The organism is Candidatus Limnocylindria bacterium (assembly GCA_036523395.1).
Classification (GTDB): Bacteria; Chloroflexota; Limnocylindria; order P2-11E; family P2-11E; genus CF-39.
This window is the reverse complement of the sequence record DATDEH010000039.1, coordinates 1-56,489: the sequence shown is the minus strand read 5'-3', so window position 1 is coordinate 56,489 and position 56,489 is coordinate 1. Positions and strand designations below refer to the sequence as shown.

Below are 56,489 nucleotides of genomic sequence, written 5' to 3'. Positions count from 1 at the left end.
CGCGGTCGTCTTGCCCGCGCCGTTCGGTCCGAGGAACCCGAAGATGTCGCCGCGCGGGATGGTCATCGTCAGACCGGCGAGCGCGTTGATGCTCCCGTACCGCTTCGTCAGCTCCTGGGTGCGGATCGCGGGCGCGTCGATCAATGGAGCGAGTTTGCCACCGCCAGGACCTGCTGTTCCGTGAGTGCTCCAGCCACGCCGTAGACGATCCCGTCCTTCTGCCAGATCAGTGCGCTGCCCAGGCCGGTCGAATCACCGACGAAGATGCCCTCAACGCCCTGAACGGTGATCTTCTTCGAGGTGGCCATGTCGACCGGGATCGGGACCGGAAGCGTGCTCGAGGGATCCTTGATCGCGCGGATCTGCGCCGCGAGCTGCGGCGAGATGCCCGGCTGCGCCAGCAGATAGTTCTGGAGCTGATCGACGGTCACGCCATCGGACTGCACCACCGGGGGCCTACCCTGCGCGACGATCAGCTTTGGCATGGCCGAGAACGGGCTTGCCCCGGATGCACCGGTCGCCCCGGACGCACCGGTCGTGCTCGTGCCGTCGTCGTAGAACGCGACGACCGCGGGTCCGCCGGTGATGAAAAGCTTGCTCCCGTCGATGTTCGCCGGCATCGGCGGTGGTGTGCGTTTCTGCGCAGCGGCCGCCTGCGTGGTCTTCGCGGCGCTGAAGGTGAAGGTCGCCGTTGTCTTCGGCATGACTCCGTAGCGCGGCGCGCCAACGCCCGCTGGCAGATTCCCGGGAGTCAGCACGGTCATGCCGCTCTCACGCGCCGCCGTGCGGATGTCGGGCACGTCGTAAGGCCGGGGCTGCTCCGTCCAGGTCAGCGTCCCGTACGCGCCAAAGCTCGAGGCACTGCTCAGGTCTGTGGAGGTGATCGGCACCGCCACGAGCTGCTTGGGCTCGAAGATCGTGAGGATCGTCTCGGCGAGGCCGCTCAGCGTGAGCAGCGTCGCGACGAGCGCGACCGTCGCTGCCGCCGCGAGTCCACGGACCCAGATGTTCACCGCGACCCGGCGTGGCGCGGACGCGCCTCGACTCACCGGTGCGATGCGTTCAGCATCGACGCGCGCGCGCAGTCGCGCGAGCGCCCGCTCCGTATCGACCTTCGCCTCTGTGACCGAAAGCATTTCCTCTATGTCACTCATTTCGTGACCTCCTTGCGGAACGCGTCCTCGGCTCGGCGAAGCAGCGTTCCGATACTCGACTGCCGGAGCCCGAGCGCGGCCGCGATCTCCTCATAGCTGAGCCCGCTGTAACGAAGGACCAGAAGCGCGGCGCTGCGGTCCGGAAGACGCCCGAGCGCCGCGCGGACCTCGGACCTGGTCTCGGCCGTCTCTGCGGCCTGCGCGGGATCCGGTACCTGCGTGTCGCGGCGCAGCGCCTCGACCGCATCCCGCTTGCCGCGTCGCTCGCGCGAGCGCAGGACGTTGAGTGCGGTGTGCGCGGCCGCGGCGTAGAGCCACGGCGCGGCGTAGTGCGCTTCCGCGGGATGCTTGCGATAGAAGGACACGAAGACGTCCTGTGCGACGTCCTCCGCCTCATCGGCGTCGGCGACCACGCGCTGAGCGATCGCGACCACCCTGGCGTACTCCTTCCGGAAGAGCTCTTCGAAGGCCGGCGGCAAGCCCTGGCCCGGGACCGTTCCCAGACGCAGACGCTCAGCCACTTCCATCTCTTCCTTCAAAGCACCGCCGGGCCGCCAAATGTGACGGACAGAGCCGATTGTCTCGCACTGCCACCAGGACCCGGCTAGGCTTCCCCGCCGTGGACGTCGCCGTCGGAATCATCGTCGTGCTCTTTCTGATCCTCGTGGGGATCACGCTCGCGGGAAGGTCGCTGCCCGTGGCGCACGTCGCCAGCCGAAGCGCGACGTTCCGCCGTCCCGCAGAGGATGTGTGGGCCGCGATCAACGATCCGTCGCTGCTGTCCTCGCGCGGGGTGGGGGACGTGAAGTTCGAGACGATCGAGACCCGTCCGCCGGCGCGACTTGTCCGCCGTGTCGTCGGGGAGAAGGACTTCGGCGGCACGTGGACAAGCGAGATCGCGGCCACGTCCGAAGGAAGCACGCTGACGATCACGGAGAACGGCGAGATCTACAACGCGTTCTTCCGCTTCGTTTCTCGCTACATCGTCGGCCACCACCGCACGATCGATGGCACGATGGCCGCGCTGCGAAAGCGGTTCGGAGAGAGCTAGCGGACGATCACCACGGCCAGGGCTTTGGCCTGGATGGGGTAGGACATCGCGGCCGGTCCATCGAACCAGACCTCGACCTGCACACCGGGAATGAGCTCGCGCGCGGTCGCCGCGACGTCGCCGCCCTGAGCACGACGGGTGATCCGCGTTCCGCTCGTCACCGCGACGGAAGCCTTCGCGCCGCCGGTCGGCGTCGAAGGGTCGGACTCGACGAGCACCGAGACGCCGTCGGTGCGCCCGCTCACGCTGGTCACGATGCCGGCGATGTCCGCGACGCGATCGGTCGCACCGCCGCCGCAGGCGGAGGCGACGAGCAGCGTGAGGGCGAGGAGCATCGGGCGCATGCCAGTAGGACGAGCGGACTGGCACTCTGGTTCCACGCCGTGCCACGCTACAGAGGTGCTGATCCGCGAGCAGCCCGCTACCGAATTGACAGTCGCCACACGGATCCTGGCCCGCGCCGACGCCCTCGCGCCAGAGGGACGCATCACGCTGCGACTGAGTGACGTTCTCTACGTCGGCGGCCGCGGCGTCGCGAACCACACCATGACCCCGTACGACGTCGTGTCGATCCTGCTGGCCGATGGCTCTCCGCTGCTCGGCACGCCGCCGGACGACATCGACGAGTACATCGCCGCGCATCGCGCCGCGCCGCATGCCGAAAGCACCGGCCGCGGTCCGGACGGCGTCATCGTCGCCGCGCCGTCGCTGCGAGCGTGCGCGCTCCTGCTCCTCGCCCGCCGCCGCGGTGAAGACGGGCCGGACGCGAACACCCTCGAGCGCGTGTGGGAAGAGCTGGTCTCGGACGCGCGCGTTGCCGGCGCGCTCATCGGCGCCTTCCCGACGGAGGACGCGACGCCGGGGTGAGCCCGGGCTCTAGTCTCTCCGCCACGCGGCTGGTCCTCGGGACCGCGGCTTCCGGAGCGCCCGCGCGCAACGATGAGATCCGTCTCTCGGCGCTCCAGGTCGCGATCACGTTCGACGGCATGCCGACCGCGTTTTTCCGTTCCGTCTCGGGTCTCAGCATCGAGATCGAGGTCGTCGAATGAAGTACCCGAACCTCGTGCTCAAGCAAGGCTTCAGCGGGGCCAGCGAGCTGCAGAAGTGGGCGTTCCGGATCGCCGCAGGGCAGTTCGAGCACAAGAACGCGACGATCGTCATCTCTGATCAGAGGAACCAAGTCATCGCGCGCTACTCGCTGACGAATGGCTTCCCATGAGGGCTGCGGCTGGTCACGGACCCGTAGACCCGGGCCCGTCTCAACTCTGACGGGCCTCCGCGGGGGGGCGCTTGGTCGTTCTGCGGCCAAGCGCACCGCGCTGTGGCGCCGGAGTTGCAGTCGAAACGGCTGTGGACTGGATCGGGGCCATCCTGGAGCGCATCCGCACGATGGAGTGCCCAGCCTGCGGCGCACGACTCGCCAGCTGCGCGGTACACGGCATCACGGCCGAGCCTCAGACGCTCGTCGTGAAGCTCGCATGCACCGTGTGTGGTGAGTCAAGCGTCGCGATCGTCGAGCGCGAAGACGGAGTGAAGACGCCGGCCTTCACGAAGGACGACGTCCTCGACGCGCACGACTTCCTCCAGACCTGGCGAGGTCCGGTCGCCGAGCTCATCAATACCGCGTAGAAGGAGATAGACATGGCACGCATCGAGAAGGACATCGTTGTCGATGTTCCCGCCACCGTCGCGTACGACCAGTGGACGCAGTTCGAGTCATTCCCCGAGTTCATGGAGGGCGTCAAGGAAGTCATCCAGCTCGACGAGAAGCGCCTCCGCTGGCACGCCGAGATCGCTGGCAAGGATGAGGAGTGGGAGGCCGAGATCACCGACCAGGTCCCAGACCGCCACATCGCGTGGCACAGCGTCACTGGCGCGATGAACGCCGGATCCGTGACGTTCCAGCCGAAGGGCGATGGCCAGGCGAAAGTGACCCTCGAGCTCACCTACGAGCCGCGCGACGCGACCGAGAAGGTCGGAGACGCGCTCGGTTTCCTGGAGCGCCGCGTGGGCGGCGACCTCGAGCGGTTCAAGAAGTTCGTCGAGTCGCGCGGCGCGCCGACCGGCGCGTGGCGTGGCGAGATCCACGGCAGTCGCGTCGAAAAGGGTTCCAACTAAGCATCTGGCGATGCGGAGCGGTGGCCCAGGAGCCACCGCTCCGCCGCGCTGCTATCGTCCGACCGAGGGTGCTCACTGTTCTCGTTGCCGACGACTCCAACCACATGCGTGAACTTGTCCGTATCACGCTGTCGAGTCAGGGGTGGCGCGTCGTCGAGACCGGCGATCCCGGCGTGGTGCCGGAGCTCGTGAAGACGGCGAAGCCCGATGTGGTTCTGCTCGACGTGACATTCGAGGGCTTCAAGCCGGATGGTTTCGATGTGTGCCGCACGCTGAAGGGCGACGCGTTGACCCGGGATGTCCCGGTCGTCATGCTCAGCGCCCACGACAAGGCCGCCGACGTGGCCGAGGGCCGCGCGGTGGGGGCGTCCGATTACCTGCTCAAGCCGTTCGGCCCGATCGAGCTCATCAACGCGATCAAGAAGGTGCTCGCCCTCACCTGACCGAGGCGTGCCATGATGCTGGCCGCGATGGATCAGCGCTTCCTCGACTTGGTCCGCGACCAGATCGCCTCGATCCGCGAGAGCGGTCTCTACAAGAAGGAACGCGTCATCAGCTCGCCGCAGGGCGCGGAGATCGCGGTGCGGCCGGATCTCGAGGTCATCAACTTCTGCGCCAACAACTACCTGGGCCTGTCCGACGATCCCAAGGTGCTGGCCGCGGCGCATGCGGCGCTCGATCGCTGGGGCTACGGCATGTCGTCCGTTCGCTTCATCTGCGGCACGCAGGACATCCATAAGGAGCTCGAGGACCGGCTCACGCGCTTCCTCGGCACGGAGGACACGATCCTGTACGGCTCGTGCTTCGACGCGAACGGCGGCCTGTTCGAGACGCTGCTCGGGGACGAAGACGCGGTGATCAGCGACGCGCTGAATCACGCCAGCATCATCGACGGCGTTCGTCTGTCGAAGGCGAAGCGCTTCCGATACGCGAACAACGACATGGCCGACCTTGAGCGCCAGCTGACGGAAGCGGCGTCGTGCCGTTTCAAGCTCATCGCGACCGACGGCGTGTTCTCGATGGACGGGATCGTTGCGAACCTTGGAGCGATCTGCGATCTAGCGGAGAAGCACAAGGCCCTGGTGATGGTCGACGACTCGCATGCCGTTGGCTTCATGGGCGCGCACGGCCGCGGCTCGCACGAGGCGCGCGGCGTCGTCGGTCGCGTCGACGTGCTCACCGGCACGCTCGGCAAGGCCTTGGGAGGAGCCTCGGGTGGATACACCAGCGGTCGGCGCGAGATCGTCGAGCTGCTCCGCCAGCGCAGCCGGCCGTATCTGTTCTCGAACACGCTCGCGCCCGTGATCGCCGCGACCTCTATCGCCGTGCTGGACCTGATCGAATCGGCCGGCGAGCTTCGGGAGCGGCTGTTCGCCAACGCGTCGCGCTTCCGGAGGGGCATGACGGCGAATGGCTTCAGGCTCGTCCCGGGCGAACATCCCATCGTTCCGGTGATGCTCGGCGACGCGAAGCTCGCGAGCGCCCTGGCGGACGGGCTGCTCGCCGAAGGCATCTACGTCATCGCCTTCTCGTTCCCGGTCGTGCCGCAGGGTCAGGCACGCATCCGCGTGCAGCTCTCGGCGGCGCACACGCCCGAGCACGTCGAACGCGCGGTCGCAGCGTTCGCGAAGGTCGGTCGCGCACTCGGGGTCATCTAATGCGCGCGCTCGTGAAGAGCCGCGCGGAGCCAGGCATCTGGCTCGAGGATGTGCCGAAGCCGGCGATCGGTCCCAACGACCTGCTCGTGCGTGTCCACTACACGTCGATCTGCGGCACGGACCTGCACATCTTCAACTGGGATCCCTGGGCGCAGAAGACGATCAAGGTGCCGCTCGTCATCGGTCACGAGTTCGAGGGCTCCGTCGCGGAGATCGGCAGCGAGGTGACCGGTTTCGAGGCGGGCCAGCGCGTGGCCGTCGAGGGCCACGTCACGTGCGGGCACTGCCGGAATTGCCGCGCCGGGCGCCGTCATCTCTGTCGCAACGCGGTCGGGATCGGCGTGCAGCGGCCGGGTGCGTTCGCGGAGTACATCGCCGTCCCTGCGGCGAACGCGTACGTGCTGCCGCCGGGGATGCCCGACGAGATCGGCGCATGCCTCGACCCGCTCGGGAACGCCGTGCACAGCGCGTTGTCCTTCGAGCTTGCGGGCGAGGACGTGCTCATCACCGGCGCGGGTCCGATCGGCGTCATGGCCGCCGCGGTGTGCCAATTCGTCGGCGCGCGCCACGTCGTCGTCACCGATCGCAACCAGTACCGGCTCGCTCTCGCGCGGCGTCTCGGCGCGACGCTGGCAGTGGACTACACGACGACGACGCTGGACGCGGTCATGAAGGAGCTCGGCATGCTCGAGGGATTCGACGTCGGTCTCGAGATGTCCGGCAGCCCCGACGCCCTGCGCGGGATGCTCGCGTTCATGAACAACGGCGGCCGCGTCGCGCTGCTCGGGATCCCGAATCAGGAGATCCCGATCGCCTGGGACCAGGTGATCTTCCGCGGGCTCACCCTCAAGGGCATCTACGGGCGCGAGATGTTCGAGACGTGGTACCGCATGGGCACGATGCTGCAGAGCGGGCTCGACATCACAGCCGTGATCACGCATCGCTTCGCGGCCAAAGAGTTCGCTCAGGCGTTCGAGGTCGTCCGCTCGGGTCAGTGCGGCAAGGTGGTCCTCGACTGGACCGCCTGACCCCGGATTTCACGCACCGCTAACACCTTGGCGTCACACCACCCGGGCCGGCGCCGTATGAACGGTGTGAAGCGAACGCTCCGCCTGGCGCTCGTGACCGTCATCCTCGCAGCCTGCGGCGGCTCGGCGGCGACGGTGTCGAAGGCGCCGTCGGCCACGCCGGTGCCGAAGCCGCAGATCCAGACCGTGACGTACTGCACCGACGGCGGGAAACCACTGGCGATGGACGTCTCGCTCCCTTCGCCGCAGCCGGCCGCGCCGGTGCCGGCCGTGATGTACGTGCATGGCGGAGGCTGGGAGAAGGGCAGCCGCCTCGGTGGTGGGTTCCTCGAGCAGCTGCGGCCGCTGCTCAACGCGAAGGGCTTCGTCGTCGCGTCCATCGACTATCGTCTCGCACCCTCCGAAAAGTGGCCCGCGCAGATCGTCGACGCCAGTGCGCCGTGCGATATCTCCGATCACACGCGTCGACCTACGGCATCGACGCGCAGCGGATCGGTGCCTGGGGTGGCAGTGCGGGAGGACACCTGGTCAGCCTCATGGGTACCGCGGGCGTTAGCGCGGGCTTCGAAATGGGCGAGTGGGCGAGCGAATCGAGCCGGCTTCAGGCCGTCGTCGATCTCTTCGGACCCGCCGACCTCACCGCATCCGCGTGGCCGAGCGACGCGACTCGGGTCATCACCGATGTATTCGGCGCGGCTCCGGGAGGCGCGAGTGACACGCTGAGCAGGGCGAGCCCAGTGACGTGGATCTCGAGCGACGATCCGCCGTTCCTCATCCTGCAAGGGGACGCGGATCAGACCGTGCCGGCGTCGCAATCGCAGGAGTTCGCCGCCAAGCTGCAGGCCGCGGGCGTGACCACATCGCTGGTGATGGTGCACAGCGGTCCACACGGCCTCGCGAATCCGAGGGAGCAGCCGTCGCCGGACCAGCTGGTCATGATGATCGTCGATTTCTTCGCACGCACGCTCGGCTGACACGCCACCGCGGACGCCGACGCCGTTGCGCCTAACATCGCGCAGCGATGACACGGGTCGTCCTCCACGACGCGGCGCTCGCCGACGGCACGTCGGGATCGCTTCGCACCGGGGTCAGCGTGGCGCTCGAAGGCGGGCAGATCGCGTGGATACGCCCGAACGACTCGGCCGACACGACCGGCGCCGAGGTGATCGACGCCGGGGGCGCGACGATCGTCCCGGCGATGGTCGACTGCCACAGCCATCTCACGATGCAGGGCGGCAGCCACTGGATCGCCCGCGCCGATGACCCGGGGCCGGCGCTGCGGCAGGTGGCGCGAGACAACGCGAAGCGTCTCGCCCACGCCGGCATCCTGTGGGCGCGCGACGTCGGCGCGCCCGTCAAGGACGGAGCTCCCGTCTCGATCGCCGCGCGTGACGAGCTCAAGGGGAGGCCGGGCGCGCCGTACATCCGCGTCGCGGGCACGTGGATCGCCGCCAAGGGCTACGACTTCATGGACGTGAGCGTCGACGGTGCCGAGCTCGTCGCCGCGGCGATGTCGCAGCTCGACCTCGGCGCCGATCTCGTGAAGCTCTACATGGATGCGCCGGGCGGCGTGAAGGACGCACCGTTCGGCGTCGATGACGTGCGCGCGATGGTCCAGGCGGTGCACAAGCGCGGGGCGCGCGTCGCGGCTCACTCCGGCTACTTCGCCGGCGCGCGCGTCGCGGCCGAGGCCGGCGTCGACTCCATCGAGCACGGCATGGAGCTCGATGACGACATAGCCCTCACGATGAAGCGCAACCGCGTGACGCTGGTGTCGACGCTGTCCGTCTTCGCGTCGTGGGAAACGTTCGCACGCACGACGACGATCGATCGCTTCGCCGCGTCCGAGGGTCGGGAGCGCATCGCGAAGCGCAAGGAAGGCGCGTACGCATCGGTCGCGGCTGCGAAACGCGCCGGCGTGACCATCGCGACCGGCTCCGACTTCGGCGGCGGGTCGGTGCGCGCCGGCCATCTCGCCTGGGAGGTCGAGTTGCTCGTTGACGCGGGACTCGAGCCGTACGAGGCGCTCGCCTCCGCCACCCGCAACGGCGGAGCGCTGTATGGCGTCGAGTACGCCGGGCACCTCGACGAAGGTCAGCCCGCGGACCTCGTGCTCGTGCACGGCGACCCGCTGTCCGATCCGCGTGCCCTGTGGCGCGTGTGGGCGGTGTATCAGCGAGGAGTGCGGGTCGCCTGATGCAGGAGCGCCAAGCGGTCGAGCAGCATCTCATCGCGCAGACCGAAGGCGCGATCCGCGTCGGCGTGGTGTTCGTCCACGGCATCGGTCAGCAATCGGAGAGCTACACCGTCCGCGAGTTCGGAGGCCCGCTCCTCCGCTGGCTTCAGGAGTGGCACAAGCGGCGCGAGCTCGACCTCTGCGTCGCGTCGTCGGACCTGACCTACGGTGAGGTCGCGGAGCGTCCGGCGCGTTTCTCGATCGACCTGCGCGCGGCGGAAGGGCATCCCGCGCAGACCTGGATCCTCGCCGAGGCGTGGTGGGCCGCGCGACTCAGCGCGCCGAACCTCGACGAGATGACGTGGTGGGGACTGAAGTCGGCGGTGGTGCGATGCCTGCGTCTCGCGGAGGTCGTCGTCGACTCGTTCCGTAAGCTGCCCGGGTCGCCCAAGGCGATCATCGAGGTCGTCTCGTCGATCCTGCTCTTCATCGGCTACGTCTCGGCGGCGATCCTGTCAGTCCCGCTCATCCTCACGCTGTACGTGCTCGCGCAGATCCCGGGACCGGTGGAGCAAGCGGTCATGGGACTCCGCAACTTCGTGCAGGACCAGATCGGCGATTTCTACACGTTCATGTGGGATGACATCCAGGCCGTGCATATCCGGGGAAGCGTGGCGGCGGCCATCCACTTCCTCGTCGAAAAGCGGCAGTGCGAGCGCATCGCGGTCATCGCGCACTCACAGGGCACGGTCGTCGCGTACGACGCCCTGTGCTCCGGCGCGGTGCTGCCGGAGGATCTCGCCCGCGTGAAGACATTCGTCACGTTCGGGTCGGCGCTCAACAACGCGTGGGATAGGCGTCTGATCCCGGCGCGCACCTGCCGATTGCGCGAGTCGCTCCCAAGGACCATGCACTGGATCAACGTCTGGTCCGCGTACGACCCGGTGGCCGGCGGCGAGCTGCGAACGCCGTCGCACATCCGCCCGCCGGACGAGGACATCGAGGTCACGAACTGGATGAACGTCATCCTCGACCACGGCGGCTACTTCGTTAATCGCGAGGAGTTCTGGTCGCGTATCGCGCAGGAGATCGAATCGCCTCGCGACCGGCCGCGCTCGCGATTCTTCCCGGAGCATGGCGAGGAAGGGTGGCGTGCCCGCCGTCGCGACCGCGTGCTCACGCTCGTGACCTGGCGCGTCGTGGCGATGCTCGCGTTCACCGCCGGCGTCATCGCGCGCATCCGCACGTCCGATCGGCTACGCGTCGATGGTGAGGCGGTGTGGGCGTGGCTCATGACGCTGCCGATAGTCGGCGGCGTCGTCACGTTCATCGATCAGCACGCCCTCTGGCTGGTGTGGGGTGAGCGACTCGGGTCGCGGCTGCTCGGGATCGGGTTCTGGCTGGCCATCCTCGGAGGGGCGTACGTCGGCATCAGCTGGCTCGCCTTCGCCACGTGGCATGAAAACGCCGGACAGCGGTCGACCGGCCGCGGGCATCCGCCGGCGCACCAGCGCGCGATCATCGTCGTGTCTTCTATCGCGATGTTCTTCGCGATCGCGGTCGGCATCGCGGTCATGATCCAGGCGCCGGCGCTCCGGCGACCGTGACGGAGGTGGGCCTGTGAAGGGGTATGTGATCGCGATCGTCGACGTGAAGAACGCCGAGGGCTACGCGGAGTACTCGAAGCAGGTGCCCGCGACGATCGCGCAGTACGGCGGCCGGTATCTCGTGCGCGGCGGCAAGACCGAGGTCCGCGAAGGCGAATGGCCGGGGCCGCGAACGGTGATCCTCGAGTTCCCATCGCTCGCGCGCGCTCTCGAGTGGTACGACTCGCCCGAGTACAGACCGCTGCGTCCGGTCCGCCAGGCGAACTCGACGGCGCAGCTCGCCTTCTTCGAAGGCGTCGCGAACCCGGCGGGCTAGGGAGATCAGGGCCGGCGCGCCGCGACTTCAGCTAGCGTTTTCGGTCGTGGCGGCGGTGGGGCGCTCGGGATTTCTCGCGCGCTCCGAGGGCCGGATCGCGCTTGCCGCCACTCTTGTCGCGACGATCCTGCTCGGCGGGCTGGCGCTCGTGCGGCACTGGACCTTCCACTCGACCGCGTCGGACCTCGCCGTCTTCGACCAGGTCCTCTGGAACACCATCCATGGCCGCCTCATGGAGTCGACGCTCAGCCTCGCGCGCTGCGAGCCGCACTCGTTCTTTGGCGACCACTTCTCGCCAGCGTTGCTGCTCATCCTGCCCGTGTACGTCCTCGTCCCGCGTCCCGAGACGCTGATCGTCGTCCAGACGATCGCGCTCGCGCTCGGCATATGGCCGATCTATCTGCTCGCGCGGCGCTTCCTTCCGACGAGCCAGCAACGTCTGGTATGGGTCGCGGCGTATCTGCTGAGCGCGCCGCTCTCGTTCATCGCCTTGTACGACTTCCACGAGATCACGCTCGCCGCTGCGCCCCTCGGATTCGCGTTGTACTTCCTCGCGACACGCCGGATGGTGCCCATGATCCTGTGTCTCTTCGCGGCGCTGCTCGCCAAAGAGGAGGTAGCGGTGATCGGGGTCGGCTTTGGCGTCGCACTCGCACTCCAGCGCCGCTGGTGGCCGAGCGCGATCGTGATCGTTGCCAGCGTCGTCGCCTTCGTCGTGACGCTCATGGTCATCATCCCGGCGTTCGCGGCGGGAGCTCCCTATCAGTACCTCGGCCGCTACGCGAGTCTCGGGCGCGATGAGGGCGAGATCGCGCGGACGCTGCTTCTCGATCCGCTCCGCGCGCTCCGGGTGCTTGGGCAGGGCGAGGTCGGCTCGAAGGTCGTCTTCGTCCTGAGCCTCTTCGGACCGGGTCTCGGTCTCGCGCTCCGTTCGAAGTGGGCGTTCGTGACCTCCGTGCCGACCCTCGGGTACCTCATGCTGTCCGACTACGGCGGCTTTCACACGCTCCACAACCAGTACGGCGCGCCGCTCATCCCGCTCGCCCTGGGCGCGTCGATCCTCGGCGTCGCGGGGCTGGACGAGCGGTGGCGCAGGCAAGTGGCGCGCGGCGTCATCGTGAGCACGCTCGTCCTCGCATTCGCCTTCGGGGGCCTGCCGTTCTCGCTGAACTTCGCGGACGCATTCCTCCGCGGCGAGCCGGACCGCGCGCCGTCCGGGCAGCCGATCCTCGTCCGCGAGCCGCGCTACGAGCCGTTCCTCAACGCGGTGCGGGCCATCCCATCGGACGCGGCCGTATCGTCGCGCGACTTCTTCACCACACAGATCCCGCAGCGGCGGTCCAACTACAACCTGCTCGGCCTCGATGTCTGTGACGCTCAGTACGTCATCCTCGATTACGCCGCGCCGAGCGTGAACCGCGACATGGCGAAACATCTTGCCGAGGTCGCGGCGGTGAAGACGCTCGGCTTCGACGAGATCGCGAGCGGCGAAGGTCTGTCGCTGTTGCGCCGACGCTAACCAGAGCGGGCGGCAGCCGTCTCCAGCGCGACGCCGGCCTCGCAGAGGGGACACTCAGCTGGCCGCCACATGTCGAACGACATCCGCTCGATCGCCTCCAGCGCGAGGCCCTTATCCGCCGCGAACCGCGCGGCCGCACCGCCGAATACAACGAGGGCTCCGAGCGCGACCGGCAGCCCGTCGCACGCGATGAGGTCGGCGTACGTCCCGCGCACCGCCGAGCCGGCGCTGATCGCATCGTCCACGATGGCGATCCTTCTCCCGCGCGTCGTCCGCCGCTCTGCCTCAGCGATCCGGTAGCTGACCGGGAACAGACCGGTCGCACCCGTCGTCTCTGACCGCTCCGCGACGATCGAATCGATGCCCATTTCGGTGGCGACCATCCCCGCAAGCCTCGCTCCGCCCGTCATCGGTCCGCACACGGCATCGGGACGCTGCGACGAAAGGCGTCTCGCAAGCTCCACCACGAACGGACGGACCGCATCGGGATCATCGAACAATGTTCCAAGCTCGAACCACGTTTCGCTGTGGTGACCGGATTCCATCTTGAAATGACCGCGCCGCGCGCTCAGCTGCGACGTGATCCCGTTCAGCATCCGGCCAGCATGCGCTCGACCGCGGTTGATCGCGTCCTGCCACCGCGGCAGAGCTCGCGTCGCACAGCATTTCGGCCGTGAACGAACGCGTCATCGTGCTGCTGGTGGCCATGGCGCTGTCGGTGGGTGTTGGCGTGGTCTCGCTGATCGTCGCGGTGCTCGTGCACGAGCTGGGGCACGTCGTCGCCGGATATCTCGTCGGCCTCCGCGTTGCCAGGGTCCACCTGGGCCCACTCGAGATCCGTGACTACGGTCGACCGCGTGTGCGACTGGTGCGGTCGCTCCAGGCAGGCGTGGTCCTTGTGCCGTTCGACCGCACCGCCGCCGTTGGACCGCTGCGCTGGGGCCTGATCGTGAGCACTGCCGCCGGTCCTCTGAGCGGGCTCGTGTCCGGCGCGGTGATGATCTCGCTTGCCGGAGGGCTCCGCTTTGGCGATCCGTTTTCCGTGTTGCAGGCGGTCGCGCAGATGTCCCTGATCCTTGGGGCTCTCAATCTCCTGCCGCTCCGCAGCGCCGGTCAGCTCGCCGACGGGAGGCGGATCTTCTCCCTCTTGGTGCGCAACCGCGAATGCGGTCAGATCCTGGCCGCGACGCTGATGCTCGCCGAGGCGTTGTCGGGCAGACGGCCGCGCGAATGGGATCCGGCCCTGCTCGGCGCGATGGAGCGATGGCCGGAAGATGTCTTCGCGCGGCTCGTTCTGTACGAGGCCGCGCTCGACCGAGGCGAGATCGAAGCGGCCGGCCGGCATCTCGATGCGGCCGTTGACCTGCGGAAGGAGAAATGGACCGCAGCCGACGCGATCCTCTTCACCGAGGCCGCGTACTACACGGCTCGTCACCGCGGCGACGCCCGAGCGGCGCGGTCCTGGCTCGGCTTCGCTGACGGCGGGCCCGTTCAGGGTTACATGCTCGCTCGCGCCGAAGCCGCCGTGCTCTGCGCCGAGGGGCGCGCGCTCGAAGGTCGGCAGCGCGCGGTGGCGGGGCTCGAGTCACTCGCGCGCACGCGACGACGGGATGAGGACCTCTGTCGCGAGCAGCTGGAGGAGCTGGCTCGCGGTGCCGGCGCTCTCGTGCGGCCGCTACTCACGCGCGCTCGTTAGCCTAGATTTGGCGGCGATGGCCGCTCCGGACAGCAGAAAGCGCGACGCCCTCCTCTTCTACGCCGACGGGTACAAGTTCCCGGACGTCTATCACCTGACCCGTTTCCTCGCGCCCGATCCGATCATCGCGCTCGAGCAGGACGGCCAGGTCGTCATCGTCGCGAACCCGCTCGAAGAGGGCCGCGCGCGAAAGGAATCGCGGGCCGCCGAGGTGTTCAACATCGTCGACTTCGGCGCGACGGAGTTCTCCAAGACGGCGACCACGCGCGAGGAGCTCGACGCGGCCGTCATCGACCGGTTCCTCCAGGCGCGCGGCCTGCGGCGCGTCGCGGTCGGTCCGTATTTCCCGCTCGGCATGGCCGAGCGACTGCGCGGCGCGGGCGTCGAGCTCGTGATCGATCGCGAGCTCAGCGATCGACGGCGCGCGAAGCGGCCCGACGAGATCGAGGCGCTGGAGGCGACGCAGCGCGCGACCGAGGACGCGTGGGCGAAGGGCGTCGACGCCGTCCGGCGGGCGACCGTTCGCAAGGACGGGACGCTCGAGCTCGACGGCGAGACATTCACCGCCGAGCGGCTGCGCGCGGTGGTCGAGTCGCGGCTGCTCGAGCTCGGTTGCATGTCCGAGGGCGCGATCATCGCGCCGGGAAAGCAGGCCGCCGACCCGCACATGATCGGCTCGGGCCCGCTGCGCGCGAGCGAGGCGATCGTCATGGACATCTTCCCGCAGAACAAGACCACGCGGTACTGGGCGGACATGACGCGCACCGTCTCGAAGGGCGAGCCGCCCGCGGAGATCGTGAAGATGTACGAGGTCACCAAGCGCGCGCAGGACGCCGGCATCAAGGCACTGCGTCCCGGCGTCACGGGCCGCGAAGTGCACGAGCTGGTCGAGGACATCATCTTCGAGGCCGGATACGACACGCTGCGGCCGGGGCAGCAGCGCTCGAAGAACGGCGGAGTGCCGCGCGGCTTCATCCACGGCACAGGGCACGGCGTCGGCCTGGAGATCCACGAGATGCCGACCGTCGGGCGTTCCGGCACCAAGCCGCTCGCAGCCGGCGACGTCGTCACCGTCGAGCCCGGCATCTACCTGCCGGAGCTCGGCGGCGTGCGCCTCGAGGACATGCTGGTCATCACCGAGACCGGCTCGCGCAACCTGACGCGCGCCCCCCGCCAGCTAGTCGTGTAGGGGGGTCGCAGGGGGTCTCCCCCTGCGATGAGAAAGGCATCGAAGCTCTCCTCTACGGCGTCGGCGCGGCCCTCGCGTTCGGCTTCGGCGACTACGCGGCCGCGATGGCCACCCGTCGCGTCGGTGTCGCGCTCACGTCGATCGGCATGCAGAGCATCAGCCTCGTGGGTTATGCGGTGGTGCTCGCGCTCCTCGGCCGCTGGCCGGTGCTCACTCCAGAGCTCGTCGGATATGGGTTCGTCCTCGGGATCATCGGCGTCACGTCCGCCGCCGCGCTCTATCGCGCGCTGGCGCTCGGCCCGATCGCGGTCGTCAGTCCGGTGGTCGCGAGCTACTCGGCGCTCGCGGTGGTCCTCATCGTGGTCCTTCTCGGCGAGCGACTCACCACGGGCCAGGGCGTCGCGATCGCCACGACGTTCGTCGGTGTCGTCGTCGCGTCGACCGATTTCGGCGAGGTCCGTAAGACGCTCGGCCGGCCCAGCGAAGGCGTTCGCTACGGACTGGTCGCGACCTTCGGTTTCGCGGTCTGGGCCTGTCTCTACGCCGCGGCGGTCCATGCGACCGACGGCCTCGGCATGATCTTGCCGCTCCGCGCCTTCAGCGTGCTGCTGCTCCTCGGCTACGTCCTGGTGCGACGCCCCTCGTTCGCGCCGCTGCGGGACCGGCGAGCGCTCGTTCTCATCGTCGTCGTCGGCGTGCTGGATACCGGTGCGAATGTGTTGCTGTCGCTCGGGATCGCCTCGGGATTCGCGTCATTCGTCATGACCGGCAGTGGCGCCTACCCGCTGATCCCCGCGCTGCTCGCGATCGCCGTCCTGCACGAGCGGCTCGCGCCGAACCAGTACGTGGGAGTCGCGGTGCTGGTCGCGGGCCTCGTCGCGCTGGGGCTGCAGAGCTAGACGTGGCCTCGCAGGAAGGTGATCGCGGCCTGGAGCTGCTGGTCGGCCGGGTCCGTGATCACCTTATCCGGCACGACGCCTTTGCCCGGCCCGTTGAGGTCAGCGCCGCTCTTGGCGTCCTGCATCTTGGTCAGGGTGACCAGCAGCAGACCCCCGTCGGGAAGCTCGCGCGGCTGTCCGGTGCCCACACAACCAGCCGTCTGGGTGCCCATGACCGTCCCGGTGCCGTTGGCCTGGATGCCGGCGGCGATGATCTCTGAGCCTGAAGCGGAATTCTTGTTCACGAGCACTACGAGCGGCTTGTTCAGCCCGAGGTACTTGCTCGGGTTGGAGTCCACTGCGGTGCGCTGGCCATCGCGGCCGATCTGATAGACGAGCGTTGCGCGCTGCACGAACAGGCTCGCGACGTTGACCGCGACCGTGAGCTCGCCGCCCGGGTCGTCGCGAAGGTCGAGGATCCATGCCGTTGCGCCCTGCGCCGAAAGCGTGCGCGCAGCCGCCGCCATGTCGTCCGCGACGGTCGAGATGAGCTGCTTCGCGGAGAGATAGCCGATCGAGTCGCTCTCCATGCGCGAGATGATGAGGGGGCTCTGGAATCGCGCGCGCGTGATCGTGAACTCGACCTCTTGCGTGCCGCGCAGGAACGTGACCGTGACCTGCGTTCCTTCGGGGCCGCGCACCTTGTTCGCGACCTCGTCCGTCGTGAGCGCCTTGACGTCTTCGCCGTTCACGCGGATGAACTTGTCGCCTTTCTTCACGCCTGCCTTTTCCGCGGGCGTGCCGGCGATCACGTCGATCACCTCGATCGGCTGATTCGGGTCAGGCTGGAAGATCGTCACGCCGATCCCGGTCACCGGAGCGGGCCGCTGGTTGAAGCCCTTCGCGCGGTTCGGATCGAGGTAGTAGGTGTGGCATTCGTTCATCGCGCGCGCCATCCCGTCCACCGCGGCCCGTTCCATCAGCGCTTTGTCCGTCGTCGGGTAACGCTGCACGACCGCGTCGAGCGAGGCTGTGAATTTGGCGAAATCGGACCACACGCTGCCGGTGAGGGTCGGCCGGTCGACGGTCGGCGCGGCGTCGATTTGGGCGTCTTTCAGGTATTTCGTCACCCCGTCGAGCGCGCCGGGGATCAGCTGCTGGGGCGTGGGTTTGTCGACGTGACGCTCGATCAGGACCGAATACGCGGCTTCAGCGGTCTTGTACTGCGTCTGCGACGGCAGCAGCTCGTGCTGGAGATCCGCGGGCAGCAGACCGCAAGCGGAAGCAAAGAACGCGAGGGTGACGAGCAGGGGGAGTGCGCGAGGCCGCATCTAATCGAGTCTATGTCCGCCGAAGCCGCTGAGTTTCAGCCGCTCAGGCGACCTCGGTCGTCATGAGCTTGCGCAGACGGCCAAGCGCGCGGAACTGCAGTGCGCGGATCGCGCCTTCGTTCTTGCCGAGCATGTTCGCGACCTGGCGGCTCGACATGTTCTCGACGAAGCGCAGCACGAGAACTTCCTGCTGTTCGGTCGTCAGATGCTTCACAGCACCGCGAAGCGCATCGACCTCCTCACCACGGACCGCGTGCTCGTGTGCGGTCGGGCCATCTTCGGCGAGACCGAACGCGTTCTCGAGGTCGACGGTGGGCCGTTGACGGCGACGGCGGTCGGTGACCGCGTTGCGCGCGATCGTGTAGAGCCATGCGAGGAACGATTTGCCCTGCCAGCGGTAGCGGTGGATGTTCGCGAACGCACGTGTGAACACGTCGCTCGTGAGATCCTCGGCGTCGCTGGGCTCACGGACGCGGTACAGGATGTAGCGGTACACCGCGTCGACGTGCGTGTCGTAGAGATCCGCGAATGCCGACCGGTCGCCACCGCGAGCGCGCTCGATGACGTCCGGAACCGGCCCCATCTGCTCGAGGGAAGGAAGCGAGTCGACCCTTGCTGCTACGACTGTCACGACGTGATGGCCCCCCAATCCCGTCCTCGGTGATTCCTCAGGTGATCTGTGCGCAGACCATATCGACCGGAAGGCGAGCCGCCAACCCATTAGCGGTACCAAAACCGTCACAGCGCGACCCGATTCGGGCGCGAGGCGTACGAAGGGGACCTCGGTACTGGTACCTCTGGGTCAGTTTTTCGGCGGGCGAGCGTGCCTTCGTCTGAGACGGAAGGCGATCACATCTTCTGCTTGAGGATCTCGATCGCTTTGCTGATCGCGGTCGCGTCGTCGGCGGCCACATCCGGGATGACACCCACGTTGTTGAACACCGTGCCGGTCTGCGCGCCGGTGAATTCCTGGGTCACGACGGCCAGTCTCGAGCCGTCGGTCATGTTCGTGACGGATGTGGCGCCCATGCAGCCGATGCTCTTGCCACCGACGATGGTGGCGCGCTTGTTCTCCTTGAGGTCGGCAGCGAGCACCTCGGGCCCCGATCCGCCGCGGTCGTTGAGGATGATCACGAGCGGCAGCTGGTAGGCCTCGGGAAGCCGCCATTCCTTGCGCGCGCTGGTCGACGCGGCGGCGCCGCCGCCCCGGTAGACGACATTGAGCATCTTCTCCCCGTTGAGGAAGAACGACGCGATCGTGTCCGAGTCGAAGCCGCCGACGTTGCCGCGGAGGTCGAAGAGCCAGGCCTTCCCGCCGGCGGCGAGACCCTTGTCCATCATCTTGCGGACCTCGTCGAAGATCTTGTATGTCCCGGTCACGACGAATTCGTGCCAGGTGATGTAGACGATGCCGCCCGGCAGCATCCGTCCAATGAGGCCAGCTTCGTCCGGTCCGCCGAGCGAGGTCCCGGTGGTCGGGACGCTGGCGACCTGGCCGCTCGCCGGAACAGGCCGCGAGCGATGCACACCATCGCTCTTGTCGACGTAGTAGGTGTGGCAGTCCGGCGTCGCGCTCATCATGCCCTCGATCGCGACGTCGGCGAAGCGATCGGCGGTGATCTGGGGGTTGAGTGCCTTCACTCCCGCGGCGGCGTCGGCGAACTTCTTGAAGTCGGGGACGGTCGTCTCCTGGACATCCTGGAAGTCGATCATCGCCATCTCGCCCTTGCCGCCGGTCTTCTTGATCTCCGCGTTGATCGCGTTGATCGCGCCCTCGAGGATCTTCTTGCTCGAGACCTTGTGGACGTCCTGGTCGCTCAGCGACGCGTAGCTGATGTCCAGCTTCGTGCGCTTGATGTCGACGGAGGCTGTGGGCGTGGGCGACGTCGTCGTGACCGGCGCCGCGCCGTTGCAGGCGAGGACCAGCACGGCCAGGAGGCTTAGGACCCGAATCACACCCATCCAGTTAGAGGATATGGGACGGCTATTCGGCCGGGGTGCTCACTTTCGGAGCGTGCTGCGCCTGCCACTCGGACGGCGACGCGCAGAAGCCCTCGTAGTCGATGTACTCGGTGATCGTCGGATTCTCGCCGCAGACCGGGCACTTCGGGTCGCGACGCAGCCGCACCTCGCGGAATGAACCTTCGAGGGCGTCGAACAGCAGGTATCGCCCGACGAGCGGCTCGCCGATCCCGAGCAGGAGCTTGATGACCTCGTTCGCCTGTATCGTCCCGATGACGCCGGGCAGTACGCCGAGAACGCCGGCTTCGGCGCACGACGGAGCGAGCTCCGGTGGCGGTGGTGTGGGGAAGAGGCAGCGATAGCACGGACCCTCGTTCGGCTTGAAGACCGTGACCTGTCCCTCGAAGCGATAGATGCTGCCGTGCACGATCGGCTTGTTCCACTTCACCGACGCGTCGCTCAGCAGGTAGCGCGTGGGGAAGTTGTCGGCGCCGTCAACGATGACGTCGTACTCGGAGAGGATGCGGTCGATGTTCTCGCTCGTGAGGCGCTCCTGGTATCCGACGATCTTCACGTCGGGGTTGAGCGCTTCCAGCGTCTGCCGTGCGGACTCGGTCTTCGGCTCGCCGATGCGCTCGGTCGTGTGGAGGATCTGGCGCTGGAGGTTCGTCGCGTCGACGACGTCCGAGTCGACGATGCCGAGCGTTCCGACGCCCGCCGCCGCAAGGTAGAGCGCCGCGGGCGACCCGAGGCCGCCGGCGCCGATGAGCAGGACCTTGCTCCGGAGGAGCTGCAGCTGGCCCGTTTCGCCGACCTCTGGGATCAGGAGGTGCCGGCTGTACCGCTGGGCCTGCTCCGGCGTGAGCCCGGCGTCGGGCTTCTTCCATGGGAGCCCGGAGTCCTTCCAGCGGTTGAAGCCGCCGGACATCGAGACGACGTTGCTGTAGCCCAGCTCGGCGAGGGTGTCGGCGGCCATCGCGGAGCGCACACCACCGGCGCAGTAGAGGATCGTGGCCTTGTCCTTGTCAGGGATGCGGTCCTCCGCCCACTGCTCGAGGTAGCTCTTCGGCAGGTGCACGGCGCCGGGGAGATGGCCCTCGTCCCACTCGTTCTTCTCGCGAACGTCAGCGAGCTGGATGTCGCCGGCGCGAAGGAGGTCAGCGACCTGCTGCGGCGTCGCTTCTTTGACCCGCTTCTTGATCTCGGCGAAGTAGTCGCGGTACGTCGGCATTCGTGCTCCCTTGTCCTAATCCTAAACCGACCTTGGTGGTCGGGAATTCCTTTCTGTCCAATATGCACGCATCGAAACCCTGTACTTCGACACGCTCCAGTTCGTGTATCACCTCGCGCTCGCGATCCTTGTCGGAGGCGCGGTGGTCCTGGGCCTGGCGGCGGCGCCGGCGATCTTCGCGTCGGTCCGCTCGCGCGGCGAGGCGGGCACGATCTTCGGTGCTGTTCTCGGCCGCTACGACGGACTGGCGATCCTCTGCGTCGTCCTCATCGTTGTCACGAGCGTCCTCAAGGCGACGGCGTTCGAGGTGACCGGCGCGCCGGAGACGCGTCTGGTCATCCGGTGGCTCGCGCTGCTCGTCCTGTGCGGCGCGACGCTGTATTCGAGCGCGTGGGCGAGTCCCGTGGCGCGAACGATCCGCGCGCAGACGCCAGGCTGGGACGATCTCCGCGACGACGCCCCGCTGCGGCGTGAGTTCGCATCATTGCACCGGAGCTCGCGGCGCGCGATGACCGTCGCGACGGCGGCGGGCATCGTCGCGATGTTCCTCAGCTAGCGATCGCGACGGCGCCGCCGACCTCGGCGGAGCGGTACGCCGCGTCCATGACCTCCTGCACGCGCAGCCCATCGGCGAACGTCGGATGTGGCGCGTCGTCCTTTCCCGTCGGACCGGCCTCGATGTGCTCGCGCATGCGACGCGCGAGATCGGGGAACGCGCCGTCATTCGTGCTCGCCGGAAGGATCTCCTCGAGCGCGCCCGATCCGCGGGCGAGCAGCACGCGTCCATCTCCTCCGAGGACGATCGTCCCGTCGCTGCCGTAGAGGATCACGCGGCGCGACGGATGGTGGACCGCGCTCGAGAGCTGGATCGTCGCGATCGCGCCGCTGCTCATGCGCATCAGGAGCTGCGCGGTGTCGTCCGAAGTTACCCGCGCGGATCCTCCATCGGTCGTCGGTCGCGTCTTCGCGGAGATCCCGAGCTCACCCGACACGCGATCCACGGCGCCGAGCCACCAGATCAGCGAATCGATCCAGTGCGAGCCGATCGCGCCAAGGAGTCCGCCGGCGCGGTCCCGCCGGAGCCACCACTCCTGACGGGGACGCGCCGGGTCGACGAGCATTCCCGTCATCTCCATCACCAACGCCAGCCGCATCTCACCGATGGCACGCCCTTCGAGGAGCTCCTTCACCTTGGACCGCGCGGGCGTGTAGCGGAACTCGTGGTCGATCGCGTGCACGACACCGGCTCGTTCGGCCGCGGCGACCATCTCACGCGCCTCGCCGGTGTCGCGCGCCATCGGCTTCTCACAGAGGACGTGCTTGCCCGCGGCGAGCGCCGCGAGCGCGTGCTCGCGATGCAGGGTCGGCGGCGATGCCACGCACACGACGTCGACGTCGTCGCGCGAGACGAGATCGTTCACCATGTCGACCGCGACGGGGATGCCGGCCTGGTCCGCCGCCGCGCGAGCGCGATCCATTCGCGCCGAGCAGATCGCAGTGACCTCATAGCCCGCAGCGCGGAAACCGGGGACCTGTACGCGCGCGCCGAACCCGGTCCCGATGATCCCCACCCTCAGCCCCATTGCGCCACAGTATGAGCACCAGATGGCCGCGACACGTCAGCTGCGAGAGGCGCCCCGCCGCAAGGCCGCGAAGCTCGACGACGCGCTCGAAGCGCACCGCGCGAAGGTGAAGGGGGTCCACCGAGTGCGGAACGCCGATCAGCTCGTCACCATGGTCGACGCGTTCGGCTTCTGCTTCGCGTTCACGCTCCGGTCGGGCGACGCACCCATACCCGCGTGCTTCGACCACCTGTCGACGAACAGCGACGACCGCAAATGGGGCTGGATGTGGGGCTGGAAGGATGAGCTCCCCGAGGAGAAGCGTCTCTATTACGGGAAGCTGCTCGTGAGGAAGCCCACGTTCGTCTCGATGAAGTTGCTGCCGACCTTCTACGCGACGTTCGGGCGCGCCGGCGAGCCCGACGACCACCTCGAGGACGTCCGCGCAGGACGGCTTTCGGACATAGCGCGCCGCGTCATCGACTATCTCTCGCAGCGTGGCGAGACGCAGACGAAGCGCCTGCGCGCGGATCTGGGCATCACCTCGCAGGAGGGAAAGGCCGACTACGCGAAGGCGGTGGAGGAGCTCCAGCGACTCATGTACGTCGCGCGCGTGAAAGCCGTCGGTGAGGGTCGCGAGGATTACAACTACACCTACGACCTGTTCGTGCGGCGCTATCCCGAAACGGTGAAGAGCGCGGAGCGGATCTCGTCGAACGATGCGATGACCGCGCTGCTGCGACGGCTGCTCGAGCTCGCCGGCGGCGTTACGACCAAGCAGGTGAAGCGCCTCTTCGATTGGGACGACGAGCAGACCGAGCGCACGACCCTGCGTCTCGAAGCGAAGCGTGGCGTCGCGCGTGTCGATGGAACGCTCGTGCTGCCTGAACTTGTAGGCTAGGCCCTCCATGGACATCCAGCAGCTTCGTTCGTGGATCTTCGAGCTGTACGCGCCCCTCGAGGACGAGCGGCAGTACATCGTCTTCGATGCGGCGCGCGGCAACCTCCTCATCGACATTCCCCCTTACAGCGAGCGCGCGCTGCGACTCATCCAGGGCGCCGGACGCGCGTCGCTGCTGCTCGCGACGAACGCCGCCCGTGCGGCCGAGGCGCACCGCTATCGCGAGACGCTCGGCGTCCAGATCGCGGTACACGAAGACGATGCCGCCGCGGTGCAGGGCGGCGCGGACCTCGTCCTGAAGCCAGACGACCTCGTGCGCCCGGACACGCGTGTCTTCCGCGTGAAGAACAAAGGACAGGGCGCGACGGTCGTTCTCGTGCGCAAGTCCGGCGGTGTCCTCTTCAGCGGAGATCTCGATCTCGCGAGCGAGGGCGCGAAGCAGCTCATGCCACTCGTCTTCTCAGCGGTGCTGTCGTCGAAGCGCGCGCCGATCTGGAACGCCGGACGCGACACGCTCATGCGGCTGCAACGCGAGCTGCCGAGGACACGCAAGCAGTTCGGGATCCTCCTGCCGCCGCCCTGGGATCGCGCATACGAGGGCCGGCTCGAGGACAAGATGTATCACCACGACGTCATCGTCCCGAAGGAGGACACCGCGGCGCGCGTGGCGGCGATGGGCCCCGCGACGCTGGTGGTGGCGAGCGCGACGCGCGAGATGGCGGAGCGTGCGAAGCGGCCGCTGCCCGGTCGGGACGCGAACGGCGACGGCGCCGGCGCGCCGCCCAGCCCACCCGCGCCATCCGCAGAGCCTCGCGCCGCTACGGCCGCGCCCGCGCCCCTGACGCCGCGGGAGCCGCGCCCACGACCGAAGCCGTTCGCCGAGGACTGGCGGGCGACGTCGACCGAGCGGCCGGCGACGACGATCGCGAACGCGGCGACCGACATCGTGCCCGAGGCCACCGGGTTCAAACCGCGGCCGCTGGGCGACCGCTTCCGCCACGCTCCGATCGAGGACCTCGTCGGCTCGCCCTACGTCGATTATCTCTGGGGCGGTATCGACGTCTCACCTGACGGCGCCGAGGTCGCCTTCGCCTGGAACAAGACCGGGACCTTCGAGATCTACAGCGCGCCGATCGAGCACGAGCGGATCTACCAGCTGACCGACGCGAAGGAGAGGTCGGTCTGTCCTCGTTGGTCTCCGGATGCGAAGCAGCTGGCCTGCCTTCGAGATCGTGGCGGCAACGAGCGCTTCGACATCTGGCTCGTCGACCGCGAGGGCGAGAAGGAGCGCAACCTCACGAACGAACCGGACGTCATGCATCGCGAGATCGCGTGGTCTCCGGACGGATCGCGTATCGCGTATGTGGCGAACGTTGCCGGCAAAGGCTTCGCGATACACGTGGTCGACGTCGCGACCGGCACGAAGCGCGCGCTCACCGACGGCCAGTTCGATGACGCGCTGCCGCGCTGGTCGCCCGATGGAAAGCGGATCCTCTTCTCGTCGCGGCGCGAGAGCGTGCGCACGAACAGCGATCTCTATGTCATCTCGGCCGGCGGCGGCACGCCGACGAAGCTCGAGACGCGTGACGCGGACGGGGAGTCGCTCGAGGGGGACTGGTCCGAGGACGGGTCGCTCATCGCCTTCACGACGAACATGCGGCGACGCTATGAGGTCGCGGTCGCCACGCTCGAGGGCGACCACGTCACGCGCGTCGAGCCACTCACGAAGACCATCTTCGACGAGACCTCGCCGGCGTGGCGGCCCGACGGGCGCGCCCTCCTCTATCTGCACAACGAGGAGGCCGAGGTATCGATCCGGCGCGTGTTCGTCGTCTCGCACGCAGACCATGCCGTCGCCGATCGGCCCGGCGTTCATGACTCCATCTGTGTCGGCCCCGACGGTGACCAGGTCGCGTACCTGTTCAGCGGGGCGCGCGATCCGTGGGACGTGTACGTCACGCGCGAGCGTATGACCGAGCCGCGCCGGCTGACGCGCTCGCTGCCCGCGACCATCGATCCCGCGACGCTGGTGGAGCCGGTGCATGTTCGTTATCCGGGCGCGATGGGAACTGAGATCCCCGCGCTCCTCTATATCCCGCACGCCGAGGCCATCCGCGGCGACGGGTCGCCGCCGGCGATCGTCCACGTCCATGGCGGGCCGACGAGACAGCACTACCGCTGGTGGGACCGCGCGAGCCAGTGGTTCGCGAACAACGGCTACGTCGTCCTCGCGCCGAACATCCGCGGATCGACCGGTTACGGCCGCGAGTTCCAGGAGGGAAATCGCCATGACTGGGGCGGCAAGGATCTCGAGGACGTGGTGAAGGGGATCGACTGGCTCGCGAAGCAGCACATCGCGGATCCGAAGCGTGTCGGCATCTATGGCGGGAGCTACGGCGGATACCTGACGCTCATGTCGCTCGCGATGTACCCCGACCGCTACGCCGCCGGCGTGTCGGTCGTGGGCGTCGTGTCCTGGAGGACGATGTACGACACGACGCGCGGCGACCTGCGCGAGATGCTCGTCCGCGAGTTCGGCGATCCCGAGAAGGACGCGGAACGTTATCGCGATCGCTCGCCGCTCACGCACGTGTCGAAGATCGACGCGCCCCTCTTGATCCTTCAGGGCGAGAACGACCCGCGCGTGCCGCTCGCGGAAGCCGAGCAGGTCGTCGCGGCGCTGCGCTCTGCCGGAAAGATGCACGAGTACTACGTGTACAAGGGCGAGGGACACGGCTTCCGCACTCGGGAGAACATGATCGACTCGGTCCGTCGCGCGGGAGAGTGGTTCGACCGCTACCTGCTGCGTGCCTGATGCGGTCGTTGTCGGGGCCGGTCCCAACGGTCTCGCCGCGGCCATCCAGATCGCGCGTGCCGGCCACTCGGTCGCGGTGTACGAGGCGAATGACGACATCGGCGGAGGCGCGCGTTCCGCTGAGCTGACGCTCCCGGGTTTCATGCACGACGTCTGCTCGGCGATCCAGCCCCTCGCGGTGATGTCGCCATTCTTCAACGGACTCCCACTCAAGAAGCACGGCCTCGAATGGATCCAGCCCGACGCGCCGCTCGCACACCCGCTCGACGACGGCACGGCCGTGATGCTCGAGCGTTCGGTCGAGTCGACCGCGGCGCGGCTCGGCGCCGACGGTGATGCATATCGCGGGCTCCTGTCCCCGCTCGTCTCGCGGTGGGACCAGCTCGCGACCGAGGTCCTCCGGCCGGTCGCCCACGTGCCGCGGCATCCCTTGCTACTGGCGCGCTTCGGTCTTCACGCGATGCGCTCGGCTCGCGGCCTCGCGTCATCGTTCCACGGCGAGGCCGGGCGGGCCCTCATCGCGGGATGCGCGGCGCATTCGTTCCTGCCGCTCGAGCATCCGTTCACGGCAGCGTTCGCGCTCATGTTCCTCGTCACCGGGAACGCCGTGGGGTGGCCGCTTCCGCGCGGTGGATCGCGACGGATCGCGGAGGCGCTCGGCTCCTATCTCCACGAGCTCGGTGGAACGATCACGACAAAGCATCTCGTGCAGGAGCTGTCCGACCTACCGACAGCGCGCGCGTACGTCTTCGACACGTCGCCGTGGCATCTCGAGAGCATCGCGGCCGACCGGCTGCCGGCCGGCTATCGGCGCGCGCTGCGCCGGTACCGCCGCGGCCCTGGCGTGTTCAAGATCGACTACGCCCTCGACGGAGCCGTGCCGTGGCGCGCCGCCGAGTGCCTGCGCGCCGGCACAGTGCACCTCGGCGGCTCGTTCGACGAGATCTCCGCGTCGGAGTCCGCGGTGTGGCGCGGCGAGCATCCCGACCGGCCCTTCGTGCTGGTGGCGCAGCAGAGCCTGTTCGATCCCAGCCGGGCGCCGACCGGAAAGCAGACGCTCTGGGCGTACTGCCACGTTCCGAACGGCTCGACGGTGGACATGACCGACCGCATCGAGGCGCAGCTCGAGCGCTTCGCGCCGGGCTTCCGCCAGCGTGTGCTCGCACGCGTCGTCATGAACACACGCGATGTGGAGCACCGCAACGCGAACAACGCCGGCGGCGACATCTCGTGCGGATCGCACTCGGGACTGCAGCTGTTCATGCGACCGAACATCGCGATCGACCCGTACGCGACGCCGGCGCGCGACATCTACCTCTGCTCGTCCGCGACGCCACCGGGCGGTGGCGTACATGGCATGTGCGGCTACAACGCCGCGCGGAGCGTCATCGCGCGGAGCCTCAGCTAGACCCGGACGGTCAGGTTCTCCGCCGCGACGCGCAGTGCCGTAGCGCTGAGGCGCTCGGCGATCGCCTTCGCCTCGTCGCACTGCGCCTGGGCCTGCTCCTCGCGGCCCGGCACGTTGCGGAGCGCGCGCGCCAGATCGGCGAGAGCGACGGCGCGCTCGTAATCGAGCTTGAGCGTCGCGAACGCCTGCACGGCATCGAAGAGCAGCTTCGCGGCCTTGGCGTGCTCGCCCGCGTTGTCGATGCGGATCGCCTCCGCGTGCGTCAGGAGCGCGCGGCCGCGCGCGTGCGAGGTCCGCTCGACCACTGCCGCGACGCGGTCCTCGAACGCCTCGTCGGGTATGCGCCAGCGCGCCGCCGCCAGGACGAGGAGCGGTCCGATGAGCGTGAGGTCCACGATCGACTTCGGCTGCCCGGCGCTCCGGACCGCGTGGTACGCGCTCTCGCTCTCGCGCATCCCGTAGTACGCGGCGAGGAAGTCCGCGAGCGCCAGCTCGGCCGGGGACGCCTCCTGCTCGATGAGCAGGTCGCGATACGCCTTCTCCTCGGGTGATGACATCGCGGACGCCGCGCCGATCGCCACGCTCAGGGTCGAGGGCCACTTCGTTGGCGTGGCGAATCGCTCGCGACGCGCGGCCGCGGCGATCGTGCCCGGGAAGTCACCCGCCAGTAGGTGCGCGAGCGTTTCGGTCCGAAGTGCGTGTGCCCCGAGCCGCGGCTTCTCCGTCTCGATCGCGACCTCACGCGCACTGGCGGCGTGGTCCATCGCCTCGTGCATGTCACCGAGTGACAGCGCGCAGATAGCGACCATCGTGTGCGCGTCGATGAGCTCGTCGCTGTCCTGGAGCGACTGCGCGATCGGCAAGCGGCGCTGATTCGCGAGGTACGCCTCCCGGAAGTTGCCCAGCTCGCGATAGGCGAAGCCCACCGCGTCGAGGCACAACGAGCGCTCGCGGAGCAGGCCGAGCTCCTCGGCGATCGTGAGGGCCTCCTTGGCCGTCGCGAGCGATGCCTCCCAGTCGGCGTCGGTCGACTTTGGCCCGCGGCGCGGCATGAAGGACTTCGCGGCCAGAAGAAGGACACGCTCGCGGGACTTCGCGTCTCCCACGATCGCGAGACCGCGCTCGATGAGCGATTCCAGGTCCGGATGTTTCGCGTCCCAGCGCGTGCACAGCTCGGCCATGTACGCGAGGACGATCGCGACCTCGCCGCTCTTCGGGTCGCGCGTCTCGAGGAGCCCGAGCGCCCGCTCGTATGCGGTCAGGGCCGCGTCGTTCTCACCCCGGTAGCGGCGCACGCGCGCGATGAGATAGAGCGCCTCGACCGCCGCCTCGATCCGGTTGATCTTCTCGTACAGCTCGAGCGCTTGCTCGGCGAAGCGCAGCGCCTCGATGTACGCGTGGATCGCCGTCGCGCGCTGCGCCGACTTCCACGAGTACTCGGCCGCCTTCTCCGGAACATCGCCGATCAGGTAGTGATGCGCGAGGGCCGGGTAGAACTCCTTGAGCTCCTCGCCGAGGACCTTCTCGTACGCAGTGGCGACGCGGCGATGCAGCTCGATGCGGCGGCGCACGAGCAGCGTGTTGTACGCGACCTCCTGGACGACGGCGTGCTTGAAGCGGTAGCGGCCCTCGCGCCGCTCGCCAGGCGCCGCCTCGAGCACCAGGTCGGCGGCGATGAGCTGGTCCACCGCGTCGGCGATCCGGTCACCGCCCGCCTCTCGCAGCACGCGGTCCCCGAATCGCGTTCCGATGACCGCGGCGAGCTGGATGCATTCACGTGCCGTCGGCGGCAGCCGGTCGATGCGCGAGGCGACCACGGCGTGCAGCGTGGCCGGAACCTCAAGAGCGGCGGGACGCTCGCGCAGATGCCATTCGCCGCTCGCGTCCTTCTCCGCCGCGCCTGACTCGACGAGCGAGCGCAGCGACTCCTCGATGAAGAACGGATTGCCACCGGCGCGCGCGACGATCCGGTCCCGCAGCTCATCGGGGACCCAGTCGAGCGTCGCTTCGACGATGCGCGCGGCCTCTTCGTCCGACAACGGCTCCAGGACGAGCTGGCTGTAATTCGTCCGGGTCGGCTTCGGTTCAGGCGAGCCGGGTCCGAGCCGCTGCGCGAGGAGGAACAGGATCGGCACCCGCGACGCTCGGGAGGTGAGGAACCACAACAGGTCCAGCGACGCGGCGTCGGCGAAATGCAGATCCTCGAGGACGTAGAGCAGGGGATGCTGGCGCGCGAGCGCGGCGATGACGTCGTATACGACGATGTACATCGCGCGCTTCCATTCTTCCGAGTCGCTCGCGGGTTCGTTCACGCCCGGAAGATGGAGGAACTGCGCGAGCATCGGCGCGACGGCGGGTCCGGGATTCATGAAGCCAAGTTCCAGGAGCTTCTCGCCGACCCGCGTGATGGCTTCCGGGTCGGACGGCTGCAGGTTCAGCTCGACCAGGATCGGCTCGATGAAGCCCGCGTAGCTGCGCTGGTTCACGCGCGAGAACGTCCAGCGCATGACGCGTGGCGCGTCCGCCGATTTCGCGCCTTCCTCGGCGGCGGTGGCGAGGCCGATGAACTCCGAGACGAGCCGGCTCTTGCCGATGCCCGGCTCGCCGGCGATGAGCACCAGCTCGGTCCTGCCGAGACGCGCGGACTGATATGCGAGGTCGAGGCGGGAGAGCTCCATCCAGCGGCCGACCAGCGGTGCGGCGATCTCGATGCTCGGGCGCACGTCGGTGCGCTCGCCGATCAGCGCGTACGCGAGGATCGGCTTGTCCTTGCCCTTGAGCTCGACGGGCCCGACCTCGCGGAAGCTGAACTCGCGATTGGTCAGACGGAACGTGGTCTGCGTGACGTAGATCTCGCCCGGCCCGGCGGCGGACTGCAGGCGCGACGCGATGTTCACCGTGTCGCCCATGACGCCGTACTCGGCGACGCTGCGGACCGCGCCGGCGACGACCATGCCGGTGTGGAGCCCGATGCGCAGGCCGAACTCGACGCCGCGTTCCTTCTTCACCCGCGCGGCGTGGTCGGCGAATACGCGCTGCATCGCGAGCGCCGTGCGCAGCGCCCGCTGCGGGTCGTCCTCGTGCGCCACGGGTGCGCCGAAGACGACGAAGATCGCGTCGCCGATGAACTTCTCGATGGTGCCGTCGTGCCGCACGGCTTCCTCGGCGAGGTCCTCGAAGATGCCGGAGACCAGCACCTGGAGCTCCTCCGGATCCATCTGGTCCGCGAGCTCGGTGAATCCGGCAAAGTCGGCGAAGAGCACCGTCACGAGACGGCGCTCCTGGGGCTGTTGCTCTAGCACTTGTGCGTCCACAGGTCGTACCGGTTGATCAGCGGTGGTCCTTCCCCCGGTGGCTGGATGACGCGCTCGATGTAGGTGAGCTGGAACGAATCAAGCGGCACCTGCCCCGGTCGCAGGTGGAGGTTCCTGACGCGGCAGAAATAGCGCGCGTACTCGAGACGATAGTCGCCGTACCCGGCGTTGGCGATGCGCTCGTGCACCTTGACCCAGCGTGTGTAAAGCGGGTCACTGTACCGCTCGCTGGTGTTGTCCACGGGGCCGCCGGTATATAGATCGAACGTCGTGCCGTCGATGAGCTGCGCGGGTCCCAGCATCCAGCCGTCCGCGCGCGCCGGGTCGGGCGAGAACATGTCCCAGCGCTGATCGAGCGAAAGGAAGCGGACCAAGCCCGCCGGATCTCCCGTCGGACGGAGCACGTCGAGCTGTCGTGGGACGGCGGTGGAGAACACGAACAGCGCGAACACGACGAGCGCGAGCGCGGAGAATCGCCGCCACAGCTCGTTCGGGCGCGACAACGTGCTCGGCGGAGAGAGGCGGTCCGCGGCGATCGCGACGAAGCCCTCCCACCACCGAAGTGCCTGTGGCAGGCGCTTTCGCGTAGTGCCCGCAGCCCGCGCGACGAAGCCGCGGATCCAGTCCGGCGGAAGGAACACGATCAGCGTCGACAGCATGATGACCGGGAAGTTGCCGACATTCATCATGGTCAGGATCCCGAAGTGCAGACCAAACGCGGCGACTGTGGCGATCACACGGCTCCAGCGCGAAGGGATCATCGCGAAAGGCAGGAACCCGAGCTCCACCGCGATCGTCCCCCAGCTGATGATGTGCACGAGCAGGGGCTGTAGCGCGATCGGTCGCGCCCACCAGCGTCCGAAGGTGTGCTCGAGCTGTAGCGCGTAATACGCCGCGGTGCCGTCCACCCAAAGTGATCCGCCGAGCTTTTCGATCCCGGTCGCGAGGTAGATCCACGCGACCTGTAGCTCGAGGATGCGGATCGGCAGAGCCCACCCGCGCCCCGTCGGCGGCTGCGGGCGGCGACGCGCGTCGATCGAATACAGGTCGCCTGCGTTCGTGAACATGAGCCAGAGCGGCACGAACCGGAAGACGAGGTCGCTGCCGTCGAGGATGAGCGGGTTGCGCCACTGAAAACCCACGATGAGGACGAATGCGAGGAAGCTCGCGAGCCGTGTTCGCCATCCGACCGTGAGCGCGAGCGCGACGACGCACGAGAGGCCCCAGATCGGCGCGACCTGCCACCACTCGCCGACGAGGTTCAGCAGTGACAGGCGCTCCGGATAGAGCGCGAGAAGCTGCCGCCTGGGGAAGATCCCTTCGTCGGTGAAGAATGCGGTGAGATTCGGATAGAGCTGCCAGAACCAGTTGAACAGCTGCAGCCCGTAAAGGATCCGGAAAAGTGCGACCGGCGCGATGTCCGCCTCGCCCACCCAGAACGCCCTGAGCGCCTTCACAGATTCAGTTTGCGAGATAGGACGGGAGGGAGCCCTTGTGGGCCCCCTCCCGTGCGCAAGGCATGGCCTTTCGGCCCGGTGCCTACTGCGTGAATGGCTTCTGCGGCCGCTGCCGGATGAGCATCACCGCGCCCGAAGCCATGAGCACGATGCCGAGAGATACGAACGGAATTTGGCCGTTACCCGAGTCGGTGCTGGTGGAGGGCAGCGTCTGGACGCCGGCGACAGCGCCGCCGCCGACCTGCATCCCGCCGCCAGACGTGCTGGGTAGGGTCTCGACTCCGAGGGTCGCGCCGCCAGTGGTCGTGCCGGTCGTTGTGCCGGCCGTGCCACCCGTGGTCGTGGTGGTCGTCGTGGATGCGCCGCTCGTGCCGGTCGAGCCAGATGTGCCGCTTGTTCCAGATGTTCCGGTCGTTCCGGATGTACCGCTTGTGCCGGATGTACCGCTTGTGCCGGACGTGCTGGTCGAGCCAGCGGTCGTCGTGCTCGTCGAGGTTGAGGTGCCGGTGGATCCAGCTGTGGTCGTACCGCCCGTCGTCGTCTCACCGGTCGTGCCGGATGTTCCGGTCGTGCCGGCGGTCGTCGTGCCCGACGTCGTCGTGCCAGAAGTGCCGGTCGAGCCAGCCGTGGTCGTACCTGAAGTGGTCGAGCCGGCCGTGGTCGTACCGGTTGTCGATCCGGTCGTCGTACCCGTCGTCGAGCTCGAGCTGCTACCGCCCGAGGTCGAGGTGGTCGTCGTTCCGGTCGTGGTCTCACCGGTCGTTGATGTCGAGGTGCTGCCACCTGTGGTGGTCCCGGTCGTTGTACCGGTGGTCGTCCCGGTCGTTGTACCGGTGCTCGAGCTCGTCGAGGTGTTGCCACCCGTCGTCGAATTGCTCGAGGTGCCGGTCGTTGCCGTACCCGTGGTCGAAGTTGTGTTGGTGCCGGTGCCATCGGTGGTGTTTGTCCCGGTGCTACCGGTGGTGTTGGAGCCGCCGGTCGTCGTGTCGGCGTTGCACTCGACCCAGAAGACCTTGTGCTTCTCCCCGCCGGGCGCCTGAGGCTGCGTCTGATCCCAGAACAGCTTGTAGTGGCCGTCCGGGATCTTGATCACGTGCGACTTCCAGTCGCCGTTGTTGTCGGCTGGGCCCCAGGTCTCCTGCATAACGGTGCCGCTGCCGGTGGGAGCCCAACCCTCGATCCGCCACCAGCCGCTGGAGTGCGAATCGAAGTTGAACCCGTGGATGTGGAAAGTGCAGACATGCGGCTCGTTCTTCTTGATCGGCTCGGCCTCGCCTGGCTCTTCATGGATCTTCACCGTGCCGTTGAACCCGGGCGCGTTGTTGTTGTTGCTGCCGCCGGTTGCGGCTGCCGGGCTCGACGCGGCGAATACCAGGAGAGCCAGACCAGTGATGAAGGTCAGGACTCCGGATGCCTTGCGCATTGGTGCCTCCTGTGGTGATTTGCGTGGCCCCATCCGGGGCGATGTGCTTCGCACAGGAGGCAGAGCCCGCTCCACCGGAACGCGGTCGCGTAACGCCGCGGCAAAACGCGATGCCTGAATCGGTAACGCGATGTCGTCAGCTCGACGACAGCAAGCGTGTTGTCGTCTCGTTTCGTTTTCGAAATGGATTCCTCGTGCAGAGCGCCGACGTTGTGGCACGCCACCGCGGACGGGGCACGAGCAAGCGAGGGCGCGCGCCCGCTGGCTTCGGGCCTAACCCGATCGCATCAGATGAGGCGGTAACGACCTGTCGACGCTGCTTACCGACCGGTAGGTAGAATCTCCGGGTGCCGCACCTGAAGCGCCGGCCGACCGGGTCGACCCGAGAGCGCGTGCTTCAGGCGGCCGACCGCCTCTGGGGAGAGAAGGGCGTTCGAGGCGCTTCTCTCGCTGATATCGCGCGCGAGGCCGCCGTTACGAAGCCGACCGTCTACTACTACTTCACGGACAAGAGCGCGCTCTTCACGGCGATGGTCTGCAGCGTTCTGGAGGAGCACGGCGGCGCGCTGAAGTTGTCGGCACGCCGTGGCGGCCGCGCACGCGATCGGCTGATCTCCGCGCTGGCCTATCTGATCGGTGCCCGCTGCAGCGCCCCGCGGCTCTTGCGCGATGGCGGTGTGACTCTCACGGTCGACCAGAACAGCCAGGCGCGCAGTGCCTTCTTCAGGCACTTCTTCTCGCCCCTGCAGCAGATCCTCGACGACGGCGTTCAGGCCGGTGAGCTGCGGCAGATGGACACCGCGTTCGCCGCACAGGCGCTCCTCAACCTCCTCGATCCGTGGACGGGGCGCGAACCCTTGCCTGGTGGACGCGAGCCGCAGGAGCTGGCGACCGACATCGTGGGTCTGATCGTCGACGGCATCGGGGTCTAGCTGTCTTTGCGCCTCGCTCTACTTACCTACCGGTATGTAAGGACAGCCTGGAGGCCGTCCTTACGTCTGCTTCGCCATTCAGGCTCTCGCAGTAGGTAGCGCACCTTTGCCGGACCGCACCCAGTCCCGGATGCGCTCGACAGCGAGGTTGAGGTTCTCCAGTGAGTTCGCGTATGAGAGGCGCAGGTGGCCCTCGCCGGCCGGCCCGAAGGCGGTCCCGGCCAGTGCTGCGACACCGGCCTCGTTCAGGACGCGGTTTGCGACCGTCGCAGCATCGCCGAGCCCCAGACCTTTGATGTTGGGGAAGACGTAAAAGGCGCCGTGTGGGAGGCGGCAGGTGATCCCGTCGATGCGGTTGAGTCCAGCGACGATGGCGTCCCGCCGCCGCCGGAATTCCGCAAGCATCACGTCGACCTCCGCGGGGCGCTGTGAGATCGCGACCACTCCGGCGCGCTGCGTGAACGTCGCAGTGCATGAGACGGAGTTCGTCACGAGCTTGGCGACGGGATCCACGAGCGCCTTCGGGAACGCGCCGTATCCCAGCCGCCATCCCGTCATCGCGAAGGTCTTGCTGAATCCGTCGAGCAGGATCGTGCGCTCGGCCATTCCCTCTTCCGCGACGATCGAACGGTGCTTGCCCTCGTAGATGATCTCGGCGTAGATCTCGTCCGACAGCACCCAGAGGTCGTGCTCGCGCGCGATCTTTGCGATCTCATGGATCGCCTCCGCTGAGAGCACGCCGCCCGTCGGGTTGTGCGGGCTGTTGAGGATGAGCAGCTTCGTCCGCGGCGTGATGAGACGTCGCAGCTCGTCGAGGTCGGGGACGTAGTCGTTCTCTTCGCGGAGCGCGAGCGGCACGCCCCTCGCGCCGGCGAACGAGATCATCGATGCGTAGATGGGAAACCCCGGATCGGGATAGATCGCCTCGTCGCCTGACTCGAGGAGCGCGAGGATCGCGAAGAACATGATCGGCTTCGCGCCGGGTGTGACGATGACCTGCCCAGGCTCGATCGCAAGTCCGCGCGCGCGGTTCAGGTAATTCGCGACCGCCTCGCGCAGCTCGGGGATGCCCGCCGACGGCGTGTAGTGCGTCTCGCCGCGCTCGATCGATGCGACGCCAGCCGCAACGACAGACCGCGGCGAATCGAAATCGGGCTCGCCGATCTCGAGATGCACGATGCTCCGGCCCTTGGCCTCGAGGGCCTTCGCGCGGGCCAGGACCTCGAATGCCGTTTCGGTGCCGAGCCGACCCATGCGGAGCGCGAGCGGGCGCATGTCGGCGAGTTTAGACCTTGCCCTCGACGCAGACGCAGCCCTCGGGTCCGACCCGGGCGCCATGTGGCGTGCCAGACGGCAGGACCATGCGATCGCCCGGCCGCAGCGTCAGCGTCCGGCCGTCGCCGAGCACGAAGTCGATCGAGCCGTGCGTGCAGTAGAGGAGCTTGTGGTACGCGTGCGTGTGCTGCTCGTAGCGGTCACCAGGTCCGTTCGACCAACCGTACACGTCGCGCGCTTCCGCGCGCAGCTGCTTTTCGATCGCGCTCGCGTCCGGCGCGTTGCCGACGTGGCGATCGACCTGCACATCCACGCGTCGACGATAGTCGCCGGGTGTCCGATCTCGTCGCGCGGTCGTGCAGGAAGAACGATGCGGCACGCGCCCTAGGTCAGCTCCTTGAAACGCCGGAGTGCGTCGATGTGCTCATCCAGCGAGCGGTAGCCGGCGCCCATCGTGTTGAGCTCGACGCTCGCCATCCCCATCTCGCGGAACGTTTCGATGCCGCGCTTCCACTCTTCCGCGCCACTCTTCGCAGCGGGCAGGCGTCCCTCGACGGGCATCTTGGCTGGATCGCGTCCTTCTTGCTGGACCAGACGACGGAAGGCCTCCATCGCCGCGCGGCCATCGTCGTTCGCGGGGACGTGGGTGAACCAGCCGTCGGCGATCCTCGCGATACGTCTCGCCACGGGCTCAACGAGCGCTCGCTTCTGCCGGTCCCAGCCACCACCCATCCAGATCGGAATTGGCCGCTGCACCGGTAGCGGGTTGAGCCCCGCGCGATCGATGCGATGCCATCGACCTTTGAAGTCGACGACCTCCTGTGTCCAGAGCGCGCGCAGGACCGCGATCTGCTCCTCGATGCGTCTGCCTCGATCCGTGAAGCGCTGCGCCAGCGCGTCATACTCGACCTCGTTCCATCCGATGCCGACTCCGAGCGTGAGCCGGCCACGTGACAGGACATCGACCTCCGCCGCCTGCTTCGCGACGAGCGCCGTCTGCCGCTGCGGGAGCACGATCACCGCGGTCGCGAGCCGCAGCCGCGTGGTGATGGCGGCGAGGTAGCCGTACAGCACGAACGGCTCGTGGAACAACGAACGGTGGTCATACACGCCGGTCCAGCCGCCGGGCCTGTCGGCATCGGCGCCGAGGACGTGATCGAAGATGACCAGATGGTCGTAGCCGAGCGCTTCGATGGTGCGCGCGTACTTCGCGATCGCGTCGGGATCCGTACCGATCTCGAGCTGCGGGAAGACCGCGCCGACCTGCACGTCTAAGGCTTCGTGATGCTGACCGGGACCCCGATGCCGCTCACGCGCACGAGCGCGCCGCCCGCGAGCGTCCGCGCGTAGAGGCCGCCGCTGGTCGCGACGTAGAACCACGCGCCGTCGGGCGACCAGCCCGCGAAACGGCCATCGACTTCCGCGAGCACGCCACCGCTCGCCGGGTCACGGACCGTCGCAACAGGCTTCGACTCGGTAGGCGAGCCCGGGATGCCGAGACCGCCGACGGTGTTCGTGTAGCCGATGAGCGGCCTTGCCGGCGACCAGGCCTCGTCGGTGATGCGGTCGCCGAGGACGTACTGCGTCGCAGCGCCATCGGAAGCGCGAAGCAGGACGAGGAAGGGCGTCGCTGTCGTGCCGAGGAATGCCACGCGCGCCGTGGCGTACGTGCCATCGGACGCCGCGGTGATGTTGCTCACGGACGTGATGCCTTTCGTCGTCGACGGTGCGAGCGCGCGCGGGTCGCCGATGATCCGCGCGACCGTCGTGACCGTGCGCTTCTGCGTGCCCGTCCACAGCTCGATGGCCTGCTCGTCGCGCGCGCGGTCGTTCGCGCGGATCGTCCCGTTGGTGAGAACGAACATCCCGGGCTTCGTCCACGCGACCTCGCGTCCGGGGAGCGTCTGACCAGGTGCGCCATCGGCGGTCACGACCCTCACGTTCAGCTCGCTCTGAAGGATCGATGGATCAAGCGGCGATGCGGGCAGCGCCACTGCCGCGATGAGCGACCCGTCCGGCGACCACGAGACTGCGGGCGCGACGGACGAGAGAGTGGTCAGGCGCGTCACCTTGCCGGCGCGGTCGATCGTGACCGGGATCAGCTGCTGAGCGGACGCTCCGGACCCCAGGCTCTCGACGGTGAGGACGCGATCACCTGTTGGCGACCACTGCGGGAGGGGGATGGTGAACCGCCGCCCCGTCTGCGCGTTGCTCGCGCCGGTGCGCAGTATCGACGCGACCCCGTCGGGGCCCATCGTCCAGACGCTCCCGCCGAGCGCGAACACGTACCGCACGGCCGGAGCGTCGGCCCGCGGCGTGGCCGCCGCTCTCGCGATCGGAGCGGAGCGCGGGAACCAGACGTCGCCGGCGTCGATCGAACCGAGCAGCAGGATCGCGCTCGGCGCGAGGCCGGTGGGGGAGATGTCGACGCGGACCACCGTGGGGCCGGCGAACCCGATCGCGAAGCGCTTGTCGGGCGACACGGCGATGCGTTCGATCAGGCCAGCGTTCGAGGGCAGGAGGATCGGGATCGATCCGATGACGAGCTGCGCCGGGTTCGTGCCGCGGTGGTAGAGGAATCCCGTCGACCACGTGCCGTCGAGACGCAGGCTGTCCTGATCGGGCGGCGCGAGCTCGCGGCGCACGTCGGTGCCATCCGCGGTCATGCTCCATACGTTCGCCGCGGCCGCGAACACGAACGTTTCCGACGCGCCCGCGAACTGCGTGACGCGCCCGGCGAGGAAGTAGATGCGGCCGTCGCTGCCCACGACCGGAGACGACGCCTGCAGGCCAGTCAGCGGACGGAACTGGTTCGTTCCGGTCGCGCGCACCGCCGAGATCACGCCGCCAGTCGTCTGCACGAGCAGCTCGTCCTCATCGAGCCAGTCGGCGGCGATGGCATCCTCCACGGTGGTGATGCGCGTCCACGTGCCGTTCGCGGCCGCGATGTAGACATCGCTCTGGCTTCCGGTCTGGCGCTGGACGGTCGCCGCGATGCGCGCGCCGCTCGGCGAGAACCGGTGGTCGACGATGCGGTAGCTGTCGGAACGCAGCTCCGGCGCGAGCGTGTACGACGTCGTCGCACCGTCTACGCGCACGACGACCAGCCGGATACCACCCTCGACGTACGCGATCTGGTTGCCGTCGACGGACCACCGCGTCTTCGAGATCGAGTTGGGGGTATCGGTCTTCGCGATCGAGCGGCGCCGCGAGTTGTCGGCGTTCGCGATCCACAGCAGGTGATCGCCGCTCGGCTCGGCGCGCCAGTAGGCCAGCCGACCGGTGGCCGACAGATCAGTGACGGCCTGCCGTGAAGCGCTGGCGGCCGCCGTGGGCGAGGCCGAAGCCGCCACCGCAGGGCCTGCGGGCGCACTCGTGGTGGAGACGACGATCGCGACGATCGAGGCGACAACGACCAGCGCGGAGACCAGTGCATACGGCAGTAGCCCGCGCAGTTGCCGCACGTCCCTAATACTCCACCTAATGCCTGATCCGCTGGAAGCCGCCAAGACATTCATGGACGCGCTCGAGGCGCGAGACCCCGAGCGTGCCGCGGCGGTCTGCGCCGAAAACGTGCAGATCGAGCTGCCCGGCGGCGACTCGCAGCTGGAGGGTCGCGACGGTGCACGACGCCTCGTCCGCATCGCACCGGCGTTCATTCGGCGTATCCGTGAGCAGCAGATCGACGGGACGACCGTGATCCTTCGTGGCCTCACGCGCGCGCCGGGTCATTTCGCGAACTACACGACATGGACGTTCGAGACCGACGGCCAGCTCATCACGCATGTGACCTTCGCTTGGCGACCCGCTAACTAGACCGCTTGCCCTCGCCCGCGCTCCCGCTGCCGGCGCTCACCCTCGCTGCTGTCGCTGTTGATCCTTCGACGGAAGGGCGTTGGCATCAGCTCGCTCGCTGGCGATCACCGCTCCACGTATCTGAAGCTGCGCGGCGTCTTCGCGATGCCGAAGTCCGCGAGCGGGCGGGCTCTCCGATAGCGGCGCGGCTTGCTCACCGGCAGCGTCCACCCCTTCGCGGTCCGTCCGGCGCGCTCGCCGAGCACGCACTCGCCCACGACCGTCCCGGTGCCTACGACCGCGAGATAGGCGCGCGCGGGTAGTCGCGTTGGCGGCAGCGCGCGGTGGTCCGCCGTGCGCCTGCCGTCGAGGAGCGCGTCGGCGTTCTCCTGGGATATCGCGAGGACGATGGCGTCCACTGCTGTGCCTCCCGACGTTTCGTCAGGAGCGAGATCGGCGCCGGCTTGCTAGTCGCGGCCGGCGGTACTGGCCACGCGTCCCAGCGCGGTCGTGATCACGTCGACCTCGCGGTCCGTCAGATGATCGGCGAAGTTGCGAGCGATCGACCGGAAGTGCTCCGGCGCAGCGCGTTTGAGGACGCGCTGGCCGAGCGCGGTCATCACGATGAGCTGTCCCCGCGCGTCTGAGGGGCACACCCGGCGCTCGATCAGGTGCTGCGACTCGAGCCGGTCGATCGCCCTTGTGAGACCGCTCTTCGTCAGCCCGGTCCGCTCGGCGAGCTCGGTCGGGCGCACGCCGATGGGTGGGCTCTCGTGGAGCGTGGCGAGGATGTGGTGCTCGGAGAAGAGAAGTCGTCCCGTCGCCTCCGCGTCGCGATCCATCGCGCGCGTCACCGCCAGGCCAGCGCGCATGAATGCCAGCCACGCCTCCAGCTCGCGCCGTGCGAGTTTCCGCTTGGGGCGGAGCCTTTGAACTGGCTGGGGAATAGGTTGTGTGGTCAACGAGTTGATTGTATCATCAACTACCGGCGCTCAGCGAGCGCCAAGGAAAGGCACAAAAAATGGTCTGGTACATCGACCCTTATCACACACAGGCGACGTTCTCCGTCAAGCACATGATGGTCAGCACGGTCCGCGGGCGGCTGGGGAAGCTGCGCGGCGAGATCGACATCGACCCGGAGAACCCGCACCGCGCCAGCTTCGAGATCGGAGCCGACGTGACCGCGATCGACACCGGTGACGCCCGTCGGGACGGGCACCTCCGTTCGGCGGACTTCTTCGACGCGGAGAAGTACCCCGAGATCGTGTTCAAGAGCTCGGCCATCTTCCCCAAGGGGGAGGGCAAATACGCCGTGAGCGGCGACCTCACGATCCGCGACATCACCCGTCCGGTCACCTTCGACGTTGAGCTCGAAGGTATCGGGGTCGACGGCAAGGGCGGCCAGCACCTGGGCGCCTCCGCGAGCCTCACCCTCGACCGCAAGGACTTCGGCCTGGTGTGGAACCAGCCGGTGCAGAACGGCGTGCTTGTCGGCGACAAGGTGAAGATCGACGTCGGCCTCGAGGCGATCGATGCCGCCAGCGCGAAGGCGATGGGCCTAGCGGCCTAGCACGGCGCCGCTCTTATCGGCGCGCGCGTAGCTTCGCACTGATCCGCGAGACCTCGCCGGGAGAGATCCCGGCGAGGAATTCGCGTGTCTGCTCCAGGAACCGTCGCTCGTGTCTGGCGCGCTCAGCGTCATCCGGGGCGGGCGCGCTGGCGACGCCCTCGATGTCCCATGCCGGTCCGAGCACGGATCGGAATGTCTCGACCGATCGCTCGACGTGGAACGGCGATGTGACGACGTACACCGGTCGCGGTGCGGTCGTGCGCAGATAGCGCTCGCCGACGAAGACCGCGTTGCCGATCGTGTCGCGCGACTGGTCCTCGAGGAAGATCCGCCTTTGGTCGATCCCTTCCGCGGCGATGAGGTCGGCCATCGACGCCGCTTCGCTGCGTCGCGGCTTCCGGCCTACGCCGTGACTGCCCGAACAGATGATCGCCGCCTCCGGATGCGCTCGAGCGACATCCGCGGCTGCCCTCGCTCGCGCCAGCGTTGCCGATGCAGGCGATCCGTCGAGAAGCATCCCGCCGCCGAGCACGACGATGATCTCGGGGTACGCGGCGACCGACTCGGACGGCCCGCCGCTCACGCGCGGACGTCGGCGATCGCGACGGGCCGCTTCGTCTCCGCCGACCGGTAGCCGGCGATCGCGACCTCCAGCGCGCGGAGCCCGTCCTCTCCGCTGATCGGCACGGGATGGCCCGCGCGGATCGCGTCGACGAAGCCCGCGACCATGCGCGCGGTGAGATCGTCACCCCAGCCGAGGAGCCGAGTGCGGCCGGCGGTGTCGTCGTAGTGGGTGAGGGCCTGCCGGAAGACATCGATGTCGACGGTCCCCTTCTCCCCGACGACGTGCAGCGTCACGCCGCCCCACGTCGGGAACGTCTGCGGGCGCGACCAGCTGCAGTCGATCGACGCGAAGGCGCCACCCTCGAGGTCGCACGTCATCACGCCGCAGTCCTCAACGTCGAGGCCGTAGATGAACGAGCCGAGCTCAGCCTGCACGCGCGAGAACTCATCGCCCAAGAGCCAGCGGATGGCATCGGCCGCGTGCACCGTATGGTCCATCGCGGCGCCGCCTCCCGCCTGGCGCTTGTCCCCGAACCACGAGCCGGGATACTGGCCCGGGTTCGTCGCGCGCACGGCGCGGATCCGACCGAGCGAGCCGGCCGCGATCGCGTCCCTCAGCGCCATGACGGCTGGGCTGCTGCGCACCGGGAACGCGGTCCCGAGCTGGACGCCGGCGGACCGGCACGCGTCGATCATCGCCTTCGCGTCCGCGGTCGTCGTCGCGAGCGGCTTTTCGCATAGCACGTGAACGCGCGCCTTCGCGGCGGCCTCGGCGTAACGGCGGTGGTCGGCGTTGTTCGACGCGATGACGACCGCGTCGCTTGCCCCGAGGAGTCCGTCCAGCGTCGGATGCCAGCGCGTCCCATGCGCGCCCGCCGCCGTGCGCCCGCGCTTCTCATCGTCATCGTGGATCCCAGCGAAGTCGACCTGCTCGAGCGAGCCGAGCGTATTCGCGAGACCAGGCGCGTGAACGTGTGCGAACGAAATGAGGCCGACGCGAAGACGTTCGGTCATGCCGGCGCTCTCCAGCTCACGACCTCGCCGGTGTCGGCGGAGCGGATGACCGCCAGGCCGAGCGCGAGCGACCGCAATCCCTCGTGCCCGTCGACGAGCGGCCGTTCGCCGCGCGCGATGCGCGCGAACAGGTCTCGCAGCTGCACGAGGTAAGGCGTCTCGTGCAGCGTCGGCGTGGCCATCATCGCCGGACCGGCGGGGCCCGACGGCGACTGGAGCGCGACAGGCGACGCGGTGCGACTGTCGTGCACGAGCATCCCGCGATCGCCGCGGAGCTCGAAGCCGGTGCGGAAGCCCGCGTGTTCAGCCCAGCTCGCCTCGACCTGCACGATCGGCCGGTCGTCGTAGCGGATCGTCGCGAGCGCGTACTCGAGGCCGCCATTCCCCTTGAATCGCCTCGCGTAGATGCGCGACGGCTCGCCGAACCACCAGCGAACGGTGTCCAGGTCGTGCAGCATGAGGTCGAGCACCACGCCGCCGCTCTTCTCCTCATCGAGGTACCAGCCTCGAGCTGAGCCCACCGAGAAGTTCCCGCGCGTCATCGTCACGATCGCGGGACGGCCGAGCGTCCCGGCGTCGAGCAGCTGTTTCGCTTGACGGTACTCGGGGAAGAAGCGAACGACGTGTCCGACGGCGAGCGTGACGCCCGCCTCGTCACACGCACGCACCATCGCCTCGGCGTCGGCGAGCGTCCGCGCCAGCGGCTTCTCGCAGAACACGTGCTTGCCGCCACGCGCCGCCGCAGTCGCGTGCCCCGCATGCAGGTACGTCGGCGTCGCGACAACGACGAGATCGATGTCGTCCGCGGCGCAGATATCTTCCGCGCTCGCGACGCGAGCGCCGCACTCCTTCGCGAGGGCCGTCGCCTCATCGAGCGGGACCGCAGCCACGGCGACGACCTGCGCGCCGTCGATCGCGAGTGCGCTGCGCGCGTGCATCGAACCGGCGAATCCCGTGCCGAGCACGCCGATCCGGAGTGGCATGAACGCAGGCTAGCGCGAAAGAGAGAGGGCGCTCCTTTCGGAGCACCCTCTTTCAGATTCGGCTCGGTGCGGGGATCAGACCTTGTGCAGCGTCCCGTCCATGAGCATGACGATGGTGAAGTTGTCGCCACCACCCTGGGTGTAGATGGGATCGCCTTCGGGCTTCCAACCGGTGACGCGGACCTTGTCGTTGATCGGGTTGTTGTTGAGCCGTTCGTAGATCGGGATGATCGGAAGCAGCTCGTTGAACGCGATCGCGAGCTTCGTGATGGGGTCCTTCTGCTTGGCGGTGTCGTAACCCGTGATCGCATCGTCGAGGACCGTGTCGAAGTTGATCGAGCCGCCGGAGTACGTCTGGGTGAGCGGGTACTTCATGCCGCCGCCCGTGGCGTCCTTGTTGAACTCCCGGAACGGTCGGACGAGTGAAGCCTGCGGGTGCGGGTTTCCGATGCCCCAGGGGTTCAGTCCGATCTGGAACTTGTCGTTGTTCATGTCCGGCAGCTGCGTCGACCGGATCGCGCCGCGAGGCGTGATCTTGATGCCGAACTTGTTGAGCGCGTCGGAGGCATACGTGGCCGCCGCGGCCCAGTCCTGGAAGTCGCTCGGGAAGTAGAGCTCGAAGGAGAGCGCCTTCCCGCCCTTGGCGTAGATGCCGTCCGTGCCCTTGGCGTAGCCCATGTCCTTCATGAGCGCGTCGGCTTTGGCGGTGTCGAAGGCGTAGGCGTTCAGCTTGGACTGGTCGGCGCTGTTGACCCAGTTGGGCACCAGGCTGTCCGGGAAGCCCGCCATGTACTTCGGCGCGCGGGCCGACGTTCCGTAGAAGATCTTGCCGGCCTCTTCACGGTTGAAGGCCATGGCGACCGCCTGTCGCAGTCGCTTGTCCTGGAACTCGGGTGCGTTGTCCCAGCTGAAGTAGAGCGCCGGCCCGGTGAAGATCGGACCGCGAACGATGCGGTAGCCCTTGTCCTGGAATGCCTTGTCGGTGGCGAGCGGAAAGCCGTGCGTCGCGTAGTCGACGTCGCCGTTCAGGACGAGCGGAGTGACTTCGGCGGTCTCGCCCTGGTAGATCACGATCTTGTCGAAGTTCACCTTGTCGGCAAACAGGCCGCCGGCGTTGCGGACCATCGTGAGCTGGGCCGCGGTCACGCTCGCGCTGTCGATCTTGTATGGACCGATCGAGTACGGGGCTGTCGGACGGAAGTCGTTCATCTCCTTGATGAGCGCCTTGCCCGCGTCGGTCGAGTTCGTGCCACCACCGGTGTAGAAGTCCTGCGCCTTCTTCGCGAGTGGGCCGAAGATGGAATCGGGCTTGATGCCGTTGCGGAGGATGAGCCTCTCGCCGAGGCTGGTCGGCTTCGTGTAGTGGAAGCGGACGTTGAGGTCGTCGATGGCCTCGACCTTATCGATGAAGTTCCAGATGCCGTAGCTCGCGAGGCGGCCGACCCAGTAGGTGGTGACGACGTCCTTCGCGGTGAACGCTTTGCCGTCGTCCCACTTCAGGCCGGAGCGAAGCTTGACCTCGTAGTTGTCGCCGTTCTGCTTCGCTGACTCGGCGGCCCAGAACTCGTACTTGGCGGTCGCCCAGTTGTAGACGGCGAGCGAAGAGATGAACAGGTCGGTGTAGATGCTGCCACCAAGGATCGCGTTCGTCGCGTAATAGTTCCAGTGACCCTGTGGCGCGAGCACGTACGGCCACGCACCGTGGAACTCGCCACCCTTCGCCGACGTGCCACCGCCGGTCGTGCTCGTCGATGTCGTTCCACTTGTGCCCGGTGCGCATGCGGCCGCGATCAGTCCAAGGCTGGTGAGCGTTGCGTCACGGAGCAAGCGCCGCCGTGTCGGTGAATATCTAATGTTGGTATCGGTCATCTAGTCGTTCCCTCCGAGTGCGAATCTCGTTCGTTGTAGCCCTTCCCTATGGCTTTGTCGACTGAGGTCCGAGCGTGCGACCGTGGTGGCGGCGGCAGCGATGATCGCGCGAGCACGCTCACGATCCCGATGAACACAAGGCCGATGACGGCGGCGAGCACGGTGGCGACGAACTCGGCCGACGAGCGGTCTTCGAAAGGAAGTACCAACAGCGAGAGCGCAAGGATCAGGAAGCCGATCCTGAAGGCGCCCTGCAGAAGGATCGGGTCCATCTAAGCGGTGACCACGTTCCGCTCGCTCGTGCGCTCACGGACGGCCACATGGCAGGCGACTTCGCGATCGCCTGGTATTTGGAGCAGCTCGGGCACGAGCACATCGCAGAGGCCGTCCTCCGCCAGTGGGCAACGCGGGTGGAACGTGCAGCCGGGTGGCAGCGAGAGCAGGCTCGGGATCTCCGCGCTCCGAAGCTCGACACGCGTCTTGGAGCGCGTGATGTCGGGGTCGGCCTCCGGGATCGCCGCGATGAGTGCGGCCGAGTACGGATGCGCGGGATCGGTCACCAGCGCCTCGGTGTTGGCGAGCTCGACCATCCGGCCCAGATACATCACCCCGATCCGGCCGCGGCTGGCGAAATAGCGCGCCACCGCCAGATCGTGCGTGATGAGGACGATCGTGACGCTGAACTCCTTTGCGAGCGCCAGCAGGAGGTTGAGCAGGCTGATGCGGATCGAGACATCGACCATCGACACGGCCTCGTCGGCCACGATGACCTTTGGATCGACGGTGAGGGCGCGCGCGATCGCGACCCGCTGGCGCTGACCGCCTGACAGCTGATGCGGGTATTTCGCGATGAAGTTCTCCGGTGGAGAGAGGTCGACTCGCGTGAGCAGCTCGTTGACCGCTGCCAGCGCCTGCCGCCCGGAGCTCGCCTTCTTGTGCCGATAGAGCGGGGCCGACAGCGTCTGGAACACCGTGCGGGTCGGGTTCAGCGACGCGTACGGATCCTGATGGACGAGCTGGACCGCGCGGCGAAAACGTGCGAGGTCGGCGCCCTTCGTCAGCCAGACGTCCTTACCCTGATAGAGCAGTCGACCGCCACTCGGACGGAGAAGTCCGGTCAGGAGCCGGCCCGTCGTCGTCTTGCCGCAGCCGCTCTCCCCGACCAAACACATGGCCTCGCCCTGTCCGAGCGCGAGCGACACCTGGTCGACGGCGGTGATGACACCCGCAGGTGTCGTAAAGGTCCTGCTGACGTGATCGAGCTCGATGAGCGCGCTCATGCGAGCTTCTCTGCCACCGGGACTTCCGCGTTCGAGCCGAGTACCTCGGCGACGTGCTTCCAGCGGATGCAGGCCGCCTCATGCCGCGGCGTGTCGACGGGAACGAGCGGCGGGTCCGCGGCGCGACAGGCGTCTATCGCGTACGGACACCGCGGTGCGTACGAGCACCCGACCGGGAGACGCATGAGGTCGGGCGGCGACCCCGGGATCGACGCGACGTTCCCGAGGGCGCCCGAGACGCGCGGCACGGCGCGCAGCAGGCCGACCGAGTACGGGTGACGCGGGCGGTAGAACATGTCGTCGACGTTCGCCTCCTCCACAACCCGGCCCGCATACATCGTGATCATGCGATCGGCGAGCTCCGCCGCTATGGAGAGATCGTGTGAGATGAAGATCATCGAGAAGGCGAGCTTCTCGCGAAGCTGCCGCAGCAGATCGATGATCGAGCGCTGGGTGAGGATGTCGAGCGCGGTCGTCGGCTCGTCGAGGATGACCAGCTGCGGTTCGAGCATCAGCGCGAGCGCGATGAGGACGCGCTGCTTCATCCCGCCGGACAGCTCGTGCGGGAACGCCGGAAGGACGCGTTTCGCGTCGAGGTGCACGAGATCGAGGAGCTCGTCGGCGCGGTCGCGGACCTTCTGCCGATCCTTCATCCCGTGCGCGCGTGCCGTGTCATTGAATTGCTCCCAGATCGTGATCACCGGGTTAAAGGAGTTGAGCGCCGCCTGGAAGACCATCGCGGCCTCGGCCCAGCGGTACTCGCGGAGGTCGTCGTCGTCCAGCTTGCGGACATCGGTGGTCAGCCCGTCCTTCGTGTAGAGGATCTCGCCGCTCGTCACCTTCGTACCGCGCGGCGAGAGCCGGATGAGCCCGACCGCCAGTGTGGTCTTCCCCGACCCGCTTTCGCCGATGATGGCCAGCGTTTCGCTCTTCTCCAGCTCGAACGACACGCTTCGCACGGCGTGGACCGGACCGCGGCGCGTGACGTAGTCGATGGAGAGGTCGCGGACCGAAAGGACCGGCACGACCGTTAGGCGGAGCCGCGAAGCCGCGGGTTGAAGATGTCCTCGAGGGCCGACGCGAACGACACCAGCGACAGCTGCACCAGCGTGATCGCGAGGATCGGGCTGAGGATGTACCAGATGCTGTCGCGGAAGAAGAGCGCTCCCTGGCCTTGAGCGAAGTACAGCATGATGCCCCAGTTCGAGCCCGAGACCGGCACGAGGCCGAGGAAGACGATGAAGACCTGGGCGTACATGGCTTCGGTCATAGCGAAGATGAAGTGGATGGCGATGTAGCTCCGCATCGTCGGCAGGATCTCGCGGAACACGATGTGGAAGAGCCCGAGGTCCAGCGAGCGGGCGGCCTCGACGTAGTCGCGCTCCTTCAGCGACAGGACCTGAGCGCGGATCTGCCGCAGCAGGCTCGACCACTGGATCAGTCCGAGGATCACCGCCAGAAAGACGAAGCTGGTCGGTCGCAGGATCGCCGCCACCGCGATGAGCAGGATCAGTTTCGGCAGCGTCAGCACCACGTCCGTGATGGCGAGGATCGTCGAGTCGACCTTCCCGCCGACGATGGCCGCGATCGATCCGAACGTGATCGCGATGACGGTAGACACCAGCGCGGCGAGGATCGCGACGGTCAGGATGTCGCGGCCCCCGAAGACGATCTGGTTGAGCACGTCCTTGCCCTGGAAATCCGTGCCGAGGGGATGCGCCTGAGAAGGTGTCTGGTAGATGTCCACCAGGCTCGGGTCGTTCTGGAACGGAACGAAGATCGGAGCGACGAAGGCGAGCAACAGGAAGAACACGATCCCGATGAAGCCGACCAGGCCCACCGGCCGCCGCGAGAGCAGGCGGAGGAACTCGACGCTCGCGCGCCACGGTCCGAGCAGGCGCTGTCCCATGGTCGGACGGCTCAGGACGGCGATGCTCATCCGGACGATCCGCCGGCGCGGCCGATGCGCGGGTCGAGCTTCGAATAAAGGAGGTCCGCCGCGAGGTTCGCCACGACTACCGCGATCGTCGTCAGCATCACGATCCCCTGGATCACCGGATAGTCGCGCTGCGTCACAGCCGCGAGCAGGCGAAGACCGACGCCCTGATATGCGAAGAGCTGCTCGATGATCGCGGCGCCCCCGACGATGAAGCCGACGCTGATCGCGAGCTGGGTGACGAGCGGGAGGACCGCGTTGCGTCCGACGTAAGCGGTGCGGATACGGCCATCCGACAGGCCGCGCGCGCGGGCGGCGGTGACGTAGTCCTCCTCGAGCGCCGACAGCGTCGCGCTTCGCATCGAGAGGATCCAGTGCCCGATCTGCGTCAGGAAGTAGATCGTGATCGGCAGGGACGCGTGATAGAAGATGTCGCCGATGAAGGCAGGCGTGAAGCCGGGCTGCATGCCGGACGAATACGCTCCGCGCATACCCGTGAAGTTGATGAGCTTCCATTGAACGCCGAGGAACAGGATCATCAGTAGCGCGAGCAGGTAGTTCGGGATCGAGCTGATGAGCGATCCGCCGGTCGAAACGACGCGATCGAGGAGCGAGTCTCGGCGATATGCCGCGAGCAACCCCAGACCGATCCCGACGACGAAGCTGAGCAAGAGTCCGGTGCCGACCGAGAACAGCGTCCACGGAAGGACCGAGATGATGATCGAGGTCACTCCGGTCCCCGATGACAGGAACGAGTTGCCGAGATCGAGATGCAGCAGGTTCCAGATGAACGAGAGGTACTGCTCGTGGATCGGTGCGTTGAGGTTGATGGCGAAGAGGCTCGATGCGATCGCCTTCGCGTCCTCGTAGCTCAGCGCTCCGTTGGACGACTGGATCAGCTCGTCGATCTTGAGCTCGACCGGGCTCCCCGGCATGAGGCGGATAAGGCCGAAGGTGAGGGTCGTCGTCACCCAGATGGTCAGGAGCGCCTTCACGACCGCCCGTGTGATCGGGCGCCGCCACACGTCGCCGAGGTAACGACGGGAGTTCATAGCGACGCGTACCTGAGACTTGGCCGCGACCGCCGTCGTCACAGAGCAGAGAGTACGGCGAGCAGCCGCTCGAGCGGCGTCTCTGCCAGCGACCCGAGCCGCAGGTCCGCCCGCGACAGGTCCATGGCGGTTGTCAGTGCGTTCGGGACCGCCACGCAGAGCAGCCCGGCGTCCTTCGCCGCCGCGATCCCGTTCCGGGAGTCTTCGAATGCGACGGCCTCCCGCGGCGCGACGCCCAGCGCTTCCACCGCGGCGAGATACAGGTCGGGCGCCGGTTTCGTTCGCGCGACATCGTTGCGCGTGAGGACCGCGTCCCACTCCGCGCGCAGACGCAGGCGCTCGAGATGGCCGAGGACCCACCGGCGCGACGAGCTGGAGGCGACCGCGAGACGCATGCCGAGGCGCTTCCCATCGGCCACGTAATCGCGCACTCCGTCCATGACGTCGAGCGCGTTGATGAGATCCGTCTTGCGCACGTCCCGCCGCGCCTGCGTCGCGTCGCGGTCGAATCCCTCACCGACGAGCGCCGCGAGATGCCCGACCGGATCGAACCCGGTGTCGCTTCCGATGTACCCGAACCACCGATCCATTGGCAGCTCGTGGCCGTGCTCCCTGTAGATCTCGGCCCACGTCTGGTATGACGGCGTCTCGGTCTCGAGGATCAGACCGTCGAAGTCGAAGACGAGCGCGCGGATCACCGGCGCAGCACGAGCTCCACGGCTTCGGCTCCCGCGTCGAGCCCATCCGGTTCGGGCTTGAGCACGCGAACGCGCGTCTCGCTCACCGCCGGGAAGCGCGCGAGGACCGAGCGCGCGACGTCGAACGTGATGCGCTCCACGAGAGCGCGCGGACGCTCGGACACCGCATCGCGCACGACCTTCGCGAGCAGGCTGATGTCGAGCGCGGATGCGAGATCGTCAGCACGCACCGCGTCCGCGAGGTCCGTGCGCACGACGACGTCCACGAGATACTCCTGTCGGCGCGCGCGTTCCTCCGCTGTCGTGCCCTGATGCCCGCGGCAGCGAAGCGCCTTGATCTCGATGGTCCCTTCCACGGCTCAGGCCTGATCGGCGTAGCGGCGGAAGAGCGCGACCGTCGCTCGCAGCGCCTTCCAGTAGTTGGCGACGAGGATGTTCTCGTTCGGCGCGTGCGCGCCCGATCCCGGGTGACCCATGCCGAGCGTGACGTTCGCGAGCGATCGCTTCCCACAGACCTGCCACATGGGCGATGTTCCGCCGGAAGAGGGGATGAGCATCGCGGGCTTTCCGATCTCCTCCTCTGCGACCGCCTGCGCTGCGCGCACGAGCGGATCGTCGATGCGTCCGCGATACGGCCGCGTGCCTTCCTTCGCGCTGAGCTCGACGTCGGTGAAGCCCCGGCGATCGAGGTGCGCGCGAAGCAGCGTCCGGATCCGCGCCGGATCCTGCTCGGGCACGAGGCGAAAGTCGATCTTCACCATCGCCTCGGACGGGATGACCGTCTTCATTCCCTCGCCGGTGAAGCCCGACACCAGGCCGCAGATGTTGCACGTCGGCTCGTACACGGATGCGACCCGTGCCTCGGCGTCAGTGCGGCCCCACGCGAATGACTCGATGTCGTACAGGCGCTTGACCACGTCCGACTCGAACGGGAGCGACGCGAGGTGCGCGCGCTCGGCTTCGGTGGGCGGGCGCACGTCGTCGTAGAAGCCGTCGATGAGGATCCGTCCGCTCCGGTCGACGAGCGTGTCGAGTGCGGTGACGAGCCGCCACGCCGCGTTGGGGAGATGCGTCGCGGCGCCAGAGTGCGCGTCGCGCGCCATCGAACGCACGCGCAGCTCGACGTAGAAGATGCCCTTCCCGCCGAGGAGCAGCTGCGGCCGGCCCGCGGTATCGATCGCGCCGCCCTCCTTCAGCGCGCCGTCCCCGTCGGTCAGCGTCGCGTCGAGCGCGAGCAGGCGCGCGAGGTTCGAGCTGCCGCTCTCCTCCTCTCCTTCTATCAGGAAGCGCACGCGGAGGGGCAGCTCTCCGTTGATCGCGCGGTAAGCCTCGACGGCCTGGATCCGCAGGAGCAGGTGTCCTTTGTTGTCGTCGACACCCCGCGCGAACATGGCGCCGTCACGCACCGCCGGGTCATACGGGGGAGTTCGCCAGAGGTCGAGCGGCACGGCCGGCTGCACGTCGTAGTGCTGGACGCAGATGAGCGTGCGCTTGCCCGCTCCGGTCTCGCCGACGACGAGCGCCGGCGCACCGTCCACTCGGAGCTCGTGCGACTGCGCTCCGGCCGAGACCAGACGCTCGCCGCACCAGCGCGCCGCGGCATCGAGCGCGCTTGGATCGGTCGCCTCCGATGGGATCGCGCAGAGCTCGCGCAGCTCGGTGACGAATCGGTCGCCGTGCTGCTCGAGATATCGGTCGAGCATGTCGGGCACCACAGAAGTATGCGTTCGATCAACGGTAGTCTGCGTTCGGATGCGCTCCGATTTCTGGAAGTTCTGGACCGGCGAGACCATCTCGAGCTTCGGCAGCTCGATCACGCAGCTCGCGCTGCCGCTGCTGGTCTTCAAGCTGACCGGGTCCGCGGTCTCGCTCGGGATCGGCTTCGCGATGTTCGGCCTGCCACACCTCTTATTCGGGTTGCTGATCGGCGCGTGGACCGACCGCCTCGATCGGAAGCGCCTCATGATCGTCGTGGACCTTCTGAACGCGGCTGTTCTCGCGTCGGTGCCGCTCGCGGCCGCCGCGGGCGTGCTCTCGGTGTGGTGGATCTACTCGGCGATCTTCCTCTCCGCGACGCTGGGCATCTTCTTCGAGGCCGCCCAGTTCGCCGCGATCCCCAGCCTTGTCGGACGTGACGAGCTCGTCGCGGCCAACGGTCGCATCCAGGCAAGCTTCTCGACCGCGTCGGTACTCGGTCCGCTGGCCGCGGGCGCTCTGCTCGCTCTCATCCCGCTCGAGGACCTGCTGTACATCGATGCCGCGACGTTCGCCGTCTCGGCGGTGACGCTCTCGCTGATCGCGCGGCCGTTCAACGCCGCGCGGGAGGCCGCTCGCACGTCGATCCGCGCCGACGTCATGGAAGGCCTGCGGTACGTCCTCCGGCACCCCGTCCTGCGGAACATCTCGGCGATGATGGCGCTGATCAATTTCGTGAGCGTGACCGTGTACGCGCAGCTCGTCCTGTTCGCCAAGCACCGCTTCGCCGTGTCAGACAGCGAGCTCGGCCTTCTCTTCGCGGCCGACGGTGCGGGCGTCGTGGCGATGTCGCTCGCGGCGGGCCCGCTCCGCAGCCGCTTCTCGTTCGGCAATGTCGCACTCGTCGCTCTGATGCTGAGTGGTCTGCTGACACTGGCGCTCGCCTACGCTCCGACGTATCTCCTCGCGGTCATGCTGTCCGCGCTTTCGTCGGGCCTCGGGATCCTGTTCAACATCAACACCGGAAGCCTGAGGCAGGCCATCGTCCCGAATCACCTGCTGGGCCGGATCATCACCATCGCGATGGTCCTCGCCTGGTCCGCGAACCCGCTCGGCGCGACGATCGGCGGCTACATCGTCGAGCGCACCGGTGACGTGCAGACCGTCTACGCGGCCATCGGCGCGCTGGTCTTCGGCATCGCGCTCTACTTCCGGCTGTTCAGCCCGCTCGGCCACGCCGAGCGCTATCTCGAGGCGCCCGCCGAGGCGGTCGCGAGCTAGCTGAGGTCTCCCTAGACCTGGGTCGCATTCCAGCGCGCTAGCCACTGCGCTGGAGCGAGACCACCGAGAGCGATGTGCGGGCGTTCGGCGTTGTAATAGGCGAGGTAGAGCGCAACCGCAAGGTCGCGTTGCTCTTCTGAACGGAACTCCTCCCCATACAGGCATTCGCGCTGGATCGTGCCGTTGAATCGCTCAACGCGGCCGTTGGTCCACGGGTGATATGGCTTGGTACGGGTATGCCGCACACCGAGAGCCAGGGCGCGCTCGTGGAACGTGCGTTTGTAGCCGGAGCCGTTGTCGGTCAGCACGCGCCGGACGCGGATGCCACGGGCGTCGAACGCCGCGAGCGCGCGCTCGAGAAACGCGATCGTGTCCGCGTTCCCGGCCGCCGGACGCAGCTCAGCCACGACCACGCGGCTGGCCAGATCGATCGCGACGTGCAGTTGACGCCAACCCACGCGCTGATCGCGGCCCTCGCCCGGCGGCCGATTGCCACGTCCAGGATGACGGCCGCCGCCGCGATCCAGACGACCAAGACTCTTCGTGTCGAAGGCGACGAGCTCGCCGGGCGCCATCACCTCGAAGTGCCCGTAGCTTCGCGGGGGCTTCGGGAACAGGTGGCTCAGTCGCTGGGCCTGATGGCGTCGCAGGATCCGATACACGCTGCTCGGCGCGAGGTGCAGCACCGCGCCGATGCGGTCTGGACCCCAGCGTCGCTCCAGCCGCAGGGCGAGCACGTTGGCCTCGAGAACATCCGCCGCACGCAGCGGCGAGTGGTGCGGCCGACACGGGCGATCACTGAAGTCGGGCGCGCGCCGGCGCCAGCGATACACCGTTCGTCGACTCACGCCAAGTTGTCTGGCCGTGCGTGTCACGCCGATCCGCTCGGCTTCGCTCACCAGGAACGCACGCATCCTCGGGGTTGTGGCGGCTGAGTGATACAAAGAAAGCCCTCCGACTAGAAGTGGTTGGCGTTGAACACCGCCACCCTAGTCGGGGGCCTTCTATTTGTGACCTAGGTGCCGGGAGACCTCAGCTAGCCGCGCACGACATGACGCGGATCGAGCGCGTCTCGTAGACCGTCGCCGATGAAGTTGATCGAGACGACGGCGAGGAAAATGAAGAGCCCGGGGAAGATCGCGATCCATGGCGCCTTCGCCATGTCGGTCGTGGCGTGATTGAGCATGTTGCCCCACGAGGGCGTGGGCGGCTGGATGCCAAGCCCGAGGAACGAGAGCGTGCTCTCCGCGATGATCGCGGCTGCGACGCCGAGCGTCGCGGCGACGATGATCGGCGCGAGGGAGTTCGGCAGGATGTGTCGCACGATGATCCGCCGGTCGGTGGCGCCGATGCAGCGCGCGGCCTCGACGAACTCGCGGTTCTTCAGCGACAGGAACGTCGCCCGGACGAGACGCGACGTCGTCATCCACGAGAGGAGTCCAAGGACGATGACGATCACGCCGATCGTCATGCCCTTGAAGAACACGCCGAAGAGGATCAGCAGGAATAGGCGGGGGAACGAATACATCATGTCGACGAACCGCATGAGCACGCTGTCGATCCACCCCCCGTAGTAGCCGGCGAGCACGCCGACGAGGGTGCCGATCGAGACGGCGACGGTGACCGCGAGGAGACCGACCGATAGCGAGACGCGCCCGCCGTATAGGATCCGCGTGGCGAGATCGCGTCCCAGGTCATCCGTCCCGAACGGATGCGTGAGTGACGGCGGCTCGTAGAGCTCGAGGAGCCGCGTCTTGTCGGGGTCGTACGGCGAAACGAGCGGAGCGGCGGCGCAGAGGATCGCCAGCGTCACGAGCACGAAGACACCGAGCACCGCCGGTCGGTGCGCGCGAAAGCGCTCGAGCGCCATCTGCCACTGGCTGCGCTCAGCGGTGGCGAACGGAGACGCGAGTGGGACGGCGACAGACTTCGTCGCCATCACGAGAACCTGATCCGCGGATCGAGGTAGCCGTACATGACGTCCGCGAAGAGATTCGCGAGCACGATCAGGGTGCTCGACACGACGAGGATGCCCTGCAGGACCGGGTAATCGGAGCGCGTAGCGGCGTCCCAGAACAGACGGCCCATCCCGGGCCAGCCGAAGATCTGCTCCGTCACGAGCGCGCCGACGAAGAGCTCCGGCACGTCGAGCGCGACGACGGTCACGAGTGGGATCGCGGCGTTCTTCAATGCGTGCCGCAGCACGACGACGCGCTCGGCGAGACCCTTCGCGCGCGCGGTGCGCATGTAGTCCTGCCCGATCGTTTCGAGCATCGACGCGCGCAGGTAGCGCACGTGCGAGCCCAACTGCACGAGCGCGATCGTCGCGACCGGCAGGACCAGATGGCGGAGGCGGTCGCCGATCTCGAACGGCGCGCCGAGCGTCGCCATTCCGCCGAGCGGCAGCCAGCGCAGCTGCAGGCCGAACAAGATGATCAATAGAAGGCCGAGCCAGAACGTGGGCGTCGAGAGGAAGGTGAAGGTGGTCCCGGTCACGACGTGGTCGAAGATCGAGTACTGGCGCACGGCGGTGAGAACGCCGATCGGGATCGCGAGCAACAGCACCACGACGAAGACCGTGCCCATCAGGTAGAGCGTGTTAGGCAGCCGTTCGCCGATCAGCGTGAGCACGGGCTGATGGCTCGAGAACGAGTATCCCCAGTCGAGGGTGAGGAAGCTGCCGAGCCACGACAGGTACTGGATCGGCAGCGGACGGTCGAGGCCAAAGGCGTGCTCGAGACGCACGCGGTC

60 protein-coding genes and 1 pseudogene (1 of these 61 running past the window's edge) are annotated in these 56,489 nt (G+C 67.8%); 27 read left to right on the top strand and 34 right to left on the bottom strand.

Features of this window, described 5'->3' with window-relative positions; genetic code table 11:
- The 3 genes in view from VI056_04510 to VI056_04500 are tightly spaced (each overlapping or abutting the next) and all read right to left on the bottom strand, a layout consistent with a single transcriptional unit that may run on beyond the window.
- Window positions 1-144, bottom strand: partial view of an ABC transporter ATP-binding protein gene (locus VI056_04510; GenBank protein HEY6202284.1) — the beginning only. 765 nt of this gene lie to the left of the window's left edge; the window shows 144 of its 909 coding nt (coding positions 1-144); it begins with the start codon at window positions 142-144; the stop codon falls past the left edge of the window.
- A complete protein-coding gene (locus tag VI056_04505; protein ID HEY6202283.1) occupies window positions 141-1,154 on the bottom strand; it encodes a hypothetical protein in 1,014 nt (337 codons plus the stop codon). The genes VI056_04510 and VI056_04505 overlap by 4 nt, the downstream gene beginning before the upstream one ends.
- Window positions 1,151-1,675 (bottom strand): sigma-70 family RNA polymerase sigma factor, encoded by a 525-nt coding sequence (locus VI056_04500; GenBank protein HEY6202282.1) that lies wholly within the window; start codon window positions 1,673-1,675, stop codon window positions 1,151-1,153. The genes VI056_04505 and VI056_04500 overlap by 4 nt, the downstream gene beginning before the upstream one ends.
- 98 nt (window positions 1,676-1,773) lie before the next feature.
- Here VI056_04500 and VI056_04495 point away from each other — a divergent pair, with 98 nt between their 5' ends.
- Complete coding sequence (locus VI056_04495) at window positions 1,774-2,205, top strand: hypothetical protein (protein ID HEY6202281.1); 432 nt, start codon at window positions 1,774-1,776, stop codon at window positions 2,203-2,205.
- On the opposite strand, the gene VI056_04490 is transcribed toward VI056_04495, so the two are convergent.
- Entirely contained in the window at window positions 2,202-2,540 is a 339-nt protein-coding gene (locus VI056_04490; protein ID HEY6202280.1) for a hypothetical protein, read from the bottom strand. The two genes, VI056_04495 and VI056_04490, sit on opposite strands and share 4 nt — an antisense overlap.
- A 94-nt stretch (window positions 2,541-2,634) precedes the next feature.
- Here VI056_04490 and VI056_04485 point away from each other — a divergent pair, with 94 nt between their 5' ends.
- The 13 genes and pseudogenes from VI056_04485 to VI056_04425 all read left to right on the top strand — a co-directional run bounded on the left by VI056_04485 (window position 2,635) and on the right by VI056_04425 (window position 12,627).
- Window positions 2,635-3,072 (top strand): hypothetical protein, encoded by a 438-nt coding sequence (locus VI056_04485; protein ID HEY6202279.1) that lies wholly within the window; start codon window positions 2,635-2,637, stop codon window positions 3,070-3,072.
- Complete coding sequence (locus VI056_04480) at window positions 3,069-3,254, top strand: hypothetical protein (protein ID HEY6202278.1); 186 nt, start codon at window positions 3,069-3,071, stop codon at window positions 3,252-3,254. The genes VI056_04485 and VI056_04480 overlap by 4 nt, the downstream gene beginning before the upstream one ends.
- Window positions 3,251-3,424 (top strand): phage tail protein, encoded by a 174-nt coding sequence (locus tag VI056_04475; protein HEY6202277.1) that lies wholly within the window; start codon window positions 3,251-3,253, stop codon window positions 3,422-3,424. Before VI056_04480 ends, VI056_04475 begins: the two co-directional genes overlap by 4 nt.
- A gap of 131 nt (window positions 3,425-3,555) precedes the next feature.
- On the top strand, window positions 3,556-3,834 hold the full coding sequence (locus tag VI056_04470) for a hypothetical protein (GenBank protein ID HEY6202276.1): 279 nt from the start codon (window positions 3,556-3,558) through the stop codon (window positions 3,832-3,834).
- Between the two features lie 12 nt (window positions 3,835-3,846).
- Window positions 3,847-4,323 (top strand): SRPBCC family protein, encoded by a 477-nt coding sequence (locus VI056_04465; protein ID HEY6202275.1) that lies wholly within the window; start codon window positions 3,847-3,849, stop codon window positions 4,321-4,323.
- The gene (locus VI056_04460) at window positions 4,275-4,766 is read left to right on the top strand and encodes a response regulator (GenBank protein ID HEY6202274.1); all 492 of its coding nucleotides are present in this window, start codon (window positions 4,275-4,277) and stop codon (window positions 4,764-4,766) included. Before VI056_04465 ends, VI056_04460 begins: the two co-directional genes overlap by 49 nt.
- Window positions 4,767-4,793: 27 nt before the next feature.
- A complete protein-coding gene (locus VI056_04455; GenBank protein ID HEY6202273.1) occupies window positions 4,794-5,981 on the top strand; it encodes a glycine C-acetyltransferase in 1,188 nt (395 codons plus the stop codon).
- Entirely contained in the window at window positions 5,981-7,009 is a 1,029-nt protein-coding gene (gene tdh / locus VI056_04450) for an L-threonine 3-dehydrogenase (protein ID HEY6202272.1), read from the top strand. The genes VI056_04455 and tdh overlap by 1 nt, the downstream gene beginning before the upstream one ends.
- Before the next feature lie 113 nt (window positions 7,010-7,122).
- Window positions 7,123-7,983, top strand: a pseudogene (locus VI056_04445) (alpha/beta hydrolase).
- 47 nt (window positions 7,984-8,030) lie between these two features.
- Entirely contained in the window at window positions 8,031-9,206 is a 1,176-nt protein-coding gene (locus VI056_04440; GenBank protein ID HEY6202271.1) for an amidohydrolase family protein, read from the top strand.
- On the top strand, window positions 9,206-10,792 hold the full coding sequence (locus VI056_04435; protein ID HEY6202270.1) for a hypothetical protein: 1,587 nt from the start codon (window positions 9,206-9,208) through the stop codon (window positions 10,790-10,792). Before VI056_04440 ends, VI056_04435 begins: the two co-directional genes overlap by 1 nt.
- Before the next feature lie 13 nt (window positions 10,793-10,805).
- Window positions 10,806-11,108 carry a DUF1330 domain-containing protein gene (locus VI056_04430; protein HEY6202269.1) on the top strand — a complete coding sequence of 101 codons (303 nt, stop codon included), beginning with the start codon at window positions 10,806-10,808 and terminating at the stop codon, window positions 11,106-11,108.
- A gap of 46 nt (window positions 11,109-11,154) precedes the next feature.
- A complete protein-coding gene (locus VI056_04425; protein HEY6202268.1) occupies window positions 11,155-12,627 on the top strand; it encodes a DUF2079 domain-containing protein in 1,473 nt (490 codons plus the stop codon).
- Here VI056_04425 and VI056_04420 read toward each other — a convergent pair.
- On the bottom strand, window positions 12,624-13,223 hold the full coding sequence (locus VI056_04420; protein HEY6202267.1) for a hypothetical protein: 600 nt from the start codon (window positions 13,221-13,223) through the stop codon (window positions 12,624-12,626). The two genes, VI056_04425 and VI056_04420, sit on opposite strands and share 4 nt — an antisense overlap.
- A 77-nt stretch (window positions 13,224-13,300) precedes the next feature.
- Here VI056_04420 and VI056_04415 point away from each other — a divergent pair, with 77 nt between their 5' ends.
- From VI056_04415 to VI056_04405, 3 genes are read left to right on the top strand one after another with little or no spacing between them, the layout of a single operon-like run.
- Complete coding sequence (locus VI056_04415; protein ID HEY6202266.1) at window positions 13,301-14,323, top strand: M50 family metallopeptidase; 1,023 nt, start codon at window positions 13,301-13,303, stop codon at window positions 14,321-14,323.
- A 16-nt stretch (window positions 14,324-14,339) separates the two neighbouring features.
- Entirely contained in the window at window positions 14,340-15,512 is a 1,173-nt protein-coding gene (locus VI056_04410) for a M24 family metallopeptidase (protein ID HEY6202265.1), read from the top strand.
- A gap of 38 nt (window positions 15,513-15,550) precedes the next feature.
- Window positions 15,551-16,411 (top strand): EamA family transporter, encoded by an 861-nt coding sequence (locus VI056_04405; GenBank protein HEY6202264.1) that lies wholly within the window; start codon window positions 15,551-15,553, stop codon window positions 16,409-16,411.
- Here VI056_04405 and VI056_04400 read toward each other — a convergent pair.
- The 4 genes from VI056_04400 to moeB form a co-directional block, all read right to left on the bottom strand.
- A complete protein-coding gene (locus tag VI056_04400) occupies window positions 16,408-17,721 on the bottom strand; it encodes a S41 family peptidase (protein HEY6202263.1) in 1,314 nt (437 codons plus the stop codon). The two genes, VI056_04405 and VI056_04400, sit on opposite strands and share 4 nt — an antisense overlap.
- A gap of 43 nt (window positions 17,722-17,764) precedes the next feature.
- Window positions 17,765-18,304 (bottom strand): sigma-70 family RNA polymerase sigma factor, encoded by a 540-nt coding sequence (locus tag VI056_04395; protein HEY6202262.1) that lies wholly within the window; start codon window positions 18,302-18,304, stop codon window positions 17,765-17,767.
- A 266-nt stretch (window positions 18,305-18,570) separates the two neighbouring features.
- Complete coding sequence (locus VI056_04390; GenBank protein ID HEY6202261.1) at window positions 18,571-19,683, bottom strand: S41 family peptidase; 1,113 nt, start codon at window positions 19,681-19,683, stop codon at window positions 18,571-18,573.
- Between the two features lie 22 nt (window positions 19,684-19,705).
- Window positions 19,706-20,914 (bottom strand): molybdopterin-synthase adenylyltransferase MoeB, encoded by a 1,209-nt coding sequence (gene moeB / locus VI056_04385; GenBank protein ID HEY6202260.1) that lies wholly within the window; start codon window positions 20,912-20,914, stop codon window positions 19,706-19,708.
- Between the two features lie 103 nt (window positions 20,915-21,017).
- Here moeB and VI056_04380 point away from each other — a divergent pair, with 103 nt between their 5' ends.
- Window positions 21,018-21,470 carry a DUF4149 domain-containing protein gene (locus tag VI056_04380; protein ID HEY6202259.1) on the top strand — a complete coding sequence of 151 codons (453 nt, stop codon included), beginning with the start codon at window positions 21,018-21,020 and terminating at the stop codon, window positions 21,468-21,470.
- Here the strand turns inward: VI056_04380 and VI056_04375 are convergent.
- Window positions 21,463-22,497 carry a Gfo/Idh/MocA family oxidoreductase gene (locus tag VI056_04375; GenBank protein ID HEY6202258.1) on the bottom strand — a complete coding sequence of 345 codons (1,035 nt, stop codon included), beginning with the start codon at window positions 22,495-22,497 and terminating at the stop codon, window positions 21,463-21,465. The two genes, VI056_04380 and VI056_04375, sit on opposite strands and share 8 nt — an antisense overlap.
- A gap of 22 nt (window positions 22,498-22,519) precedes the next feature.
- Between VI056_04375 and VI056_04370 the strand changes: the two genes are divergently transcribed.
- Genes VI056_04370 through VI056_04360 form a run of 3 tightly spaced genes read left to right on the top strand, consistent with a single transcriptional unit; the run spans window position 22,520 to window position 27,600 of the window.
- Window positions 22,520-23,377 (top strand): crosslink repair DNA glycosylase YcaQ family protein, encoded by an 858-nt coding sequence (locus VI056_04370; GenBank protein ID HEY6202257.1) that lies wholly within the window; start codon window positions 22,520-22,522, stop codon window positions 23,375-23,377.
- 7 nt (window positions 23,378-23,384) lie between these two features.
- A complete protein-coding gene (locus tag VI056_04365) occupies window positions 23,385-26,192 on the top strand; it encodes an alpha/beta fold hydrolase (GenBank protein ID HEY6202256.1) in 2,808 nt (935 codons plus the stop codon).
- The gene (locus tag VI056_04360) at window positions 26,185-27,600 is read left to right on the top strand and encodes an NAD(P)/FAD-dependent oxidoreductase (GenBank protein HEY6202255.1); all 1,416 of its coding nucleotides are present in this window, start codon (window positions 26,185-26,187) and stop codon (window positions 27,598-27,600) included. Before VI056_04365 ends, VI056_04360 begins: the two co-directional genes overlap by 8 nt.
- On the opposite strand, the gene VI056_04355 is transcribed toward VI056_04360, so the two are convergent.
- The 3 genes from VI056_04355 to VI056_04345 all read right to left on the bottom strand — a co-directional run bounded on the left by VI056_04355 (window position 27,597) and on the right by VI056_04345 (window position 32,618).
- Window positions 27,597-30,902 carry an adenylate/guanylate cyclase domain-containing protein gene (locus tag VI056_04355; GenBank protein ID HEY6202254.1) on the bottom strand — a complete coding sequence of 1,102 codons (3,306 nt, stop codon included), beginning with the start codon at window positions 30,900-30,902 and terminating at the stop codon, window positions 27,597-27,599. The genes VI056_04360 and VI056_04355 overlap by 4 nt on opposite strands.
- Window positions 30,896-32,371, bottom strand: coding sequence for an HTTM domain-containing protein (locus VI056_04350; protein HEY6202253.1), 1,476 nt, complete (start codon window positions 32,369-32,371; stop codon window positions 30,896-30,898). The genes VI056_04355 and VI056_04350 overlap by 7 nt, the downstream gene beginning before the upstream one ends.
- Before the next feature lie 82 nt (window positions 32,372-32,453).
- Window positions 32,454-32,618: a hypothetical protein gene (locus VI056_04345; protein HEY6202252.1), complete on the bottom strand. Its 165-nt coding sequence runs from the start codon at window positions 32,616-32,618 to the stop codon at window positions 32,454-32,456.
- A gap of 52 nt (window positions 32,619-32,670) precedes the next feature.
- Here VI056_04345 and VI056_04340 point away from each other — a divergent pair, with 52 nt between their 5' ends.
- From VI056_04340 to VI056_04330, 3 genes are all read left to right on the top strand, one after another.
- Window positions 32,671-33,411, top strand: a complete 741-nt coding sequence (locus tag VI056_04340; protein HEY6202251.1) for a hypothetical protein — start codon at window positions 32,671-32,673, stop codon at window positions 33,409-33,411.
- A gap of 108 nt (window positions 33,412-33,519) precedes the next feature.
- Entirely contained in the window at window positions 33,520-33,912 is a 393-nt protein-coding gene (locus VI056_04335; GenBank protein ID HEY6202250.1) for a hypothetical protein, read from the top strand.
- A 229-nt stretch (window positions 33,913-34,141) separates the two neighbouring features.
- Window positions 34,142-34,726: a TetR/AcrR family transcriptional regulator gene (locus VI056_04330; protein HEY6202249.1), complete on the top strand. Its 585-nt coding sequence runs from the start codon at window positions 34,142-34,144 to the stop codon at window positions 34,724-34,726.
- 78 nt (window positions 34,727-34,804) lie between these two features.
- Here the strand turns inward: VI056_04330 and VI056_04325 are convergent, their stop codons facing one another.
- The 4 genes from VI056_04325 to VI056_04310 all read right to left on the bottom strand — a co-directional run bounded on the left by VI056_04325 (window position 34,805) and on the right by VI056_04310 (window position 39,465).
- A complete protein-coding gene (locus VI056_04325) occupies window positions 34,805-36,001 on the bottom strand; it encodes a pyridoxal phosphate-dependent aminotransferase (protein HEY6202248.1) in 1,197 nt (398 codons plus the stop codon).
- Window positions 36,002-36,011: 10 nt separating this feature from the next.
- Window positions 36,012-36,314: a cupin domain-containing protein gene (locus VI056_04320; GenBank protein ID HEY6202247.1), complete on the bottom strand. Its 303-nt coding sequence runs from the start codon at window positions 36,312-36,314 to the stop codon at window positions 36,012-36,014.
- Window positions 36,315-36,385: 71 nt separating this feature from the next.
- On the bottom strand, window positions 36,386-37,270 hold the full coding sequence (locus VI056_04315; protein HEY6202246.1) for an LLM class F420-dependent oxidoreductase: 885 nt from the start codon (window positions 37,268-37,270) through the stop codon (window positions 36,386-36,388).
- 2 nt (window positions 37,271-37,272) lie between these two features.
- Window positions 37,273-39,465, bottom strand: a complete 2,193-nt coding sequence (locus tag VI056_04310) for a hypothetical protein (protein HEY6202245.1) — start codon at window positions 39,463-39,465, stop codon at window positions 37,273-37,275.
- A gap of 19 nt (window positions 39,466-39,484) precedes the next feature.
- On the opposite strand from VI056_04310, the gene VI056_04305 reads away from it, so the two are divergent.
- Entirely contained in the window at window positions 39,485-39,817 is a 333-nt protein-coding gene (locus tag VI056_04305) for a nuclear transport factor 2 family protein (GenBank protein ID HEY6202244.1), read from the top strand.
- A 104-nt stretch (window positions 39,818-39,921) separates the two neighbouring features.
- Here the strand turns inward: VI056_04305 and VI056_04300 are convergent, their stop codons facing one another.
- Both VI056_04300 and VI056_04295 read right to left on the bottom strand, forming a co-directional pair.
- Complete coding sequence (locus VI056_04300) at window positions 39,922-40,215, bottom strand: hypothetical protein (GenBank protein HEY6202243.1); 294 nt, start codon at window positions 40,213-40,215, stop codon at window positions 39,922-39,924.
- Between the two features lie 48 nt (window positions 40,216-40,263).
- Window positions 40,264-40,668 (bottom strand): MarR family transcriptional regulator, encoded by a 405-nt coding sequence (locus VI056_04295; protein ID HEY6202242.1) that lies wholly within the window; start codon window positions 40,666-40,668, stop codon window positions 40,264-40,266.
- 149 nt (window positions 40,669-40,817) lie between these two features.
- Between VI056_04295 and VI056_04290 the strand changes: the two genes are divergently transcribed.
- Window positions 40,818-41,366 carry a YceI family protein gene (locus VI056_04290; protein ID HEY6202241.1) on the top strand — a complete coding sequence of 183 codons (549 nt, stop codon included), beginning with the start codon at window positions 40,818-40,820 and terminating at the stop codon, window positions 41,364-41,366.
- Between the two features lie 13 nt (window positions 41,367-41,379).
- On the opposite strand, the gene VI056_04285 is transcribed toward VI056_04290, so the two are convergent.
- The 12 genes from VI056_04285 to VI056_04230 all read right to left on the bottom strand — a co-directional run bounded on the left by VI056_04285 (window position 41,380) and on the right by VI056_04230 (window position 52,465).
- Entirely contained in the window at window positions 41,380-41,949 is a 570-nt protein-coding gene (locus VI056_04285) for a YdcF family protein (GenBank protein HEY6202240.1), read from the bottom strand.
- A complete protein-coding gene (locus VI056_04280) occupies window positions 41,946-42,944 on the bottom strand; it encodes a Gfo/Idh/MocA family oxidoreductase (protein HEY6202239.1) in 999 nt (332 codons plus the stop codon). The genes VI056_04285 and VI056_04280 overlap by 4 nt, the downstream gene beginning before the upstream one ends.
- Complete coding sequence (locus VI056_04275) at window positions 42,941-43,927, bottom strand: Gfo/Idh/MocA family oxidoreductase (protein ID HEY6202238.1); 987 nt, start codon at window positions 43,925-43,927, stop codon at window positions 42,941-42,943. Before VI056_04275 ends, VI056_04280 begins: the two co-directional genes overlap by 4 nt.
- Window positions 43,928-44,002: 75 nt before the next feature.
- Window positions 44,003-45,796: an ABC transporter substrate-binding protein gene (locus VI056_04270; GenBank protein ID HEY6202237.1), complete on the bottom strand. Its 1,794-nt coding sequence runs from the start codon at window positions 45,794-45,796 to the stop codon at window positions 44,003-44,005.
- Window positions 45,793-46,068 carry a hypothetical protein gene (locus tag VI056_04265; protein ID HEY6202236.1) on the bottom strand — a complete coding sequence of 92 codons (276 nt, stop codon included), beginning with the start codon at window positions 46,066-46,068 and terminating at the stop codon, window positions 45,793-45,795. Before VI056_04265 ends, VI056_04270 begins: the two co-directional genes overlap by 4 nt.
- Window positions 46,069-47,076, bottom strand: coding sequence for an ABC transporter ATP-binding protein (locus tag VI056_04260; GenBank protein HEY6202235.1), 1,008 nt, complete (start codon window positions 47,074-47,076; stop codon window positions 46,069-46,071).
- Window positions 47,073-48,101 carry an ABC transporter ATP-binding protein gene (locus VI056_04255; GenBank protein ID HEY6202234.1) on the bottom strand — a complete coding sequence of 343 codons (1,029 nt, stop codon included), beginning with the start codon at window positions 48,099-48,101 and terminating at the stop codon, window positions 47,073-47,075. The genes VI056_04260 and VI056_04255 overlap by 4 nt, the downstream gene beginning before the upstream one ends.
- A 5-nt stretch (window positions 48,102-48,106) precedes the next feature.
- Window positions 48,107-49,015 (bottom strand): ABC transporter permease, encoded by a 909-nt coding sequence (locus tag VI056_04250; protein HEY6202233.1) that lies wholly within the window; start codon window positions 49,013-49,015, stop codon window positions 48,107-48,109.
- Complete coding sequence (locus tag VI056_04245) at window positions 49,012-50,106, bottom strand: ABC transporter permease (GenBank protein ID HEY6202232.1); 1,095 nt, start codon at window positions 50,104-50,106, stop codon at window positions 49,012-49,014. Before VI056_04245 ends, VI056_04250 begins: the two co-directional genes overlap by 4 nt.
- Window positions 50,103-50,762: an HAD family hydrolase gene (locus VI056_04240; GenBank protein ID HEY6202231.1), complete on the bottom strand. Its 660-nt coding sequence runs from the start codon at window positions 50,760-50,762 to the stop codon at window positions 50,103-50,105. Before VI056_04240 ends, VI056_04245 begins: the two co-directional genes overlap by 4 nt.
- Window positions 50,759-51,118 (bottom strand): dihydroneopterin aldolase, encoded by a 360-nt coding sequence (locus VI056_04235; protein HEY6202230.1) that lies wholly within the window; start codon window positions 51,116-51,118, stop codon window positions 50,759-50,761. Before VI056_04235 ends, VI056_04240 begins: the two co-directional genes overlap by 4 nt.
- A gap of 3 nt (window positions 51,119-51,121) precedes the next feature.
- A complete protein-coding gene (locus VI056_04230; protein ID HEY6202229.1) occupies window positions 51,122-52,465 on the bottom strand; it encodes a M20/M25/M40 family metallo-hydrolase in 1,344 nt (447 codons plus the stop codon).
- Window positions 52,466-52,514: 49 nt separating this feature from the next.
- Between VI056_04230 and VI056_04225 the strand changes: the two genes are divergently transcribed.
- Window positions 52,515-53,738 carry an MFS transporter gene (locus VI056_04225; protein HEY6202228.1) on the top strand — a complete coding sequence of 408 codons (1,224 nt, stop codon included), beginning with the start codon at window positions 52,515-52,517 and terminating at the stop codon, window positions 53,736-53,738.
- Window positions 53,739-53,749: 11 nt separating this feature from the next.
- On the opposite strand, the gene VI056_04220 is transcribed toward VI056_04225, so the two are convergent.
- From VI056_04220 to VI056_04210, 3 genes are all read right to left on the bottom strand, one after another.
- Entirely contained in the window at window positions 53,750-54,652 is a 903-nt protein-coding gene (locus VI056_04220) for an IS481 family transposase (GenBank protein HEY6202227.1), read from the bottom strand.
- Window positions 54,653-54,774: 122 nt separating this feature from the next.
- The gene (gene opp4C, locus VI056_04215; protein ID HEY6202226.1) at window positions 54,775-55,677 is read right to left on the bottom strand and encodes an oligopeptide ABC transporter permease; all 903 of its coding nucleotides are present in this window, start codon (window positions 55,675-55,677) and stop codon (window positions 54,775-54,777) included.
- Window positions 55,677-56,489 (bottom strand): ABC transporter permease (locus VI056_04210; GenBank protein HEY6202225.1); only part of this gene is annotated, 813 nt, incomplete at its 5' end. The genes VI056_04210 and opp4C, both read right to left, overlap by 1 nt.

Bases quoted from the DNA above. Each gene is read 5' to 3' on its own strand.
- VI056_04295 (HEY6202242.1), bottom strand. From the start codon at position 40,668: ATGCGCGCTGGCCTGGCGGTGACGCGCGCGATGGATCGCGACGCGGAG.
- VI056_04455 (HEY6202273.1), top strand. From the start codon at position 4,794: ATGGATCAGCGCTTCCTCGACTTGGTCCGCGACCAGATCGCCTCGATC.
- VI056_04305 (HEY6202244.1), top strand. From the start codon at position 39,485: ATGCCTGATCCGCTGGAAGCCGCCAAGACATTCATGGACGCGCTCGAG.
- VI056_04465 (HEY6202275.1), top strand. From the start codon at position 3,847: ATGGCACGCATCGAGAAGGACATCGTTGTCGATGTTCCCGCCACCGTC.
- VI056_04225 (HEY6202228.1), top strand. From the start codon at position 52,515: ATGCGCTCCGATTTCTGGAAGTTCTGGACCGGCGAGACCATCTCGAGC.
- VI056_04260 (HEY6202235.1), bottom strand. From the start codon at position 47,076: ATGAGCGCGCTCATCGAGCTCGATCACGTCAGCAGGACCTTTACGACA.
- VI056_04265 (HEY6202236.1), bottom strand. From the start codon at position 46,068: ATGGACCCGATCCTTCTGCAGGGCGCCTTCAGGATCGGCTTCCTGATC.
- tdh (HEY6202272.1), top strand. From the start codon at position 5,981: ATGCGCGCGCTCGTGAAGAGCCGCGCGGAGCCAGGCATCTGGCTCGAG.
- VI056_04220 (HEY6202227.1), bottom strand. From the start codon at position 54,652: ATGCGTGCGTTCCTGGTGAGCGAAGCCGAGCGGATCGGCGTGACACGC.
- VI056_04325 (HEY6202248.1), bottom strand. From the start codon at position 36,001: ATGCGCCCGCTCGCGCTCCGCATGGGTCGGCTCGGCACCGAAACGGCA.
- VI056_04230 (HEY6202229.1), bottom strand. From the start codon at position 52,465: ATGCTCGACCGATATCTCGAGCAGCACGGCGACCGATTCGTCACCGAG.
- VI056_04250 (HEY6202233.1), bottom strand. From the start codon at position 49,015: ATGAGCATCGCCGTCCTGAGCCGTCCGACCATGGGACAGCGCCTGCTC.
- VI056_04370 (HEY6202257.1), top strand. From the start codon at position 22,520: ATGGCCGCGACACGTCAGCTGCGAGAGGCGCCCCGCCGCAAGGCCGCG.
- VI056_04440 (HEY6202271.1), top strand. From the start codon at position 8,031: ATGACACGGGTCGTCCTCCACGACGCGGCGCTCGCCGACGGCACGTCG.
- VI056_04365 (HEY6202256.1), top strand. From the start codon at position 23,385: ATGGACATCCAGCAGCTTCGTTCGTGGATCTTCGAGCTGTACGCGCCC.
- VI056_04505 (HEY6202283.1), bottom strand. From the start codon at position 1,154: ATGAGTGACATAGAGGAAATGCTTTCGGTCACAGAGGCGAAGGTCGAT.
- VI056_04390 (HEY6202261.1), bottom strand. From the start codon at position 19,683: ATGGGTGTGATTCGGGTCCTAAGCCTCCTGGCCGTGCTGGTCCTCGCC.
- VI056_04490 (HEY6202280.1), bottom strand. From the start codon at position 2,540: ATGCTCCTCGCCCTCACGCTGCTCGTCGCCTCCGCCTGCGGCGGCGGT.
- opp4C (HEY6202226.1), bottom strand. From the start codon at position 55,677: ATGGCGACGAAGTCTGTCGCCGTCCCACTCGCGTCTCCGTTCGCCACC.
- moeB (HEY6202260.1), bottom strand. From the start codon at position 20,914: ATGCCGACGTACCGCGACTACTTCGCCGAGATCAAGAAGCGGGTCAAA.
- VI056_04475 (HEY6202277.1), top strand. From the start codon at position 3,251: ATGAAGTACCCGAACCTCGTGCTCAAGCAAGGCTTCAGCGGGGCCAGC.
- VI056_04420 (HEY6202267.1), bottom strand. From the start codon at position 13,223: ATGCTGAACGGGATCACGTCGCAGCTGAGCGCGCGGCGCGGTCATTTC.
- VI056_04410 (HEY6202265.1), top strand. From the start codon at position 14,340: ATGGCCGCTCCGGACAGCAGAAAGCGCGACGCCCTCCTCTTCTACGCC.
- VI056_04395 (HEY6202262.1), bottom strand. From the start codon at position 18,304: ATGGGGCCGGTTCCGGACGTCATCGAGCGCGCTCGCGGTGGCGACCGG.
- VI056_04290 (HEY6202241.1), top strand. From the start codon at position 40,818: ATGGTCTGGTACATCGACCCTTATCACACACAGGCGACGTTCTCCGTC.
- VI056_04435 (HEY6202270.1), top strand. From the start codon at position 9,206: ATGCAGGAGCGCCAAGCGGTCGAGCAGCATCTCATCGCGCAGACCGAA.
- VI056_04345 (HEY6202252.1), bottom strand. From the start codon at position 32,618: ATGCAGGTCGGCGGCGGCGCTGTCGCCGGCGTCCAGACGCTGCCCTCC.
- VI056_04375 (HEY6202258.1), bottom strand. From the start codon at position 22,497: ATGGGGCTGAGGGTGGGGATCATCGGGACCGGGTTCGGCGCGCGCGTA.
- VI056_04280 (HEY6202239.1), bottom strand. From the start codon at position 42,944: ATGACCGAACGTCTTCGCGTCGGCCTCATTTCGTTCGCACACGTTCAC.
- VI056_04275 (HEY6202238.1), bottom strand. From the start codon at position 43,927: ATGCCACTCCGGATCGGCGTGCTCGGCACGGGATTCGCCGGTTCGATG.
- VI056_04270 (HEY6202237.1), bottom strand. From the start codon at position 45,796: ATGACCGATACCAACATTAGATATTCACCGACACGGCGGCGCTTGCTC.
- VI056_04400 (HEY6202263.1), bottom strand. From the start codon at position 17,721: ATGCGGCCTCGCGCACTCCCCCTGCTCGTCACCCTCGCGTTCTTTGCT.